The sequence below is a fragment of the Streptomyces sp. NPDC001927 genome, assembly GCF_053594455.1.
Genome location: NZ_JBSFEN010000017.1, coordinates 57287 through 114957, shown reverse-complemented (window position 1 = coordinate 114957; position 57671 = coordinate 57287). Strand labels below are relative to the sequence as shown.

Genomic DNA, 57671 nt, shown 5'->3' with positions numbered 1-57671 from the left:
GGTACCGGCGGCCGGCTTGACGAGCGAGACGGCCTCCTCCGAGTCGCCGTCCGCGGCCTGGCCCACCTGGACACCGTCGCGCAGGACCGTCAGGTCCAGGTCGGCGGCCTTGTCCGAGGTGTTGCCGATCGCCACGTCCAGCCGCTCGACACCCTCACCGATGGTGACGGTCTTCGTCTGCTGCTCGTGGTGCTTGATCGTCGGCGTCTCGGCCTTGAGCGAGCCCAGCGGGCCGCCCTTCAGCTTGCCCTCGATGCCGGCGAACTTGTTGGTGACCGTCCACTCGACGGCCGCCGGGGTGCCGACCTTCGCCTCGGCGACGGTCTGCGTGGCCGGGTCGAACTCGGCGCCGAGCACCGAGACGTCCAGCTTGTACGGGTTGTCCAGGTCGGGCGAGGTGCGGCGCGCCTCGACCTCGATCTCCCAGACGCCCGGCGTCGGGTTGGCGTACGAACGCAGGTCCGCACGGCAGCCGTTGCCCGGGTTGTAGTGCGGGTAGCACACGTTGGACGCGGTGGACTCGAAGGCCACACCGTACGGGTGGATCGAGATGAACCGGGTCTGGCTCTTCTCCTTCAGACCGCCCAGGGCGACCTCGAGGGTCTTGGCGCCCTCCGGCACGGTCACGAAGTACGACTTGTGGCTGTTGCGCTGGACCGAGCCGGTCCCGGAGAAGCCGAAGCCGGGCGCGGCCAGGTCGGACGCGACGACCGAGGTGGCGAGGATCTGCTTGTCGACGCCCTCGGTGCGGTCGTCGTCGGCCTCCAGGATCACGCTGTGCACACCGGCGGAGGTGGGCTTCGCCTGGATCTTGACGGTCACCGGCTGGTTCAGCGGCAGGTCGATCTCGTCGTCGCCGAGGATCCGGAAGGTGCCGTCGTTGTACTTCAGCTCCAGGTCGTGCTCGATCGGCCGGTTCGGGCCGTTCGTGCGCGTGATGGTGACGTCGTAGACCTTCTTCTGGCCGACCTTGAGGCCGCCCTCACGGTCGTACACACCGGTGCCGGTGTGCGGGGCCGGGAAGATCGCGGTGTCGACCGGGGCCTGGACCTTGTAGTCGTGGGCGGTCGCGCCGTCCTTGATCGACTCCCAGGCCTCGTTGATGTCGATGAGGCCCGAGCCCTGCTCGTGCGCCGCGACACCGGGGATCCGCTGGGCGGTCGAGGTGAGCGCGGTGCGCAGGGTCAGCGGGTCGAGCTCGATCCGCTTCTGCTTCGCGGCCGAGATCAGCAGCGCGCTGGCGCCGGCGACCTGCGGGGAGGACATCGAGGTGCCGTTGAGCATCCCGTAGCCCGCGGGCAGCTGGTACCCGGACTCCGGAACGCCGGAGCCCGCCTGCCAGGTCGGGATGGTGTTCACGGACGAGCCCGGACCGGAGATGGTCGGGGTGAAGCCGCCGTCCTCACGCGGGCCGCGCGAGGAGAAGGGGAACATCGCGTACGACTTGGTGACGGCCGAGCCGTAGTTGGCGGCCCAGGTCGACTTGGAGATCGCCGCGCCGACCGAGACGACCTTGTCGGCCAGGCCGGGGTCGCCGATCGTGTTGATGCCCGGGCCGCTGTTGCCGGCCGAGATGATCAGCTGCACGCCGTACTGGTCGATCAGCCGGGTGTAGAGGCGGGCGCGGACGTTGTCGCCGTCGTTCTGCGCGGGCAGGCCGCCGATCGACATGTTGACGATGTCGACGCCGCGGTTGACGACGAGGTCCGTCATGCCCTCGGTGAGGGCGGTGTTGGTGCAGCCGCCGGTCCAGGTGCACGCGCGCGAGGAGACGATCTTCGCGCCGGGCGCCGCGCCGTTCATCCTGCCGCCGAAGAGGCTGTTGGCGGCGGTGATGCCGGCGACGTGCGTGCCGTGGGAGGACTCGACGACGCCGATGTTGACGAAGTCGGCCTTCTTGCCGACCCAGGTCCCGCCCAGCGGGTCCATCGCGACGTCCTTGCGGATCTCGACGACGAACGGCGTCTTCTCGACGACCTCGGTGGCCGGGTTGTCGGTACCGAAGTAGCCGACCTGGTACCCGTCCTTGTACGGCTTCATCGGCGCGTTGTCCGTGAAGTCGTTGTTCTGGTCGGTGTCCACGCGGACGGTGCCGGCGGCCGGGTCGTACAGCATGCCGAAGAGGTCGGCCGTGTCGCCGTCGCGGTTGATGTCACCGGCCGGGTCGCCGCCCGCGGTGATCGCCTCGTTGAAGCGGCTGAACTGGTAGGAGCCCGCGGGCGCCTTCCAGGACTGCGAGGAGGCGGTGAAGACCGGGCCGGCGACCGGGGTGATCTGGGCGCGCCAGGTGCCGTCGCCCTCGGTCAGCGGGTCGGTCGAGGTGACCCAGTCGACGATCTTGCGCTCGCCGGTGGTGGTCTTCTGCAGGGCCGGGTGACCGAGGTCCACGCCGGAGTCGAGGATGCCGATGGTGACACCCCGGCCGTCGGCCTTGGGGTGGTCCTCGACGAAGTCGACGGCGCCCGTCTCGTGCGACGGGTTGTACGGGTTCTTCGCCGGCGTCTTCTTGCTCGGGGCCGGGTACGTCGTGGCGACCGTGGTGCCCTCGACGGCGCCGGCGGTGCCGGCGTCGGGGGTCGGGTCGTCCAGCGGGATCTCGGCCTGGAGGTCGATCGCCTGGACCGTGGAGAGCTTGGTGGCCGCCTTGATGGCGGCCTCGGCCTTGGCGGTCGGGATCGTGGCGCGGACGTAGCCGAGCTTGTCGTCCGTCCGGCCGACCGAGGCGCCCTGGACGGCGTCGAGCTGGCCCGCGACCTGCTCGGTGGCACCAGGGGCGGTGGCGACGAGGATCGTGACGTTCTTCTCGCCGGTCGCCTCAGCCTCACTGAGGCGCTGGGCGTCGGTCGGGCCCAGCTTGTCGCCGGATCCGGCGGACTTCACCGGGGGAGTGGTGGTGGCCGGCGCGTCGACGGCCAGGACCGGCGCGGCACCGGCCGCGATGAGCGCGGTGACGAGTCCCGCGGCGGCGGCGATCCGGGCTGCGCGTCTGTGCCCGGAGGTCGAGCGCCCGGATATGGAGCTCTGAGTTTCGGGGGTGGTCATTTACATCCCTGTTTGTGAAAGAAGAGGGTCCGGATTCCGGTACCGGATGACCGCTCAGCCTTTCGCAAGTGACAGGGGTTTGTGGAGGGTTGGAATCGGCGGGATGTGGTCATGGCACACATCCGCCACAGGGCGCGATCCGCCACAGAGGACGTAACGCCGTCAAACGGGGCGAGCCGACTCCCGCTTACCGCCGGTTAGTTCTCCTTTGTACGGGCGTAGTGGCGCGAGGCCTTGGCGCGGTTGCCGCAGATCGCCATCGAGCACCAGCGCCGGGTGCCGTTCCGCGAGGTGTCGAAGAAGTGCAGGATGCACGCGTCGTGGGCGCAGGAGCGGATGCGGTCGGGCGCGGTGCGCAGAAGGGTGAGGTAGTCGCGGGCGGCGGTCCAGCCGGGGCCCCAGGCGGGCTCCGCGAACTCGGGCAGCTCGCCCGGCCCCTTGGTCGTGAGCGTGGCCCGGATGCGGCCGTGGCCGAGGACGGCGTCGACGCGGGCGACGGCGTCGGGGTCGCCGGGCCGGTCGACCAGGCCGGAAAGGGCCTCGCGCGCGGTGAGCGTGTGGCGGAGGGTGGTCGCGTCGGCGGTGAAGCGCCCGTCGAGCCCGTTGGCGCCGAGCCAGATGGCGAGGCCGTCGGTGTCGGTGAGCAGGTCCTGGCGTACGCCGTCCATCATCCAGCGGGTGTTGAGCAGGTCGAGCGAGACGGGCTCGCCGACCAGGGGCCGCGGATCGGAAACGGTCATGACGGGCACCCTTCTCGCTGAACTAACCCCTCAAGGTTACGTGACCGGTTGCGCAGCCGTGCCCTAACCTCTAAAGTTTCTATCAATGGTTAGCTCGTCCGAGGAGAGGGGAATCGCCGTGACGGCGATCGGAACGCTGAAGACCAACCACGTGGGGCTCAACGTCACGGACCTGGAGCGCTCGCTCGGGTTCTACGGGGACGTGCTCGGCTTCGAGGTGCTCGGCGAGGGCAAGGAGGAGGGCCGGCGGTACGCGTTCCTGGGCCAGGCCGGACAGCTCGTCCTCACGCTCTGGCAGCAGGCGGAGGGCGCGTACGACTCCGGCCGCGCGGGCCTGCACCACCTCGCCTGGGAGGCCGAGTCGATCGAGCGGGTCAAGGCGGCGGAGGAGGCCCTGAAGGCGCGCGGCACGGACTTCGCGTACGAGGGCGTGGTCCCCCACTCCGAGGGCGGCGCCTCCGGCGGCATCTTCTTCCACGACCCGGACGGCACCCGCCTCGAAATCTTCGCCCCCACAGGCGGCGAGCACACCCACGCCCCCACCGAGGGCGCCCCGACCTGCGGCTTCTTCTAGAGGGACCCCTGCCCCGTCGTGGGCACAACGCACGGACGCGCTGCCCGCGCCGAGGGCCCGTACCCCGGGCCCCCGGCCTCGGCCCCGTACACGAAAGGCTCATGCCATGGACGCCTACAACGCAGGCTCCCGCGCGGTCCAGGAACGCGTCGGCGTCGCCGACATCGCCGCACACGTAGGCCGCTCCATCACCAACGGCATTCGCCCCATCGCCGCCGCCTTCCTGGAGCTCCAGCCGATGCTGGTCCTCGCCGCGGCCGACGGCGACGGCCAGGTCTGGAGCACGCTCCTGACCGGCACCCCCGGCTTCGCCCGGGCGACCGGCCCGCACACGATCTCCGTGGCGGCCCCGCCGCCCGGCCCCGGCCCCGACCCCGTCGGGACGATCGCCCTCGACCCCCGCACCCGCCGCCGCATGCGCCTCAACGGCATCGCCCGCCCCAGCGCCCGCGGCTTCACCGTCGAGGCGGAGCAGGTCTTCTCCAACTGCCCGAAGTACATCCAGAAGCGCGAGCTGTACGCGCCCGACCTCACCACCCCGCCCGGCGCCCCGCGCCACGGCACCGCGCTCACCGAGAGCCAGGCGGACTTCGTCCTGGCCGCCGACACCTTCTTCATCGCGACCACCGCCCCCGACGGCATGGACGCGAGCCACCGCGGCGGCTTCCCCGGCTTCGTGACGGTCGAGTCGCCCTCCGAACTGAGCTGGCGGGACTACCCCGGCAACGCGATGTTCCTGACCCTCGGCAACCTGGAGGCCGACAGCCGCGCGGGCCTGCTGTTCCTCGACTGGCGGACCGGCACCACGCTCCAACTGTCCGGCACGGCACACACCGCGTACGGCCAGGACGGCAGCCGCACCACACGCCTCCTGATCGAACGGATCGTGGAGTCCCCGTCCGCGAGCCCCCTGCGCTGGTCGGACCCGGACTTCTCCCCGGCGAACCCGCCCCTCGATCCGCCCTTCGGCCCTCCCTCCAGCCCCCTGTCCCAGGACCCCGCATGACGACAGCCACCCCGCCCGCCCGACCGCACCCCAGGACCGTGGCCCTGGCGACCACCGTGAGCGTCACCGCGCTGCTCGCCCTGGTCGCCGTGGGCACCGCCCTCCACCAGCCGCTGCTGATCCCGCCCCTGGCGGCCAGCATGGCGCTGGTGGCGGGCGCGCCCGATCTGCCGCTGGCCCAGCCCCGCTCGGTCGTCGGCGGCCAACTCCTCTCCGCGCTCACCGGCTTCGCGGTCCTCCTGGTCACCGGCCCTTCCCTCTGGGGCGCCGCTCTCGCCGGCGGTCTCGCGCTCGGCGTCATGATGGCGGCCCGCACCCCGCACTCGCCCGCGGCCGCCACGGCCGTGATCGTCACCCTCCAGAATCCGCCGTTCTGGACCTTCCTCGCGCTGCTCGCCCTCGCCAGTGCGCTGCTCGTCGCCGTTGGCCTCGCGGGCGCCCGCGCGACGGGGCGGACGTACCCCACGTACTGGTTCTAACCTCACTCCATGAAACAGGAGTTGAGGGTGGCGGCCTACGCCGTGTGTGTCCGTGACGACGAGGTGCTCCTCGCCCGCTGGGTGGACCGCGCCGGGGCCAAGCGGTGGACGCTGCCCGGTGGCGGGATGGACCACGGCGAGGAGCCGGTGGACACCGTCGTCCGCGAGGTCGAGGAGGAGACCGGCTATCTGACGGAGCCGGTCGCACTGCTCGGCATCGACTCCATCCGGCGCGGCTGGCTGCGCAGGCTCGGCGGCCCCGGCGACTTCCAGGGCCTGCGGATCATCTACGAATCCCGGGTCACGGGCGGCTCCCTGCGCAACGAGACGGGCGGCTCCACCGACCTCGCCGCCTGGCATCCTCTCGCCTCCGTCCCCGACCTCACCCGCGTCGAGCTGGTCGACATTGGGCTGCAGTTGTGGCGCGAACGTCCACCCGTCGGCCGCTCCCGCCTCGCCGATCCCGCGAACGGCTGAATACCGCTCAACCGGAGCAGTCCCGCTCAACCCTCCGCCCCGCCTCCGCAGTCCCCTCCCGCGACCGCAGTACACGGCAGTACGCAGGTACATGAACAGGGGACCCGCATGACAACCGCACGCCTCGCCCGCACCCTCCTCGCCGCGACGGCCGCCACCGCCGCGGCCGCGCTCACCGCCGGTGCGCTCGCCGCACCCGCCGTGGCCGCCACCGCGCCGAAGAAGCCCGACCACACCGCCACCCAGCGGGCCCTCGACGCGGCGGTCGCCGACGGGGTGCCCGGGGCCGTCGCCCAGGCCAGGACCGGCCGCGCCGGCTGGACCGGGACGGCGGGCGAGCGCGGCGGCCAGGACCGCTACCGGGTCGGCTCGATCACCAAGACCTTCGTGGCCACCGTCCTCCTCCAGCTCCAGGCCGAGGGCCGGCTCGACCTCGACGACCCGGTCGAGAAGTGGCTGCCGGGCGTGGTCCGCGGCAACGGCCACGACGGCCGGAAGATCACCGTGCGCCAGCTCCTCAACCACACCAGCGGCATCTACGACGTCACCTCCGACGCCGGCTTCGAGCAGCGGGTCTTCAGCGAGGAGTTCCTGAAGCACCGCTACGACACCTGGACCCCGGAGCAGCTCGTCGCCATCGCCATGACCCACAAGCCGGACTTCGCGCCCGGCACCTCCTGGAGCTACTCCAACACCAACTACGTCCTGGCGGGCATGGTGATCGAGAAGGCGACCGGTCGCCCGTACGGCAAGGAGGTGGAGCGGCGGATCCTCAAGCCGCTGAAGCTGCGGGCCACCAGCGTTCCCGGGACGAAGTCGAAGATGCCGCAGCCGAGTTCACGGGCGTACTCGAAGCTCTCGAGGGACCCGAGCGCGACGACGGTCCACGACGTCACCGAGCTGAACCCGTCCCTCGCGTACGCGGCGGGCGAGATGATCTCCGACTCCAACGATCTGCAGACGTTCTACCGGGCCCTGTTCAAGGGGAAGTTGCTCCCGAGGGCCGAGATGCGCGAGATGACGCGGGCCGTACCTGTGGGCGCCGAGCACCCCGCGTACCACTACGGGCTCGGGCTGATGCAGGTGAAGCTGAGCTGCGGCAAGGAGGTGTGGGGCCACGGTGGGGGCATCCACGGCTCTTCCTCGGAGGCGGTCGCCACCCGGGACGGTGAGCACTCGCTCGCCATGAACTTCAACGCGGACTGGGCGGGTGACAGCCAGGCCGTCGTCGAGGCCGAGTTCTGCGGTACGGCGCCGAAGGGCTGACGCTCACCGGGGCAGGACGACGACGTACGCGGCGGGCTGCCGGTCCGACGCGGCCATCAGGGCCGTACGGACCACGGTGGCCTGCTGGTCCATCGCCTCGCGCAGCTTGCGCGGGGTGATGTGGACGACCGTGATGCCGAGCCGCTCCAGGTGCTCGCGTTTGCGGGTGTACTCCGACCAGAGCGCGTCGTCGTCCTGCCGGGGTGCCCGGGTGTCCAGCTCCAGGGCCACGGCCTGGTCGGGCCAGTAGGCGTCCAGGCCGCCGAGGTGCGGGCCGCCGGGGAGTCGAAGGTCGACGTTCCACATCGGGTCCGGGAGCCCGAACTCCCGGACCATCTCGTACAGCCGCTCCTCCGCGATGCTGCGGCCTTCCGCGAGCAGCGAGTCGACGGCATCCACGACGTGCGGCCGGTTGAGCAGCCGCGCGCGGTTCAACTCCCGTACCACCGTGCCGGGTTCGCAGTGGCCGCCGCGTACGGCCTCGGTGAGCAGCCCGCGCACGGTGGGCGCGTCGGCGAGCGCGGACACGGCGTCGGCGAGCGCCCGGGCGACCGGGGCGACGGGGACCCCGGAGAGGTACAGCGGCTCGGGCATGTCCTGCGCGCGCACGACCCGGACGCTGCTGGTGGAGCGCAGCCGGCGGGTGCGGGGGACCAGGACGTCGATCCGGTCCAGGGCGAGCAGCGGGGGAGCGGAGGAGAACCGGTGCAGGGTGAGCGCGGCGAGCCCGGTGATCATCGCCTCGGCCTCGCGCGCGGCCGGCACGGCGCCGGGCCGGTGCGCGTGCAGCAGCGCGGCGCGCAGCCGGTCGGTGGTGAGGGGGAGGGGGCGGGGGGTGATGGGGGTGTTCTGGTTCATGCCGGGGGTCTTCCGCTCCCCGCCCCCTCCCTAACCGCTGTTACAAGCGCGTCGCCAAACCGGGACAACCTCGCCCTAAAGTACGCACGTTCGAGTGCCGAAAGAGGCACCCCCCCCCGTTGTGGGCAAGCGTTCCGCAGGGCGGAACGGGTGGGCACAACGGAACGGCGCCCTTGCGGGCGCGTCCGCTCCGTTGTGCCCCTCAGCCCCAGGGGCGGCGCCCTACGCGCCCGCGCCCCCGTCGCACGCCTGCGCGCGCAGCGCACGCGCCAGGTCGTCCCGCGACTCCAGGACAAGCCGCCGCAGCGCCGGCGCCGCGGACTCGTGCGCGCCCAGCCACGCGTCCGTCGCGGCCAGCGTCGACTCGTCGTCCTGCAGGCCCGGGAACAGGCCGCGGACGACGTCCATCCCGATCTGGATGGACCGCTCCGCCCAGATCCGCTCGATCGCCGCGAAGTACTTCTCCGCGTACGGCGCGATCAGCTCCCGCTGCGAGGGCTGGACGAAGCCCGCGATCGTCGCCTCCACCAGCGCGTTCGACAGCGCGTCCGACTCGACGACCTGCGCCCAGGCCTGCGCCTTGACCGCCGCCGACGGCCGCGCGGCCAGGCAGCGCACCTGGTGGCGCTTGCCGGTCGCCGTGTCGTCGCGGGTCAGCTCCTCGCCGATCCGTGCCTCGTCCGCGCGGCCGTGCGTGGCCAGCGGCTCAAGGAACGCCCAGCGCAGCTCCTGGTCGACGTCCAGGCCGTCGATCTTCGCCGTACCGTCGAGCAGGCCCTCAAGGAGTTGGAAGTCCGCCTCCGACGCGGCCGCGGCCGCGAAGAACCGCGCCCACGTCAGCTGGTGCTCGCTGCCCGGCTCGGCCACGCGCAGCTCCCGCAGCCCGCCCTCGGCGAGCAGCCGGCCACCCTCCGCGCGCCACGCGGGCGCCGCGTAGTGCGTGACCGCCGAGCGCGCCCAGGCGTGCACCATCTGGAGCACGCCGATCTCCGTCTCGCGCCCCGCGAAGTCGAGCGCGACCGCGACGAAGTCCCGGGCCGGCATGAGCCCGTCCCGCGTCAGGTTCCACAGCGCCGACCAGCACAGCGCCCGCGCCAGCGGGTCCGTGATGTCGCCCAGGTGCGCCCGCAGCGTCGCGAGGGAGCCCTCGTCGAAGCGGACCTTGCAGTACGTCAGGTCGTCGTCGTTGACGAGGACCAGGTCGGGCCGGGCCGACCCGGCCAGCTCCGCCACGACCGTCCGCGCGCCGACCACGTCCGCCTCGGCCCGCGCGTACCGCACGAGCTCGCCGTCCGCCGACAGCTCGTACAGGCCGACGGCCACCCGGTGGGGGCGCAGCTCGTCGCCGCCCTGGACGACGGCCAGCTCGGTGATCCGGCCCTCCGCGTCGTACGTCACCTCCGGCGTCAGCGTGTTGACGCCCGAGGTCTGCAGCCAGGACCGCGACCACGCCTTCATGTCGCGCCCCGAGGTCTCCTCCAGGACGGACAGCAGGTCCGCCAGGCGCGTGTTCCCGTACGCGTGGCGCTTGAAGTAGCGGCGCGCGCCCTCCAGGAACGCGTCACGCCCCGCGTACGCCACGAGCTGCTTCAGGACCGACGCGCCCTTGGCGTACGTGATGCCGTCGAAGTTCAGCTTGGCGTCCTCCAGGTCACGGATGTCGGCCGTGATCGGGTGCGTGGACGGCAGCTGGTCGGCGCGGTACGCCCAGGACTTGCGGCTGTTGGCGAAGGTCACCCAGCTGTTGGTGAACCGGGTCGCCTCGGCCAGGGAGAAGGAGCCCATGAAGTCGGCGAACGACTCCTTCAGCCACAGGTCGTCCCACCACACCATGGTGACCAGGTCGCCGAACCACATGTGCGCCATCTCGTGCAGGATGACGTTGGCCCGGCGCTCGTACGCGGCCTGCGTGACCTTGCCCCGGTAGATGTACTCCTCGCGGAAGGTCACCATGCCCGGGTTCTCCATCGCGCCGAGGTTGTACTCGGGGACGAAGGCCTGGTCGTACTTCCCGAAGGGGTACGGGAAGTCGAAGTTGTCGTGGAAGAAGTCGAAGCCCTGCTTGGTGATCAGGAAGACGTCGTCCGCGTCGAAGTGCTTGGCGAGCCCCTTGCGGCACATCGCGCCGAGCGGGATCTCCAGCTCGGTCCCGTCGGCCAGCGCGCGCGCGTACGTGTCCGTGACGTAGTGGTACGGCCCGGCGACGACACACGTGATGTACGTCGAGATCGGCGCCGTCTCCGCGAACCGCCACACGCCCTCGGCGTCCCGCTCCCCGGCGCCGTTGCTCCACACCGTCCAGCCCTCGGGGGCCGTCACCGAGAAGAGGTGCGGGGCCTTCAGGTCGGGCTGCTCGAAGGTGGCGTACACGCGGCGGGCGTCGGCCGGCTCGTACTGCGTGTAGAGGTAGACCTCGCCGTCCTCCGGGTCGACGAAGCGGTGCATGCCCTCGCCGGTGCGGCTGTACGCGCACCGGGCGTCCACGACGAGCACGTTCTCGTCGGCAAGGCCGTCCAGGGCGATCCGCGCGCCGTCGAAGACGACGGCCGGGTCGAGCGCGCGGCCGTTCAGCTCCACCGAGGTGACGGCGGGGGCGATCAGGTCCACGAAGGTGGTGGTGCCGGTGCCCGTGCGGCGGAACCGGATCGTCGTCACCGAGCGGAAGGTGCGGACCTCCTCGCTCGACTCCCCGACCGCGGAGCGCAGGTCCAGGGCGACCTCGTACCCGTCGACGGACAGCAGCTCGGCCCGCTCGCGGGCCTCGTCGCGGGACAGATTCTCACCGGGCACGGTCACTCCTTCGTGGCTCGTTCGAAACAGCACCGATCCTCCCATGTGCCACTGTCACGCGGCACTCGGGGAATGCCCCGGTCGGGTCGTGGCGTTGCTCCAGGCGGCGCAACGGTATCCATCCACGAGGAGTGACATGTCCGAGAGCAGGACCACCGCCGACTTCTGGTTCGACCCCCTGTGCCCCTGGGCCTGGATGACCTCCCGCTGGATGCTGGAGGTCGAGAAGGTCCGCCCGGTCGACGTCCGGTGGAAGGTGATGAGCCTGGCCGTCCTCAACGAGGACAAGCTGGACGAGCTCCCGGCCGAGTACCGCGACATGCTGGAGACCAAGGCCTGGGGCCCTGTCCGCGTGGTGGTCGCGGCCCAGCAACTGCACGGCGACGAGGTCGTCGGCAAGCTCTACACCGCGCTCGGCACCCGCTTCCACAACAACGGCGAGGGCCCGACGCGCGAGGCGATCGTCGGCGCCCTGTCGGACGTCGGCCTCCCGGCCGACCTCGCGGAGTACGCGGACAAGGACACCTACGACACCGAGCTGCGCGCCTCCCACAAGGAGGGCATCGAGCGGGTCGGCCAGGACGTCGGCACGCCGGTCATCTCCGTCCCGGGCGCCGACGGCGAAGAGGTCGCCTTCTTCGGCCCGGTCGTCACCCCGACCCCGCGCGGCGAGGCGGCGGCCCGGCTGTGGGACGGCACACTGCTGGTGGCGGCGACCCCCGGCTTCTACGAGATCAAGCGGACGCGGACGGCGGCCCCGAGCTTCGAGTAGTCACTCCCGCTCCCCACACGGAAGAACCCCCGCGATTCCTGTCATCGCGGGGGTTCTTCTTTCATCCGCCTGCAAGTGAAGGTTGAGAAGACGATCACGAGCAGGACGAGCGGGGTCCGGTCCGGACGGGGACCGGAAGGCGGTGCGGTACGCGGATCAGAAGGAGATCAGCGGCACGGAGGTCTTGGCGGCCTGGTAGCGCTTGTTCACGTCCTGCCAGTTGACGACCTGCCACATGGCCTCGATGAAGTCGACCTTCTGGTTCTTGTACTGCAGGTAGAAGGCGTGCTCCCAGGCGTCGAAGACGAGGACCGGGATGGAGCCCTGGCCGACGTTGCCCTGGTGGTCGTAGACCTGCTCGACGATCAGCCGGCCGCTGATCGGCTCGTACGCGAGAACACCCCAGCCGGAGCCCTGGGTGGTCGCGGAGGCCTTGGTCAGCTGGGACTTGAACTTCGCGAAGGAACCGAAGGACTCGGTGATCGCGTCGGCGAGCTCACCGACACCGTCGGCCGCCAGCGGCTCGCCGCCGCCGCCGTCCTTCGGGCTGTCCATGTTGTTCCAGTAGATGGAGTGCAGGATGTGGCCGGAGAGGTGGAACGCGAGGTTCTTCTCCAGGCCGTTGATCGAGCCCCACTGCTCCTTGTCGCGCGCCTCTTCCAGCTGCTCAAGGGTGTCGTTGGCGCCCTTGACGTACGCGGCGTGGTGCTTGTCGTGGTGCAGCTCGATGATCTGCGGATTGATCACCGGCTCCAGTGCCGCGTAGTCGTACGGCAGTTCCGGAAGGGTGTAGATCGCCATGTGCCGAGCCTCTCGCTGCTACTGATGCTTATTGCAACCTATATGCAGGTGCAGGCTAACAGCAGCACCGCCCCCGAGTTGATCAGTCCTTGGGCCTAGGACTCGTGGCGTAGCGAAGGCGGCTCGGGGGGCGGCTCGGGGGCGGCCCGGGGCGGAAAACGCCGAACCCCCGGACCGAGGACCGGTCCGGGGGTTCGACGTTCGTACGGGGTGGGTCAGGCGTCCTGCGGCTCCAGCGGCTCCCGCGCGCGCTTCTTCTGGAGCACGAGGCCGACCACGGCGAGGATCGCCGTGAGGCCGCCGGTCCAGTACAGCTGGACGCGCGTGCCCTCCTCACGGGCCATCAGGAAGAAGATCGCCGCCATGCCGGCGAGCGCCACCCAGGTCAGCACCGGGAACGCCCACATCTTCACGACGAGCTTCTCCGGCGCCTCGCGCTCGGTGCGGCGGCGCAGCAGCAGCTGCGAGACGGCGATGAAGAACCAGACGACGAGGATGATCGCGCCGATGGTGTTGAGCAGCCAGATGAAGATGTCGTCGGGCCGCCAGTAGCTCAGCAGCACACAGGCGAAGCCGAAGACGGAGGAGACGAGCACCGCGGGGCGCGGGACGCCGCCGAAGGTCCGGCCGAGCGCCTTCGGGCCCTGGCCGCGGGCGACCAGCGAGGTGGCCATGCGGGAGGCGCCGTAGATGTTGGCGTTCATGGCCGACAGCAGGGCGATCAGGACGACCACGTTCATGATCTGGCCGGCGGCCGGGATGCCCAGGTGGTCGAGGGTGGCGACGTACGGGCCCTTCTCGACGACCGCCTTGTCGCCCCACGGGACCAGGGTCACGATGACGGCCATCGAGCCGATGTAGAAGAGCGCGATGCGCCACATCGCCGTACGGACCGCCTTGGCTACACCCTGCACGGGGTGCTCGGACTCGGCGGCGGCGATGGTGACGGTCTCCAGACCGCCGTACGCGAAGACCGAGGCGAGCAGTCCGACGATCAGGCCTTCGGAGCCGTTCGGGAAGAAGCCGCCGTCGCCGGTGAGGTTCGCGGCGCCGGGGGCGTCCGTGCCGGGCAGGACGCCGACGATGGCGAGCACGCCGATGCCGAGGAAGAGGACGATCGCGCCGACCTTCAGGGCCGCGAACCAGAACTCGAACTCGCCGAAGTTCTTCACCGCCGCCAGGTTGGTCACGCAGAAGACCAGCATGAAGAGGGCGACCCAGGCCCACTCCGGGCTGTCAGGGAACCAGCCGGTCATGATCTTCGCCGCGCCGATGCCCTCCAGGCCGACGGCCACGCAGAGCAGGAACCAGAAGGCCCAGCCCGCCGTGAAGCCCGCCCAGGGGCCGATGGCCCGCTCGGCGTGGACCGAGAAGGAGCCGGAGGCCGGGTTGGCCGCCGACATCTCGCCGAGCATGCGCATCACGAGCATGACGAGCAGCCCGGAGATGGCGTACGCGACCACGATCGAGGGACCGGCGGCGGCGATACCGGCACCGGAGCCGACGAAGAGGCCGGCGCCGATGACGCCACCGAGGGCGATCATCGAGAGGTGGCGCTGCTTGAGGCCGTGCGTGAGGCCTTCGGCAGGGGGCGCTTCGTCGACCTTGCGGTCGACGGGCTCGGGCGCGGTGGTCCGTGACATGGGCAGCCCTGTTCATTGGCCGAGACGGGGGGAACGGCCCACAGTCTGGGCGGACGCACCGCTTACAGGGAACAGATGTCCGCTATACGGGCACGAGCTTCACACAAGGTGAAGGACTATCTCCGCTTCGTGCGCACTTCGCGCACCCACGCCACCAGCAGGACGGCTCCGGTGGCCGCGCCCGACCACAGCACCTGCGGCCGCGCCCCGTCGTCGGTCAGCATCAGGACCAGAACCGCCGCCATCGCGGCGAGCGCCGTCCAGGTCAGCCACGGGAAGCCCCACATCTTCAGCGTCAGGGTCTCCGGGGCCTCGCGCTCGATCCGGCGGCGCAGCCGCAGCTGCGAGACCGCGATCAGACCCCAGACGAAGAGGAGTACCGCGCCGACCGCGTTGAGCATGTAGAGGAAGACGGAATCCGGCCACTTCAGATTGAGCAGCACGGAGACGAAGCCGAACGCCACCGAGGCGAGCACCGCCCGGCGCGGCACCCCTCCACCGGACACCTTCAGCAGCCCCTTCGGTGCCTCGCCGCGCTCGGCGAGCGAGAAGACCATCCGCGAGGAGCCGTACAGGTTCGCGTTGAGCGCCGACAGCAGCGCCACGAAGACCACGATGTTCATGATCTGGCCGGCCGCGGGTACGCCGATCGAGTCGAGGACGGCGACGTACGGGGACTGGCCCGGCTTCATCGAGGTCCACGGCAGCAGGGTCACGATGACCAGCATCGAACCGACGTAGAAGAGGAGGATGCGCCACACGGCGCTGCGCACCGCGCGGGCCACGTTGCGCGCCGGGTCGTCCGACTCCGCGGCCGCGATCGTGACGACCTCCAGACCGCCGAAGGCGAAGACGACGGCGAGGACACCGGAGACGACCCCGCCCCAGCCGTTGGGCAGGAAGCCGCCCTGGCCGGAAAGGTTCGCCATGCCGACCGGGTCCGTGTCCGGCAGCCAGCCGAGGATCGCCAGCGTGCCGAGCGCGAGGAAGAGGACGATCGCGCCGACCTTCAGGGCCGCGAACCAGAACTCGAACTCGCCGAAGTTCTTCACCGCCGCCAGGTTGGCGAGGGTGAACACGATCATGAAGATCAGCACCCAGCCCCACTGCGGGACCCCCGGCACCCAGCCGTGCGCGATCTGCGCCGCGCCCGTCGCCTCCACCGCGAGGACCACGACCAGCAGGAACCAGTACAGCCAGCCCACCGAGAAGCCCGCCCACCGGCCGAGCGCCCGCTCCGCGTGGACCGAGAAGGCGCCGGAGGCCGGCATCGCCGCCGACATCTCGCCGAGCATCCGCATGACCAGCATCGCGAGCGTGCCCGCGATCAGATACGAGAGGACGATCCCGGGCCCCGCGACCGCGATGCCCGCGCCCGAGCCGACGAAGAGCCCGGCGCCGATCACCCCGCCGAGCCCCAGCATCGTCAGATGACGCTGCTTCAGCCCGTGGGAGAGCGGCTCGGGTTCGGGGGCCAGGGGAGCCGGGGAGGCAGGTGGTGCGTCGTGCATGAGGGGCTCGGGCCTTCGGAAGCGTTTATGGAGACCCCACAGTCTCTCCGCTGATCGCCCCTTGGCGCAAAATGGCCCCCGGTCCAGCTCCCCGCCGTGACAAGCGTCACGTGGCGCGAGGCATGGAACCGGTTCTTTGTGTGATCTCCACCAAGCGCTCAACCTCCCCTTTGTGGGCGGCTGATGGTGATCGAGCGTTCACCCCTCGACTACGGTCAACCTGTCCTGACCTCCCTCACCCCCGCGGAGAACCGATGAGCACCGCCGCCGCCCCCGTCCGTCCCCTCCGCTCCGGGACGGTCCTCGCCGACCTGCTGCCGTCCTCCCGGGCCCGGGACATCGCCCTCGTCGTGGGCGGCGCCGCGCTCACCGGCATCGCCGCGCAGATCGCCGTCCCGGTCCCCGGCTCGCCGGTCCCGGTCTCCGGCCAGACCTTCGCGGCCCTGCTCGTCGGCACGGCGCTCGGCGCCCGCCGCGGCTTCCTCTCCCTCGCGCTGTACGCGGTCGTGGGCATGGCGGGCGTGCCGTGGTTCGCCCAGGCCTCCTCCGGCTACGCGATGCCGTCCTTCGGCTACATCCTCGGCATGCTGCTCGCCGCCACCGTCGTCGGCGCCCTCGCGCGCCGCGGCGCCGACCGCTCCGTGCTCCGCACGGCCGGCACGATGGTGCTCGGCTCCGCGGTCATCTACGCGGTCGGCGTGCCGTACCTGGCCTTCGCCACCGGCATGACCCTCCCGCAGGCGGTCGCCGCGGGCCTGACCCCGTTCCTGATCGGCGACGCGCTCAAGGCCGCGCTCGCGATGGGCGCGCTGCCGACCGCCTGGAAGCTGCTCGGCCGCAAGGGCTGAGTACGCGCCTTCATCGCACGCTTCATCCGAAGAGGTTCGCCGGGTCGAGTTCCGACTTCAGCCGGGCGAGCCTCTTCCGCGTCTCCGCGTCGTACAGCCCCTCCTTCGGCTGCCCGTCGCCGAAGACGAAGTTGACCGCCCGGCCGAGCGCCCGGGGTGCCAACGCCTCCTCCACGCGCGCGTGGAGCGCGCGGACCGGCTCCACACCGTCCTCGTCCAGCGGGTAGAGCGCGCGCACCAGGAAGGCCGCCTCGCGGTACGGCACGGAGTTCGGCCGCTCCTCGGCGAGCGCCCCGCCCAGGTGGTTGATCTGCACGATCGCCATCCGGCCGGCCTTCGGCCCGGCGAGGTCCAGCACCGAGGCGGCCGCGGCCGGGTCGAGCTCGCTCAGCATGATCCCGTCGCCCCAGTAGGCGTGCGGGAACTCGGGGTCGCTGTGGATCGTGTGGCTCTCGGCGTACGGCAGCTCCCGCAGCGAGTCGGAGAGCGCGGGGCCGATCGCACGCAGCGGGGCCATGAGCCGCTCGCCCTCGGCGGCGTCCCCGGTGAAGGCGATCCGTACCGAGAGCACGTACTGGCCGCGCAGGTGCGGCGGAAGCATCGGCAGGTCGGGGTAGACGAGCGCGGCGAGCGACGAGGTCAGGGTCTCCGGCACCGTCTCCGTCCACTCGGCGTACGCGCGCAGGACCGCGGCCGGGTCGGTCCGGGTGCCGTCGAAGGCGAGCGCCCCGCCGTAGAGCCGGGCCACCGGGACCAGGCCGACCTCCAGGGCGGTGACCACGCCCAGGCCGGGCCCGCCGCCGAGCAGCCCCGCGAACAGCTCCGGATCGCTCGCCGCGCTCACCTCGCGCAGGGTGCCGTCGGCGGTGACCAGTTCCAGGGACCGCACGTGGTCGGCGGTCCAGCCGAACTCGCGGGCGAGGATCCCGAGCCCGCCCCCGAGGGTGTACGCGACCACTCCGACGCTCGGCGCGGAGCCGTTCAGCGGGGCGAGCCCGTACGGGGCGGCCGCCTCGACGACCCGCGCCCAGCGCACCCCGGCCGCGACCCGCGCGACGCGGGCGTCCGCGTCGATCCGTACCTGGTCCATCCGGCGCGTGGTGATCAGCAGCCCGCCCTCCGAGGCTCCGGGCAGCCCGTGCCCGGTGGCCTGGACGGCGACCGGAAGGCCCCGCTCGGCGGCGTACGCGACGGCCGCGCGGACCTCCTCGGCGTCGGTGGCCCCGACGACGAGCTCGGGGCGGACGGCGAAGCCGGTCTGGAAGCCGGCGATCTCCTCGTCGTACCCGGTGTCGCCGGGACGGAAGACGTGCTGGGCGGTGAAGGACATGGAAAAGCTCTCCGTTTCCTTGGGGGTTTCCCCTGGGACACGGAGAGCTTTCCGCCGATACCTGACAGAACCCGTCAGGTATGGATTCAGTCCTTGGTGACGGCGTCCGCCGGCTCCACGTTCTTGCCGAGGCGGTCGCGGACCACGGCGATGGCCACCACGAGCCCGGCCACGAGCAGCGACAGCAGGACCTGCTCACGGGCGGAGCCGCCGTTGTAGAGCATGTAGCCGAGGACGAAGACGATCATCGCGATGGTCGCCCAGGTCAGGTACGGGAAGAGCCACATCTTCACGAGCAGCTTCTCCGGGGACTCGCGCAGGATGATCTTCCGCATGCGCAGCTGCGAGAAGCAGATGACCAGCCAGACGAAGAGCGCGATGGCGCCGGACGCGTTCAGCAGGAAGGCGAAGACGGTGTCGGGCCACTTGTAGTTGAAGAAGACGGCGACGAAGCCGAAGATTACCGATCCGATGATGGCGGCCGTCGGCACGCCCTTCGCGTTGGTCTTGCCGAAGGCCTTCGGCGCGTCACCGCGGCGGCCGAGGGAGTGGGCCATGCGGGAGGCGGTGTAGAGGCCCGAGTTCAGGCAGGACAGCACCGCGGTCAGGATGATGACGTTCATGATCTGGCCGGCGTGCGGGATGCCGATGGAGTTCAGCGCCGCGACGTACGAGCCGTCCTTCTCCAGCGACGGGTCGTTCCACGGCAGCAGCGAGACGACCACCAGGATCGAGCCCAGGTAGAAGATGCCGACGCGCCAGATCACGCTGTTGGTGGCCTTGGCGACCGCGCGGCGCGGGTCCGAGGACTCGCCGGCGGCGAGGGTGACGATCTCACTGCCCATGAAGGAGAAGACGACCATCAGGATGCCCGTGAGGATCGCGCCGTAGCCGTTGGGCAGGAAGCCACCGTGCTCGGTGAGGTTGCTCAGACCGGCGGCCGAGGTGTCCGCACCCGGCAGCACGCCGAAGATCGCGAGCCCGCCGACCACGATGAACGCGGCGATGGCGACGACCTTGATGCCCGCGAACCAGAACTCGAACTCGCCGTAGGAGGCGACCGAGCCGAGGTTGGTGACGGTCAGGACGACCATCACGATGAGCGCCCAGGCCCACTGCGGGACGGCCGGGATCCAGCCGTTGAGGATGTCCGCGCCCATGGTCGCCTCGACGGCGAGCACGACGACCCAGAAGAACCAGTACAGCCAGCCGATGGAGAAGCCCGCCCAGCGTCCGAGCGCCCGGTCGGCGTGGGCCGAGAAGGAGCCGGAGGTCGGGTTGGCGACGGACATCTCGCCGAGCATCCGCATCACGAAGACGACCATCGTGCCCACGAGCGCGTAGGACAGGAGGATGCCGGGGCCGGCGGCCTTGATGCCGGCCGCGGAGCCGCCGAAGAGTCCGGCGCCGATGACGCCACCGATGGCGATCATCGAGAGGTGCCGGTTCTTGAGTCCGGCCTTGAGTCCGTCGGAAGACTGCGAATCACCGGGGTTACCGGTGGCAGAGCCTTCCTTCGCAAGGGTCGGCTGCGGGTTCATGAACGGTTCCTAACGTGTGGCGGTCGCTCGGGTCACGAGCCCGAGCATTGAACCCCGGACTCGCGGCTGATCGGAAGGTCCGACTCCGGATCGTTGCGTAAGGGCCAAAGGTCCATACCGATCCGGACCAAGGTCGTGTCCTGCCCCCGACCCCGCTGACCGCTACCCAGCCCGGCGCGTGCCACACTCGGACCCATGCGCGTGTACCTCGGCTCGGACCATGCCGGCTACGAACTCAAGAACCACCTCGTCGAGTGGCTGAAGGCCCATGGCCACGAGCCCGTCGACTGTGGTCCCCACATCTACGACGCCCAGGACGACTACCCGCCGTTCTGCCTGCGTGCCGCCGAGAAGACGGCCGCGGACGCGGACAGCCTGGGCATCGTCATCGGCGGCTCCGGCAACGGCGAGCAGATCGCCGCGAACAAGGTGAAGGGGGTGCGCGCGGCCCTCGCCTGGAGCGAGCAGACCGCCGCCCTCGGCCGCGAGCACAACGACGCCAACGTGATCTCCATCGGCGGCCGGATGCACACCGAGGAAGAGGCGACGAAGTTCGTCGAGATCTTCCTGAGCACCCCGTACTCGGGTGAGGAGCGTCACACCCGCCGGATCGAGATGCTCAGCGTCTACGAGACCACCGGCGAGCTCCCCGCGATCCCGGCCCACCACCCGCAGGAGCCCACGGCCTGATGCCCGAGGGGCACACGATCCACCGACTGGCCGCCGACCACCGGGAACGGTTCGGCGGCCGGTCCGTGCGGGTGACCAGCCCGCAGGGCAAGTTCGCCGACTCGGCGGCCCTGCTCGACGGCACGGTCCTGGAGTCCACCGAGGCGCACGGCAAGCACCTCTTCCTCGCCTTCGCCGGCCTGGGCTGGGTCCACATCCACCTGGGACTCTTCGGCAAGGTGAACTTCGGCGACGCCCCCGCGCCGCCGCCCACGGACACCGTGCGGCTGCGGCTCGCGAACCCCGAGTCGTACGTCGACCTGCGCGGCCCCACCACGTGCGCCCTGATCACGGACCCCGAGAAGCGGGCGATACACGACCGCCTGGGCCCGGACCCGCTGCGTGGCGGCGACGATCCGGAGAAGGCCTGGCACCGCATCTCCCGCTCCCGTACGACGATCGCGGCCCTGCTGATGGACCAGAAGGTCGTCGCGGGCGTCGGGAACGTGTACCGGGCGGAGGTCCTGTTCCGGCACGGCATCGACCCGTACCGCGCGGGCAAGGACATCACGCGCGCGGAGTGGTTCTCGATGTGGACGGACCTGATCGCCCTGATGCGCGAGGGCGTTCGCCACAACCGCATCGACACCGTCCGCCCCGAGCACACCCCCGAGGCGATGGGCCGCCCGCCGCGCGTCGACGACCACGGCGGCGAGGTCTACGTCTACCGCCGGGCCCTCCAGCCCTGCCACATCTGTGGCGGCGAGATCCGCACCGCCGACCTCGCCGCCCGCAACCTCTTCTGGTGCCCGGCCTGCCAGCACCGCTGACGCGGCCGGCTACGCGGACACACCCCGTGTGGGCAATCGTCCGGGCCCACCCTTCCCCTCCCGTGTGGGCAATCGTCCCGCTGGGGGTCCCCCCAGGGCGAAGCCCTAGGGGGAGGGACGGGTGGGCACACGGGACGAGGGCGCCCTGGCGGGCGCCTCCGCCCCGAGCTGCCCCGCCCCACGAGCCCCCGCGCTAGAACCCGTGCGGCAGCCACGGCGCCACGGGGGACCCGAACGCCACCGACGCCTCCACGAGCGCCCCGGCCCGGAGCTCCCGCACTCGCCCGGCCGCGGCAAGCGACGTCAGGCTCGTGCCGCCGAGGTACGCCGCGCCCAACTCCCGTACCGACAAGGCGAGATCAGCAGCCTCATCGGTACGGACGCACACCGCACCCTTCGCGTCGCCCGTGAGCCGCCACCGTCCCTCGTTCCAGGGGCAGAACGTGTCCGTGACCTCGAAGACCACATCCACCGGCGCCTGATACGTCCGCGCCTCCAGGGCCGTGCCCACCTCCACCACCCGCAGGTGCAGCCCGTCCCGCTGCGTCGGCGCGCAGCGCCGCACGTCGGAGACCAGGTGCTGCCACGCGTCGTCCACCGGCCGGCTGTGGATCCGTACCGTCGACGTCAGGTCGACCGACCAGAGGAACCGCCACAGCGCCGCCTCCGCCGCCGGATCCAGCGCCTCCAGATCTCGCACGATCACCACGCCCTCGGCCCCCGCGGGCGACCAATCCGGCTTGATCGCGTACCGCGCGAAGCCCACGACCTCCCCGGCCCGCTCCGCGAGCACGCACAGCTGGGGCGACGCCCCGCCCCGGTCGCTCGCCGGGTCGAGCAGCGCCTGCTTCTCCCAGCCGGGCTGCCGGGCGAGCATCCCCGGCCGGGTCGCCACCCGGCGCGCGTACACCGCCTCGCACGCCCCCAGCGCCTTCACCGGATCGGCAAGCCGCAACGTCACGTCGTCCGTGCCCTCGGGCACAGTGAGCCGGACCCGGTTCGTGTCGATCGTCGCCCGCGTCGTGTACGCGGCGACGCCGTAGCCGAACCGGCCGTAGATCTCCGGCTCCGAGGCCGTCAGCACGGCCAGAGACTCACCGCCCGCCCGCACGTCGTCGAGCTGGCGCCGCATCATCGAGGTCAGGATCCCGCGACGCCGGTGCGTCGGCGCCACACTCACCATCGTGACCCCCGCCGCCGGCACGAGCGCCCCGCCGGGGACGGACAGCCGGAACGAGAACGCCCCCGACGTGGCCACGCAGCTCTCGCCGTCCCAGACCCCGTACGAGCGCTCGCACTCGGTCAGACTCCGGTAGAGCGCACGCTCATCCGGCGACTCCGCCACACCGCCGAAGGCGAGCTCGAGGACTCCGTACCACTCGTCCCACTCAGCCGGTTCGAGTACACGCAGTTCAGTCGTCATATGCCATCGATACCAGCGCACGGCAGCCCGACGCGACCCGTTTTCGCTCGCATTGTCTTAGGGGTCCCCCTGCACGAGGTCCTGCGGGGTGGATAGGGTCCAGGCCAATGAGAACTCGCGCGGGTGTCGATTCGTACCCCGCCCGGATGCGCAGGAGCGCACACCGGGCCCGCGTCGCGCTGCGCAGATCCGGCGTCGACTACTTCCGCGGCGAGGGCTCCGACTGGCTCGCCTTCGGCGCGCTGCTGCTCACGATTCCGGCCATCACCCTCGGCACCCTGGCCGACCCGGTGTGGTGCGCGCCCGCCACGCTCGTCCTGCCGATCGTCGCCGGCGGCCTGCTGCTCCGCCCCGCGAGCCTGCTCGCCCTGTACGCGGCCGCCGCCGGCGCCCTGATCGTCGAGGCCCTCGTGCTCGGCCCGTACACGGAGGGCCCCGCCCGGGTCACCCCCGGCACGGTCCTGGTCGTCGCCGCCTGCGGGTTCTTCGGCCTGCTCATCGCCCAGTTCCGGGCCCGCGTCGGCGTGCCCTGGCGGCGCGGCGGCACGATGCTCTTCGACCTGCGCGAACGGATCAGGGCCCAGAGCGCCCTGCCCCGGCTCCCCAAGGGCTGGCACCGCGAGATGGCGCTCCGCCCGGCCGGCGGCCAGTCGTTCTCCGGCGACTTCGTCGTCGCGGCCCGCACCCACGGCGGCCGGACCCTGGAGGTCCTGCTGACGGACGTCTCCGGCAAGGGCATGGACGCCGGATCGCGCGCACTGCTGCTCTCCGGCGCCTTCGGCGGGCTGCTCGGCTCGCTGCCCCCGCACGCCTTCCTGCCGGCCGCCAACGGCTACCTGCTCCGCCAGGACTGGGACGAGGGCTTCGCCACCTCCATCCACCTGGTCCTCGACCTGGAGTCCGGGGACTACGAACTCCTCTCCGCCGGGCACCTGCCCGCGCTCCAGCTCCACGCGGGCACCGGGCGCTGGGAGGAGAAGTCCGGCGAGGGCCCGCTCCTCGGCGTCTACGACGGCGCCGAGTTCCACCCGGTCAAGGGCTCCCTGCGCCCCGGGGACGTCCTGATGCTCTTCACCGACGGGCTCGTCGAGGCCGCCGACCGGGACCTCACCGAGGGCATCGACCGGCTCACCGGCGAGGCCGACCGCTATGTCGCCTCCGGCTTCGAGGGCGCCGCCTGGCACCTGATCGAGGCCTGCGCCAAGGACGTCAACGACGACCGCGCGCTGCTGCTCATCAGTCGCAGGGGCTGACCGCCCGAAGCCCGGGCGCAGGCCGCGCCCGGCGCCGTAGAGTCGGCGCATGCCGCACCTCACCCTCGCCCAGGTCGAGTCCCTCACCGTCGCCGCCCACGAGGGCCAGACCGACAAGGCGGGCCGCCCGTACGCCGAGCATCTGCGGGCGGTCGCCGAGGGGGTACGGGCCCGGGGCGGGAGCGAGGAGCAGATCGCGGCGGCCTGGCTGCACGACTCCGTCGAGGACGACGCCCTCTCCGCCGAGTGGCTGGATTCGGCCGAACTCCCGCGCGCGGTCAAGGACATGGTGCTCGCCCTCACCAAGCGGCCGGGCGAGGATCTCGAGTCGTACACCCGGCGGATCCTGGCGGTTCCCGGCGCCCTCCTCGTGAAGGAGGCCGACCTCGCGCACAACGCCGACCCGGCCCGTCTCGCCGTGCTCGACGAGCCGACCCGCACCCGGCTGACCGGCAAGTACGCCACCGTACGGGGACTGCTCGGGCTCTCCGCGGACTGACCCTGGGCCTGGCCCCGCGCGAAACGATCAAGACGAAAATCGCGCGGGTTGGCTCGATTCTTACGCCGACGATTCGTCACCCGGCGTCGGTGGGCAAGAAGTTGGTGGCACGATGGATGCAGCGGGGGTGCTCTGTGACGTGCGCTCCCGGGCGGCTAGGTGGGACCGACCGAGGGTGTGATCAGTATGGCCATTTCGCTATCCGTGGTGCTGCTGTTGGCGATCGTCCTGGTGGTGCTGATCCGCGGCGGGAGTCTGAAGGGCGGCCCGGCCGTCGTCGCCGTGCTCTTCGGCTTCTTCCTCGCCTCGACGGGCATGGCCGACGACATTCAGCGCTTCCTCGACTCGATAACGCAGACGGTGGGCTCCATCAAGTTCTGAGCCGCTCCCCAGACTCTTCCGAGTCTGTGGCTGAGCGCTCAGACCCGAGCCGCTCCCGAGACTCCCCCGAGTCTTCTGCTGAGCGCTCGGACCCGAGCCGCTCCCGGGACTCTCCTGAGTCTCTGCCGAGCTCTCGGACCTGAGCTGCTCCCGCGTCGCCTTCGAGTCGATCCCGGATCCAGGGGCCGCCACCCCGTTCAGGCCTTGCTCAGGCCTTCTTCGCCGCCGCCCGCTTCGTCCTCGTGCTCCCGCCGGCGCCGCTCCGCGTGCGCTTGGCGGGCGCCGCCTTCCGCGCGGCCTTCTTCGCGGGCTTCTCCGCGCCGGGCGCGGCCGCGGCGGGGGCCTTGGCCTTCGCGGGGGTCCCCGTGGGCCACTTGAACTCGATCTCCAGCTCGATCTCCCCGTCGCTGACCTCGAACTCCACCTCGCTGCGGACGTTGTCGGGGATGCGCAGACTCAGCGTCCCGGAGCCGAACCGCATCTCCGCCTCGCCGCCCTCGCGCAGCGCGTCCGCGAGCGCGGACAGCTGATCCGCCGCCTCGATCCGGGACAGCGCGCGCTTCTCCTCGAACTTCAGATCCTTCACGGCTGCCTCCGATGCGGCAGGAACAAGAGGACGAACAGGTCACTGCCCATCCTGCGGCCGCACCACGGAAAACGCCTCGGGGCCGGGCCGGAGGAGTGATCTCCGGCCCGGCCCCGAGGCCGGAAGAGCGGGCGACGGGAATCGAACCCGCGTAGCTAGTTTGGAAGACTAGGGCTCTACCATTGAGCTACGCCCGCAAAGGATGCGCCGCAGGTCACGAGGGCCGCGGCACGGACAGCATCGTAGCGGGTCCCGGGCGGTCCCCGCACGCCCCATAAAGAGGGGGCGTCGCACTGTCTCCGTGCATGTACCCTACGTGTCGCACCGACGGGGTGTGGCGCAGCTTGGTAGCGCGTCCGCTTTGGGAGCGGAAGGCCGTGGGTTCAAATCCCGCCACCCCGACCACCGAGATCACGCATCGCAAGATCGCGTTGTGGGCCTCATCCCGCTTGCGGTTACTATGCAAGCTGCGTGCCCGTGTGTCTCTCTGACCGGGCCGATCGGCCGGAACCGCCACCAAGCGGCACCGGCAGATTCCAAGAATCAGCCACCAAGGAGACCGAACCGTGAAGAGCGCCGTGGAGACCCTGAACCCGACCCGGGTTCGGCTCACTGTCGAGGTGCCCTTCGAGGAGCTCAAGGACAGCCTCGACGCGGCGTACAAGAAGATCAACCAGCAGGTCACGGTCAAGGGCTTCCGTAAGGGCAAGATCCCGGCTCGTGTCATCGACCAGCGGTTCGGCCGTGGTGCGGTGCTGGAGGAGGCCGTCAACGACGCCCTCCCGAAGTTCTACACCGAGGCCGTCAACGAGGCCGAGGTCAACCCGCTGGGTCAGCCCGAGGTCGACATCACGGAGCTGAAGGACGGCGAGCTGCTGGCCTTCACCGCCGAGGTCGACATCCGCCCGACGATCGAGATCCCGGACTACTCCGGCATCGAGGTCACCGTCGACGCGGTCGAGGTCACCGACGAGGACGTCGAGAAGTCCGTGCAGCAGCTGCGCGAGCGCTTCGCCTCCACCAACCCGGTCGAGCGCGCCGCCGCCGACGGTGACGTCGTCACCATCGACCTCGAGGCCAAGGTCGACGGCGAGGTCCTCCCGGACGGCGTCGCCCAGGGCGTCTCGTACACCATCGGCTCCGGCGAGCTCCTCGACGGCATCGACGAGGCCGTCACCGGCCTGGAGGCCGGCGGCGAGGCCACCTTCACCTCGCAGCTGAAGGGCGGCTCCGCCGAGGGCAAGGACGCGGAGGTCTCCGTCAAGGTCACCGCCGTCGCCGCCCGTGAGCTCCCCGAGCTCGACGACGACTTCGCGCAGCTCGCGTCGGAGTTCGACACCCTCGACGAGCTCAAGGCCGACAGCCGCAAGCGCCTCGAGAACATGAAGCAGTTCGACCAGGCCACCCAGGCCCAGGAGCGCGTCCTCGACGAGCTCCTGAAGCTGGCGGACGTCCCGATGCCCGAGAAGCTGCTCGAGGACGAGATCAACACCCGCAAGCACAACCTGGAGCACCACCAGCTCGGCCAGATGGGCCTCGACCTCGCGAAGTACCTGGAGATCCAGGGCAAGACCGAGGAAGAGTTCCTGGCGGAGACCAAGGAGCAGGCCGAGAAGGGCATCAAGACGCAGTTCATCCTCGATGAGCTCGTCAACAAGGAGAAGCTGAACGTCAGCCAGGAGGAGCTCACCGAGCACCTCATGCGCCGCGCCGCCTCCTCCGGCATGTCCCCCGACCAGTTCGCCCAGGCCGTCGTCGAGGGTGGCCAGGTGCCGATGCTCGTCGGCGAGGTCGCCCGCGGCAAGGCCCTCGCGGTCGTCGTCGAGGCCGCCAAGGTCGTCGACACCAACGGTGAGACCGTCGACCTCGAGGACGACGAGGACGAGGCCGAGAACGCCGCCGAGACGGTCGAGGCCGTCACCGGTGAGGCCGAGGTCGCCGAGGAGAAGTAAGAGGCCCTCCGCCTCGCACTGAACCGCTGGTCCACGGGCCCGGACGCACTGCTGTGCGCCGGGCCCGTGCCCGTATTCAGGCCCCCTGGAGCCTTCGGTAACCTTGCGCTCCCAGCGAACAGTTCGGGAACCGGGATGGCGTTGTCCTACCTGCGCGTTAGGGTCCATGAATACGAGGGCACTGCCCTCTGAACGAGACGCTGAGACGGCCGGAGCCGTCGGAGACGAGCAGGTGGATACGTGACGAATCTGAAGCCTTACGCCGCGGGTGAGCCGTCCATCGGTGGTGGCCTCGGCGACCATGTCTACAACCGGCTGCTCGGCGAGCGGATCATCTTCCTCGGCCAGCAGGTCGACGACGAGATCGCCAACAAGATCACCGCGCAGATGCTCCTCCTGGCAGCCGACCCGGAGAAGGACATCTACCTCTACATCAACAGCCCCGGTGGCTCGGTGACGGCCGGCATGGCCATCTACGACACCATGCAGTACATCCCGAACGACGTCGTCACCATCGGTATGGGCATGGCGGCCTCCATGGGCCAGTTCCTGCTCACCGGCGGCGCCTCCGGCAAGCGCTTCGCGCTGCCGAACACGGACGTCCTGATGCACCAGGGTTCCGCCGGCATCGGCGGCACGGCCTCGGACATCAAGATCCAGGCCGAGTACCTCCTGCGTACGAAGAAGCGCATGGCCGAGATCACGGCCCACCACTCGGGTCAGACCGTCGAGGCGATCATTCGCGACGGTGACCGCGACCGCTGGTTCACGGCGGACGAGGCCAAGTCCTACGGCCTCATCGACGACATCATCACGCACGCCGCGGGCGTTCCCGGCGGCGGCGGCACGGGCGCCTGAGCCCGGCAGTCCGCTGAAGACCACAGCCCACCGAACGCCACCAGGACGGTGAACAACCAGATGCAGAACAACCTCTCCGCGAGCGGCCTCTACACGGGCGCGCCGATGGACAACCGCTACGTGGTCCCGCGCTTCGTCGAGCGCACCTCGCAGGGCATCCGCGAGTACGACCCGTACGCGAAGCTCTTCGAGGAGCGCGTGATCTTCCTCGGCGTGCAGATCGACGACGCCTCCGCCAACGACGTCATGGCGCAGCTGCTGTGCCTGGAGTCGATGGACCCGGACCGCGACATCTCGATCTACATCAACAGCCCGGGCGGCTCCTTCACCGCCCTCACGGCCATCTACGACACGATGCAGTTCGTGAAGCCGGACATCCAGACGGTCTGCATGGGCCAGGCGGCCTCCGCCGCGGCCGTGCTTCTCGCCGCCGGTACGCCCGGCAAGCGGATGGCCCTGCCGAACGCCCGCGTGCTGATCCACCAGCCGTCCGGCGGCACCGGCCGTGAGCAGCTCTCCGACCTGGAGATCGCGGCCAACGAGATCCTGCGCATGCGCACCCAGCTGGAGGAGATGCTGGCCAAGCACTCGTCCACGCCGATCGAGAAGATCCGCGACGACATCGAGCGCGACAAGATCCTGACCGCCGAGGACGCCCTCGCGTACGGCCTGGTCGACCAGATCGTCTCGACCCGCAAGAGCACGGCCGCCGCGGCAGCCTGACGCTCGACCTTCCCCTGGCACGGTCCGCGTGGCCGAATCACGACCATGTGAACCGTGCCAAGGGGGGCCCGAACGGGGGGCCCGGCAAGGTACCGTCGAATATGAGGCACCAGGAGTCGCTGAACCAAGCGCTCCCAGGCGAAGGGGAAGCACCTCGTGGCACGCATCGGTGATGGCGGCGATCTGCTCAAGTGCTCGTTCTGCGGAAAGAGCCAGAAGCAGGTGAAGAAGCTCATCGCGGGACCCGGTGTGTACATCTGCGATGAGTGCATCGACCTCTGCAACGAGATCATCGAGGAAGAACTCGCGGAGACGAGCGAGGTGCGCTGGGAAGAGCTTCCCAAGCCCCGCGAGATCTACGAGTTCCTCGAGGGGTATGTGGTCGGCCAGGAGCCGGCCAAGAAGGCCCTCTCGGTCGCGGTGTACAACCACTACAAGCGCGTCCAGGCCGGCGAGAACGGCGGCGGGGCGGGCCGTGACGACGCCATCGAGCTGGCGAAGTCCAACATCCTGCTGCTGGGCCCCACGGGCTCCGGCAAGACGCTGCTGGCCCAGACGCTGGCGCGCATGCTCAACGTTCCGTTCGCCATCGCCGACGCGACGGCGCTGACGGAGGCCGGCTATGTCGGCGAGGACGTCGAGAACATCCTGCTCAAGCTGATCCAGGCGGCGGACTACGACGTCAAGAAGGCCGAGACCGGGATCATCTACATCGACGAGATCGACAAGGTCGCCCGCAAGAGCGAAAACCCGTCGATCACGCGCGATGTCTCGGGCGAGGGCGTGCAGCAGGCCCTGCTCAAGATCCTTGAGGGCACGACGGCCTCGGTCCCGCCGCAGGGCGGCCGGAAGCACCCGCACCAGGAGTTCATCCAGATCGACACGACGAACGTGCTCTTCATCGTGGGCGGCGCCTTCGCCGGCCTGGAGAAGATCATCGAGTCGCGTGCGGGCGCCAAGGGCATCGGCTTCGGGGCGACGATCCGCTCGAAGCGGGAGATCGAGGCGAGCGACCAGTTCCAGGAGGTCATGCCGGAGGACCTGGTGAAGTTCGGGATGATCCCGGAGTTCATCGGCCGCCTCCCGGTCATCACCTCGGTCCACAACCTGGACCGCGAAGCCCTCCTGAAGATCCTCGTCGAGCCCCGCAACGCGCTGGTGAAGCAGTACCAGCGCCTCTTCGAACTCGACGGCGTGGAGCTGGACTTCGACCGCCCGGCCCTGGAGGCCATCGCCGACCAGGCGATCCTGCGCGGCACGGGCGCGCGTGGCCTGCGGGCCATCATGGAAGAGGTCCTGATGTCGGTGATGTACGAGGTCCCGTCCCGCAAGGACGTGGCCCGCGTGGTCATCACGGCCGACGTCGTCCACAACAACGTGAACCCGACCCTGGTCCCCCGCATCGTGAAGAACGACGGGCGGCACGAGAAGTCGGCCTGAGCACCACGAACACGAAGAGGGGCGCCCCCGGCGGGGGCGCCCCTCTCCGTATGCGGCGTCGGTCAGAGCTTGACGCGGACTTCCTTACGGAACTTGGCGGTGATGGAGGCCGCGTCGTCGGCGGAGCCCGCCTTGCCCGAGAGCATGGAGGCCATGTCCATCGGCACCACGAAGCCCACCGTGCTGTGGTCGGCCCAGACGCAGATCGTCATGCTGAAGGCAGGAATGCCTTCCGAGGCGTCGGCTTCCGACTTCCCCTGCTGGCACTTGAGCACGGCGCCGTCCAGCTCCGCGGGCGTGTACTCCTGCGGGCTGCCCTGCAACTGCGGTGCGCCGGACTTGTCCTTGTCCTTCTCGGCCTCCACCTTCATGGTGGCGAAGACGCCGTCGACGACCTTCTCCGGGTCCTCGATCTCGCCGTAGAGGCCGGAGAACGAGATCAGCTTGCCCCCCATCGGGTTCGCCTTGTCCTCGACCTTGTACGAGGCGCTGACCTGCTTGGCGTTCTTGACGCCGGTCTTCTCGGCCTCCGCGAGGGACTCCTTGCCTGCCCCGCCGTCGTCCTTGGAGTCCTTCTTGTACTCGGTGAGCACGGTCTCCGGAGTGATCAGCTTGTGCGGGCCGTCGTTCGCGGCCGACGAGCCGCCACCGCCCGAGGTGAAGAACCAGGCGCCGCCCGCGATCAGTGCGAGGGCCACGACCGATGCGCCGATGATCAGGCCGGTCTTCGACTTCTTCGCGGCCGGCGGGGGCGGCGGGTAGCCGCCGGGGCCCTGGGGGGCGCCGTAAGGGGGCTGCTGGCCGTACTGGGGCTGTTGCTGCGGGTAGCCGTACGGGGGCTGCTGCGGCGGTACGCCCTGAGGAGCCTGCTGGGGGTAGCCGTAGCCGGGCTGCGGCTGCTGGTCGTACGGGCCCGGCTGCTGACCGTAGGGGCCCGGCTGGCCGTACGGCCCGGGCTGCTGCGGCTGACCGCCGTACGGACCCGGCTGGTTGTAGCTCATGGACAGGTTCCCCTCACAGGATGTTTATGCGTAGCGAACATCCTGTCGGAAGCCGTGCCCCACATGGGCGGCGGGGGGCACACCGTTACGGAACAAACGCGTTTCGGGACAGCCCCGCGACACCCCTAAACTGACCCCGTGACCGAGAACACTCAGCAGCAGCCAGCAGCCAACCCCGAACTGCCGACCCAGTACGCGCCGGCCGAAGTAGAGGGGAAGCTGTACGAGCGCTGGGTAGAGCGCGGTTACTTCGAGGCCGACGCGAACAGCGAGAAGCCTCCGTACACCATCGTCATCCCGCCGCCGAACGTCACCGGCTCGCTGCACCTGGGCCACGCCTTCGAGCACACGCTGATCGACGCCCTCACCCGCCGCAAGCGGATGCAGGGCTACGAGACGCTGTGGCAGCCCGGCATGGACCACGCGGGCATCGCCACCCAGAACGTCGTCGAGCGCGAGCTCGCCAAGGAGGGCAAGTCCCGCCACGACCTGGGCCGCGAGGCGTTCGTCGAGCGCGTCTGGCAGTGGAAGGCCGAGTCCGGCGGTCAGATCTCCGGCCAGATGAAGCGACTCGGGGACGGCGTCGCCTGGTCCCGTGCGCGGTTCACCATGGACGAGGGGCTCTCCCAGTCCGTCCAGACCATCTTCAAGAAGCTCTACGACGACGAGCTGATCTACCGCGCCGAGCGCATCATCAACTGGTGCCCGCGCTGTCTGACGGCCATCTCCGACATCGAGGTCGAGTACCAGGACGACGACGGCGAGCTCGTCTCCATCCGGTACGGGGACGGCGACGCCTCCATCGTCGTCGCCACCACCCGCGCCGAGACGATGCTCGGCGACACCGCCGTCGCCGTCCACCCCGAGGACGAGCGGTACAAGCACCTGGTCGGCACGGAGATCGAGCTGCCGCTGACCGGCCGCCGGATCCCGGTCGTCGCCGACGAGCACGTCGACCCCGAGTTCGGCACCGGCGCCGTCAAGGTCACGCCCGCCCACGACCCGAACGACTTCGAGATCGGCCAGCGCCACGGCCTGCCGAACCTCGCCGTCATGGACGAGCGCGCGGTCATCACGGCCCACGGCCCCTTCCAGGGTCTGGACCGACTGGAAGCCCGCTCCGCCATCGTCGCCGCGCTGCGCGCCGAGGGCCGGATCGTCGCCGAGAAGCGTCCGTACGTCCACTCCGTCGGCCACTGCTCGCGCTGCAAGACCACCATCGAGCCGCGCCTGTCCATGCAGTGGTGGGTCAAGGTCGGCCCGCTCGCCCAGGCCGCCGGTGACGCGGTCCGCGACGGCAAGGTCAAGATCCACCCGCAGGAGATGGAGAAGCGGTACTTCGACTGGGTCGACAACCTCCACGACTGGTGCATCTCGCGCCAGCTGTGGTGGGGCCACCGCATCCCCGTCTGGTACGGCCCGAACGGCGAGATCGTCTGCGTCGGACCCGACGAGCAGCCGCCGACCGGCGAGGGCTGGCACCAGGACACCGACGTCCTGGACACGTGGTTCTCCTCCGGCCTGTGGCCGTTCTCCACGCTCGGCTGGCCGGAGCGGACCGACGACCTCGCGAAGTTCTACCCGAACTCCGTCCTGGTCACCGGCTACGACATCCTCTTCTTCTGGGTCGCCCGGATGATGATGTTCGGCCTGTACGCGATGGACGGCACCCCGCCGTTCCACACCATCGCCCTGCACGGCATGGTCCGCGACCAGTTCGGCAAGAAGATGTCGAAGTCCTTCGGCAACGCGGTCAACCCGCTGGACTGGATGGACGAGTACGGCTCCGACGCCGTCCGCTTCACCCTGGCCAACGGTGCCAACCCGGGCGTCGACGTCCCGATCGGCGAGGACTGGGTCAAGGCCTCCCGGAACTTCGCCAACAAGATCTGGAACGCCACCCGCTTCGCGCTGATGAACGGTGCGACGGTCGAGGGCCCGCTGCCCGACCCGTCGGAGATGTCCGCGACGGACCGCTGGATCCTCTCGCGGCTCAACAAGACGGTCGCCGAGGTCGACGCGTTCTACGACGACTACCAGTTCGCGAAGCTCGCCGACGCGCTCTACCACTTCGCGTGGGACGAGGTCTTCGACTGGTACGTCGAGCTGTCGAAGACCACGTTCTTCGCCGGCGGCAAGGGCGCCACGGTCTCCGGCCGGGTCCTCGGTGAGGTCCTGGACGTCATGCTGCGACTGCTCCACCCGATCGTCCCGTTCGTCACCGAGACGCTCTGGACCACGCTCACCGGCAAGGAGTCCGTCGTCATCGCCGACTGGCCCACCGACTCCGGCTTCCGCGACGACGCGGCGGAGAAGGAGATCGAGCTGGTCCAGCAGGTCGTCACCGAGGTCCGCCGGTTCCGCTCGGACCAGGGTCTGCAGCCCGGCCAGAAGGTCCCGGCCCGTCTGGACGTGACCGGCACCGCCCTCGCCCCGCACGAGGCCGCCATCCGTCAGCTGCTGCGTCTCCAGCCGGAGGGCGAGGGCTTCTCGGCCACCGCCTCCCTGCCCGTCGCCGGTGCCACCGTCGCGCTCGACCTGTCCGGGACGATCGACGTGGCGGCCGAGCGGAAGCGGCTCGCGAAGGACCTGGCCGCCGCCGAGAAGGAGAAGGCGCAGGCCAACGGGAAGCTCGGCAACGAGGCCTTCCTCGCGAAGGCGCCGGACAACGTCGTGGACAAGATCCGTACGCGGCTCGCCAAGGCGGACGAGGACATCGCCCGTATCCAGGCGCAGCTGGAGCGGCTGCCGCAGGCCTAGAGCGACAGACAAGGAGGAGGGCCCGGAACCGATCGGTTCCGGGCCCTCCTCCCGTTTCAGGAGCCCACGCCCGTTGCGGAGGCGGGTCTTTAACGACGTATTGACCGGAGTGCCCGATCTCACACGAGAAGTGACTTAGGTCCGGGGTGGCGGGTCGAAAGACCCTGGATGATGGAGGGCATGTCCCGACTGCCCGCCTTCCCCGCGCTGCGCCGCCGCGTGGACCGGTGGGCGGGTTCGCCGCGTGCGCTGGACGTCGTGACGGCGGTGAGCGCCTTCGCCCTGATGTCCCTCGACGTGCCGGGCCTGGCCCGCGCCGACAACTCCCTGACCGGCGCCACCGCCTCCCTGGTTCTGGCGGCCGGGGCCGCGACGCTCGTCCTGCGGCGGCGGCTGCCCTGGGTGCCGTACCTGGTGGCGCTCGCCCTGATGGGCTGGCTGCACGAGCTGACGATGATTCAGTTCGCGCTGTACTCCCTCGGCCGGTTCCGGGGGCGCGCGGTCGGCGTCGGCGCGACCGTGCTCTACGTGGCCGTGGCGTACGGCCTCTTCCTCATGCCCGGCTGGCCGGCCCGGCACGGCGAGACCCTCAGCGACTTCCTCAGCCTCGTCGTGCCCATCGGCGTGCTCGCGGCCGGCGTCGGCATCGGCGCGAACCGTCAGGACCTGGTGCGCGCCCTGGAGTCCCAGCGGGCGGAGGCGGCGGCCCGGCAGGCCGTCCAGGAGGAGCGGATCTCGGTCGGGCGGGACGTCCACGACCTGGTGGGACGCGAGCTGACCGTGCTCGCCGTACGGGCCGAGGTGCTCGCCGTACGGGCCAGGGGCGCGACGCACCACACGGACTTCGAGGAGCTCGCGGACACCGCCCGGCGGGCCCACCACATGCTGAACGAGACCCTCGTGCGGCGGGCCGACGGGGGAGCGGCGACACCCGGTCTCGAAGGGCTCGCCGCGCTCGCGGACGAGAGCGAGCGGATGGGCGGCCCGGTCGACCTCGAAGTCGCCGAGGAGGCCAAGGCGCTCTCGCCGCTGCGGCAGGCGGCCGTCCACCGCGTCGTCCAGGAGTGCCTGACGAACGCGGCCAAGCACGCGCCCGGGCTGCCGGTGACGGTCACGATCGAGGTAGCCGGCCGCGACCTGCGCGTCGAGGTCCGCAACCCGCTCCCCGAGACCCCGCCGGACCGCGCCCCGGTCTCCACGGGCACCGGCCTGTTCTCCATGGAGGAGCGGGTCACGAGCATGGGCGGCAGCCTGTCGGCGGGCCCGGACGGCGACACGTACACGGTGACGGCGCTGCTGCCGACGGGCTTCGACCGGGCTTAGCCCCTGGCTCCAGGAGTCAGCGCGCCCGCTCCGCCCGTCCCAGCACCCGGTGCAGGCTGTCGAAGTCCTCCACACAGCGCCCCGAGCCCAGGACCACGCAGTCCAGCGGGTCGTCCGCGACGAAGACCGGGATGCCCGTCGCCGAGGCCATCCGCAGGTCCAGGCCCGGCAGCAGCGCGCCGCCGCCCGTGAGGACGATGCCGTGCTCCATCACGTCGCCCGAGAGCTCCGGCGGGCACTCCTCCAGCGTCGCCCGCACCGCCGCGATGATCGCCTCCACCGGCTCGTCCAGGGCCGCCCGCACCTCCGCCACCGTCAGTTCGAGGGTCCTCGGCAGCCCGCTGACCTTCTCCCGGCCCCGTACCGTGAACGTCGCCCGCTCCCGCTCCTCCTCGCCCGGCACCGGCCACGCCGAGCCGATCGCCACCTTCACGTCCTCCGCCGTGCGTTCGCCGATCAGCAGCGAGTGCTCCTTGCGTACGAAGTCGGTGATCGCCGCGTCCAGCCGGTCGCCGCCCACCCGCAGCGACCGCGCCGTGACGATGCCGCCGAGCGAGATCACCGCCACCTCCGTGGTACCGCCGCCGATGTCCACGACCATCGAGCCGCGCGGTGACGAGACGGGCAGCCCCGCACCGATCGCCGCCGCCATCGGCTCCTCGATGAGATGGACCGCGCGGGCGCCCGCCGAGCGCGAGGCGTGCACGATCGCCCGCCGCTCGACCGGCGTCACCCCGCTCGGCACGCAGACCACCATCCGGGTCCGTGGCCTGCGCCCCTTCACCGCCTTGCGGACGAAGTGCCGGATCATCTCCTCGGCGGCCTCGTAGTCGCTGATCACCCCGTCCCGCAGCGGCCGGATCGCCGTGATCGAACCGGGCGTCCGGCCGATCGTCTCCTTCGCCTCCGTGCCGACCGCGAGCGCGGAGCGCGAGCCCTCCTGGACCGCCACCACCGACGGTTCGTTGAGCACGATGCCCTGGCCGCGGGCGTAGAGGAGGGTGTTCGCGGTGCCGAGGTCGATGCCTATGTCCATGATCGCCAAGTTTGCCCGGCCGCTTCGGCGGATGGTGGGCCGAAAGTCCCGAAAGGGGTGGGTCCATGGTCCTGTCGGTGCCGCTCCGTAGACTGGGCCCGTGAGTGAGCCCCGCGACCAGTCCGGCGAGTCCGACCCGTTCGACGACATCGTCGCCTCCGAGACCGACAGAGACCCCGACCTGGCGGTGATCGAGGCCGGCAGCCGTACGCTGCGCGCGCAGTCCGGCCCGCCCCAGGGCGACCCCGTGCCCGCCCGGCCCGCCGACCCGGAGGTGGACAAGGCACTCCGCGAGGTCGAGACCGAACTGTCGACCCGCTGGGGCGAGACCAAGCTCGAGCCCTCGGTGACCCGTATCGCGGCGCTCATGGACGTCCTGGGCGAGCCCCAGCGCGCGTACCCCTCCATCCACATCACCGGGACGAACGGCAAGACGTCCACGGCCCGGATGATCGAGGCCCTGCTCGCCGCCTTCGAGCTGCGCACCGGCCGGTACACCTCGCCGCACGTGCAGACGATCACCGAGCGCATCAGCCTGGACGGCGCCCCGATCTCCGCCGAGCGGTTCATCGAGACGTACCAGGACATCAAGCCGTACATCGAGCTGGTCGACTCCCGCGAGGAGTACCGCCTCTCCTTCTTCGAGGTCGTCACCGGCATGGCGTACGCGGCCTTCGCCGACGCCCCCGTGGACGTGGCGGTCGTCGAGGTCGGCATGGGCGGCACCTGGGACGCGACGAACGTGATCGACGCGCAGGTCGCCGTCGTCACCCCGATCGACCTGGACCACACCGACCGGCTCGGCGGGACGCCCGGCGAGATCGCGGTCGAGAAGTCCGGGATCATCAAGCAGGGCGCGACGGTCGTCCTCGCCCAGCAGCCGGTGGACGCGGCGCAGGTCATGCTGAAGAAGGCCGTCGAGGTCGACGCGACGGTGGCCCGTGAGGGCATGGAGTTCGGCATCGTCTCCCGCGAGGTCGCGGTCGGCGGCCAGTTGCTCACCCTGCGCGGGCTCGGCGGCGAGTACGAAGAGGTCTTCCTGCCGCTGCACGGCGCGCACCAGGCGCACAACGCGTCGGTCGCCCTCGCGGCGGTCGAGGCCTTCTTCGGGATCGGCGCGGAGCACGCCCGCACCCTGGACATCGACACCATCCGGCGCGCGTTCGGCTCGGTGGCCTCGCCGGGCCGCCTGGAGGTCGTCCGCAAGTCCCCGACGGTCATCCTGGACGCGGCGCACAACCCGCACGGCGCGCGGGCCACGGCCGACGGCATCAGCGAGTCGTTCGGCTTCTCCCGGCTCATCGGCGTGGTCTCCACCAGCGCCGACAAGGACGCCAAGGGGCTGCTCGAAGCCTTCGAGCCGATCTTCGCCGAGGTCGTGGTGACGGCGAACTCCAACCCGCGCGCCACGGACGTCGACGCGCTCGCGGCGATCGCCGTGGAGGTCTTCGGCGAGGACCGCGTGGTCGTCGAGCCGCGTCTGGACGACGCGATCGAGGCGGCGATCACCCTCGCGGAGGAAGAGGGCGAGTTCAGCGGCGCGGGTGTGCTCGTGACCGGTTCGATCTTCACGGTCGGGGACGCCCGGCTGCTGCTGGGAAGGCGCTGAATCCGATGCGTACGCTCTGTGCCTCGACGCTGATCGGCGAGTTCTTCGTGATCGGCTTCGCCGGGCTCGTCGCCATGAAGGACGACAGCCTGTCGATGGCCACGGTCTGGTGGGTCTGCGGCGTCGCGATGCTGCTGTCGGTGCTGCTCTGCGGGATGATCACCCGCCCGGGCGGCGTCCAGATGGGCTGGGCGCTGCAGATCGCCCTGATCGCGAGCGGCTTCTTCGTCCCGGTGATGTTCTTCCTCGGCGTCGCCTTCGCCGCCCTGTGGTGGGCCTCCTGCCACTACGGCGCGAAGATCGACGAGGTCAAGGCCCGCTGGGCCGCCCAGGCGGAGGCGGCGGAGGCCGGCGCCACGCCGGAGGCGAGCTAGGCCCCGCGGAGCCGAGTCGGGCCCGCCCTGGACGTGGGCTGGGGTGGGCCTGACGCTGCGTAATCGGCGGGGGATCCGGCCCTGTAGCCTCTGAGTCCCGCACACCGGATTCGTAAGGAGCCCCCACCGTGAGCCAGCGCACGCTCGTCCTGCTCAAGCCCGACGCCGTCCGCCGTGGCCTGATCGGCGAGATCATCGGTCGTATCGAGCGCAAGGCCGGCTGGACCATCTCCGCGCTCGAACTGCGCGAGCTGAGCCAGGAGACGCTGGAGCAGCACTACGGCGAGCACAAGGGCAAGCCCTTCTACGAGCCGCTGATGGGCTTCATGCAGTCCGGCCCCGTCGTCGCCCTGGTCGTCGACGGCGAGCGCGTCATCGAGGGCCTGCGGACCCTGGCAGGACCGACCGACCCGATCGCCGCCGCCCCCGGCTCCATCCGTGGCGACTTCGGCACCATCGTCCGCGAGAACCTGATCCACGCCTCGGACTCCGAGGAGTCCGCCGCCAGGGAACTGAAGATCTTTTTCCCCGGCCTGGTCTGAGCCGACGGCGGAGAGGCCGAGTGGACCGGCCGACAGGGCCGTCCGGGTACATCCCGTTCTGACCCGAAGTCAGCCATCCACCGCAACGAACCTGGGGCGACCGAAGGAATTTCGGTCGCCCCCGGGCATATGAACGACAGGACCGGGAACGCATCGCACCGTCCTGTCGTCACCTGTACAGAGGTGGACCACCGCGCGGTATCCGTGGGGGCGGCACTACGATGGAAAACTCCACGCCGTAGCACCCGAACACCCACCCACTTCGCACCACCTCGCCTACCTGAGAAGCCGTCAACGCTCCGATTGGGAAGGCCCGACGCATCCTCATGGGAAACAAGGGGAACTCAATGTCGTTCATCGGCCGTGACATGGCTGTCGACCTCGGGACCGCCAACACGCTGGTGTACGTCAGGGGTCGCGGCATCGTTCTGAACGAGCCGTCCGTCGTCGCGATCAACACCAACACCGGCGGCATCCTGGCGGTCGGCGCCGAGGCGAAGAAGATGATCGGCCGGACACCCGGCAACATCGTCGCCGTCCGGCCCCTGAAGGACGGCGTGATCGCCGACTTCGAGATCACCGAGCGCATGCTCCGCTACTTCATCCTCAAGATCCACAAGCGCCGCTACCTGGCTCGCCCCCGGGTCGTCGTCTGCGTGCCCTCCGGCATCACCGGAGTGGAGCGCCGCGCCGTCATCGAGGCCTCGACGCAGGCCGGCGCCCGTCAGGTGCACATCATCGAGGAGCCCATGGCCGCCGCCATCGGCTCGGGCCTGCCGGTCCACGAGGCCACGGGCAACATGGTCGTCGACATCGGCGGCGGCACCACCGAGGTCGCCGTGATCTCGCTCGGCGGAATCGTCACGGCACAGTCGATCCGGGTGGCCGGCGACGAGCTCGACAACGCGATCATCCAGCACATCAAGAAGGAGTACTCGCTCCTCCTCGGTGAGCGCACCGCCGAGCAGATCAAGATCACCATCGGCTCGGCCTACGACCTCGACAAGGACGAGCACACCGAGATCCGCGGCCGTGACCTCGTCTCCGGTCTGCCCAAGACCGTGGTCATCTCGGCCGCCGAGGTCCGCAAGGCCATCGAGGAGCCGGTCAACGCCATCGTCGACGCCGTGAAGACGACGCTCGACAAGTGCCCGCCCGAGCTCTCCGGTGACGTGATGGACCGCGGCATCGTTCTCACGGGTGGCGGCGCCCTGCTGCGCGGCCTGGACGAGCGGCTCCGCCGCGAGACCGGGATGCCGATCCACATCGCCGAGGATCCGCTCGACTCCGTGGCGCTGGGCTCCGGCAAGTGCGTGGAGGAGTTCGAGGCGCTCCAGCAGGTCCTGGACTCCCAGCCCCGCCGATAACGAATGAGCGGCTTTCGGCTAGCGATCGGCCGCACGGGTGGCAAGACCTCCCGTACGGCCGATCGTTGATATAACGACACAAACCGGCACCAATCGCACGAACCGCACGAAGCAACCGAACCACGAGGAAAGGCACGGCCGCCGCACGTGAGGGACACACGAGAGAGCCGGCTGCTCCTGGTGCTGCTGATCGCCATCGCGTTCGCACTGATCACGGTGGACATCCGCGGCGGCGAGGAGTCACCCGTCGACGGCGCCCGCCAGGCGGCCGCGGCGGTCTTCGGACCGGTGGAGAACGGTGTCGCGGCGGCCGTCGATCCCATCGGCAACGCCATAGGGGCGGTACGCGACTCCGGCGAGCGGCACGACCGGCTCGCCGCCCTGGAGCGCGAGAACGCCGCCCTCAAGGCCAAGCTCGGCAGCGACGACCGCAACCGCAGCCGGCTGCGCGAACTCGACACGCTGCTCAAGACGGCCGGCGCCGGCCAGTACGGCATCAAGGGCGCCGAGGTCATCGGGATAGGAGCGGCCCAGGGCTTCTCCTGGACCGTCACCATCGACGCCGGGGCCAACGACGGCATCGAGCGGGACATGACCGTGCTCAACGGCTCGGGTCTCGTCGGCCGCGTCACCACCGTCGGCCCCTCCACCTCGACCGTGCTCCTCGCCAGCGACCCCGACTTCACCGTCGGCACCCGCATGGAGAACTCGGACGAACTCGGCTTCGCCACCGGCCAGGGCAACGGACCGCTCCTGGTCCAGCTCCTCAACGGCAAGGCGAAGGTGAAGAACGGCGACCGGCTCGTCACCTTCGGCTCGCAGGCGAACAAGCCCTTCGTGCCCGGCGTCCCGGTCGGCGAGGTCGTCCGCGTCGACCCGCTGGGCGGCGGTCTCACGCGCAACATCTACGTCCGCCCGTACGTCAGCTTCTCCAAGCTCGACATCGTCGGCGTCGTCGTCCAGGCCCCGCGCACCAACCCGCGCGACACGGTCCTGCCGCCCAAGCCGAAGCCCGCGCCGACCGTCACCGTCACGGTCACCCCGAAGCCCCCGGCGGGCGAGCAGCAGCCTCAGGGCCAGGTCGAGGGTCAGGTACAGGGCGGCGAGCAGCCGCAGGGGGAGCAGCAGCCGGGTCAGCAGCCTGAGCAGCAGCAGCCAGGCCAACAGCAACCGCCGGGGCAGAAGCCCGAGAACGAGCAGCAGAACGATCAGCAGGGGGACTGAGGCATGAAGTTCAACCGGATCCTGCTCTCCACCACGCTCGTCGTCGTCGCCCTGGTCATCCAGGTCTCCGTCCTCGCGCGCCTCCAGCTCCCCGGTGCCGTACCCGATCTCGTCCTGCTGACCGTCCTCGGTCTCGCGCTCGTGTACGGCCCCGTCAGCGGCTCTCTCATCGGCTTCGGGGCCGGCCTCCTCGCCGACCTCGCCCCGCCTGCCGACCACGCCGCCGGCCGCTACGCCCTGGTCCTCTGCGTCATCGGCTACCTCGCCGGACTCGCCCGCCCCGACAACGGCAAGCTCAAGTCCGCCAGCGGCCCGATGGCTGTGGTCGTCGCCGCGTCGATCGGCTCCACCCTGCTGTACGCGGGGGTCGGCGCCCTCGTCGGCGACACCGCCGCCCGCCATGTCGGCCTCGGCTTCCTGCTGTTCACCGCGGCCCTCTACGACCTCCTCCTCGCGCCCTTCACCGTGCCGCTGATCATGGCGCTCGCCCGGCGCGCGGAGAACGACCCGCTCACCGCCGACAGCTCCGGCGGGACGGACGTCGCCTCCGGCTGGCTCAGCTCGGGCACCGGCCTGCAGATCGGCAACCAGCGCGGCGGCCTGCGCGTCAAGGCGGCCCGTACGAGAGCGGCACGCGCCGGACGCATCAAGGGAGTCAAGCGACTGTGAGCGAGGGGGCACCGGCAGTATGAGCAACATCCCGGAGACCGGGCGGACCCCCAGGGTCCAGGTCCGGCTCGTCATCATCCAGATCCTCGTCTTCTCCCTCCTCCTCACCCTCGGCGGACGCCTCTGGTACCTCCAGATCCGCAACGGCAAGGAGTACGCCGAAGAGGCGAAGAGCAACAACATCCAGCGCGTCGTCCAGCCCGCCGTCCGCGGCTCGATCCTCGACGCCCGGGGCGTCCCGCTCGCCGACAACGAGACCCGGCTCGTGGTCTCCGCGTCCCGCACGGACCTGATGAAGATGAAGGACGACGGCAAGGCCGTCCTCACCCGCCTCGCGGGCGTCCTCGGCATGAAGCCCAAGGACGTCATGGACAAGGTCCGGCTCTGCGACTCGCAGACCCCGAAGCCCTGCTGGAACGGTTCCCCCTACCAGCCGATCCCGATCACCGACGAGGCCACCACGCAGCAGGCCCTGCGGATCCGGGAGAGCACCGAGGACTTCCCCGGCATCAGCGCCGAACTCACCGCCGTACGCCGCTACACGGCACCCGGCAAGGCCAAGACCTCGCAGGTGCTCGGTTACCTCTCGCCGGTCACCGACGAGGAGATCCAGAAGGCCAAGGACACCGAGTCGCCGTACCTCCGCTCCGACCAGGTCGGCCGCTCCGGCCTGGAGCGCACCTACGACAAGGAGCTGCGCGGCAAGGCGGGGGTCACGTCCTACGAGGTCGACAAGGTCGGCCGCGTCATGGGCCAGACCGAGGCCGAACCGGGCGTGCCCGGCTCCACCCTCGTCACCAGCATCGACGCCCGGGTCCAGTCCGTCGCCGAGTACGAGCTGGCCCAGGCGATGAAGACGGTCCGCGGCGAGACCGACAAGATCACCGGCCGGAAGTACGAGGCCGACGCGGGCGCCGTCGTCGTCATGGAGTCGAAGACCGGCCGGGTCGTCGCGATGGCCTCCCAGCCCGACTACGACCCCAACGCCTGGGTCGGCGGCATCTCCGGCAAGGACTACGCGCGGCTCACCAGCAAGGACTCCAACTACCCGCTGCTCAACCGGGCCATCCAGGGCCAGGCTCCGGCCGGCTCCATCTTCAAGGTGGTCTCGGCGAGCGCCGCCGTGCGGGCCGGGTACGACTTCAACGACAAGTACCAGTGCAGCAGCTCGTACAGCCTGGGCAGCCGCAGCTTCGCGAACTTCGAGTCCCAGGGGCACGGCCCCATCACCCTCGGCGACGCGCTGAAGTTCTCCTGCAACACGGTCTTCTACGCCCTCGGCCACAAGGAGTGGCAGCGCGACGGCGGGCTCAAGCCGAACAAGAACGCCCACGACTGGTTCTACAAGACGGCCCGGGACTTCGGGCTCGGCGCCGAGACGGGCGTCGACCTGCCGAACGAGGTCAAGGGCCGCATCCCCGACCGCCAGTGGAAGCAGGCGTTCTGGGAGGCCAACAAGGACTCCTGGTGCAAGCAGGGCAAGAAGGGCGGCACGTACGTCGAGCAGATCGCGTACGAGAGCTGCCTCGAAGGCAACCAGCTGAAGGCCTACGACAGCATCAACTACGCCATCGGCCAGGGCGACGTCCTCGTCACCCCCATCCAGATGGCCACCGCCTACGCCGCCATCAGCAACGGCGGCACCCTCTTCAACCCCACCATCGGCAAGGCCGTGATCAGCCCCGACGGCAAGCGCGTCGAGGAGATCAAGCCCGAGGCCCACGGCAAGCTGCCGGTCAACGCCCAGACGATCAAGGACCTCGACAAGGGGCTCCGCTCGGTCGTCGAGCCCGGCGGCACCGCCGCCTGGCGCTTCGGCGGCTGGCCGCAGGACAAGATCCCGATGCGCGCCAAGACCGGTACCGCCCAGGTCTACGGCAAGCAGACGACCTCCTGGTTCGCCACGTACACCGACGACTTCACCATCGTCATGACGATCTCCCAGGGTGGTACGGGCTCCGGCGCCTCCGGCCCCGCCGTGCGCAACATCTACGACGCGCTCTACGGCCTCGACGACGCCGGCAACCAGGACCTCAAGCGCGCGCTCCTGCCCAAGCCGCAGTCGGCGCTGCCGAAGGTCCAGGCCGACGGCTCGATCGACGCGCCGGACATCAAGGCGTACGACCCGAAGTCGCAGCTCGTCGACCCGGAGAAGCAGGACGGACAACAGCCGCTCGCGGGGCCGCCGCCGCACGCCAGGACTGGGGACTGAACCGATGACCGCACCCCACGGCTTCTCCGTCTCCCGGTACGCCCCCGAGCGCGGCACCTTCGCGAAGCTCGCCGCCCGCGACTCCGTGGTGCGCCGGCTCGACTGGCCGATGCTGCTCTCCGCGCTCGCGCTCTCCTTCATCGGCGCGCTGCTCGTCTGGTCCGCCACCCGCGGCCGCACCGAGCTCAACGGCGGCGACCCGTACGCCTTCCTGTTCCGGCACTCGCTGAACACCGGCATCGGGTTCGCCCTGATGGTCGGCACGGTCTGGCTCGGCCACCGCACCCTGCGCACCGCGGTCCCGATCCTCTACGGCATCTCGATCGTGCTGATCCTCGCCGTCCTCACCCCGCTCGGCGCGACCATCAACGGCGCGCACGCGTGGATCGTGATCGGCGGCGGCTTCTCGCTCCAGCCCAGCGAGTTCGTGAAGATCACGATCATCCTGGGCATGGCGATGCTGCTCGCGGCCAAGGTCGACGCGGCCGACCAGATCCACCCGGACCACAAGACCGTCGCCAAGTCGCTGCTCCTCGCCGCGCTGCCGATGGCCATCGTCATGCTGATGCCGGACCTCGGCTCGGTGATGGTCATGGCGGTGATCGTGCTCGGCGTGCTCCTCGCCTCCGGGGCCTCCAACCGCTGGGTCCTCGGCCTCATCGGCGCCGGTGTCGCGGGCGCGGTCGCCGTCACCGCGCTCGGCCTGCTCGACGAGTACCAGATCAACCGCTTCGCCGCCTTCGCCAACCCCGAACTCGACCCGGCGGGCGTCGGCTACAACACCAACCAGGCGCGCATCGCGATCGGCTCCGGAGGCCTGTACGGCGCGGGGCTCTTCAACGGCCACCAGACCAGCGGCCAGTTCGTGCCCGAGCAGCAGACCGACTTCATCTTCAGCGTCGCCGGCGAGGAGCTCGGCTTCCTCGGCGGCGGACTGATCATCGTGCTGCTCGGCGTGATCCTCTGGCGGGCCTGCCGGATCGCCCGGGAGACCACCGAGCTCTACGGCACGATCGTCGCGGCCGGCATCATCGCCTGGTTCGCCTTCCAGTCCTTCGAGAACATCGGCATGGCGCTCGGCATCATGCCGGTGGCGGGTCTGCCGCTGCCCTTCGTGTCGTACGGCGGCTCGTCGATGTTCGCGGTGTGGGTGGCGATCGGACTGCTCCAGTCGATCAAGGTGCAGCGGCCCATAACGGCCTGAGCGGTGCGATCCCCGTGCGACGGCCTCCCCTTCGGTTCACTTCCCGTCTAGATTCGATTCATGGCGGAGACGAAGCGCGAGATCGAGCGGAAGTACGAAGCCACGGCCCGGACGGAGCTGCCGGACCTGACACGGGCGCCCGGCGTCGCCTCGGTCGAGGACCGGGGCGTCGCCGAACTCGACGCCGTCTACTACGACACGCCGGACCTGCGGCTCGCCGCGGACTCGCTGACCCTGCGCCGCCGCACGGGCGGCGGGGACGCGGGCTGGCACCTCAAGTTCCCGGTCGCGTCCGGGATCCGCGACGAGATCAGGGCCCCACTCTCCGAGTCCCTCCCCAAGGCCCTGGCGGGCCTGGTCCGCTCCCGCACGCGCGCCGAGACCGTCGTCCCGGTCGTCCGCCTCCGCTCCTCGCGCCAGGTCCACCACCTCGTGGACGACACCGGCGCCCTCCTCGCCGAACTCTCGGTCGACACGGTCCACGCCAACCGCCTCCCGGAGGGCCCGGACACCTCCTGGACGGAGATCGAGGTCGAACTCGCGGACGACGCGGAACCCGGAATCCTGGACGCGGTCGACAAGCGCCTGAGGAAGGCGGGCATCCGCCCGTCGTCGTCCGCGTCGAAGCTGGCGAGGGCGCTGGAGGAGACGGCCGAGCAGGCGCCTGAGGCGGACGAGCCGCCGGTGGCGGACGACGACACCGCCGGCGGCCGTGTCCTCGCGTACGTACGGGAGCAGGTGGACGCGATCGTCGCCCTCGACCCCGCCGTGCGCCGCGACCTGCCCGACTCCGTGCACCAGATGCGCGTCGCCTGCCGACGCCTCCGCAGCGCCTTCAAGAGCTACCGCAAGGTCCTCGACCGCACCGCCACCGACCCGATCGGCGACGAGCTCAAGTGGCTCGCCGGCGAACTCGGCTTCGCCCGCGACCAGGAGGTCCTCACCGAACGCCTCCGCACCCGCCTCGACACGATCCCCCGCACCCTCGTCCTCGGCCCCGTCCGCGCCCGCCTGCGCGTCTGGAACGCCGCCCACGGCGGCGGCGCCCGCCGCAAGACCCTCGCCGCCCTCGACTCGGCCCGCCACCTCGCGCTGCTCGACGCCCTCGACGGGCTCCTCACCGACCCGCCGCTCCTCAAGGCCGCCTCCGACACCGCGGCTCCCGTCCTCGCCGCGGCCGTCCTCAAGGACTACGACCGCCTCGCCACCCGCGCCGGCCACGCCCTCGCCCTGCCCGCGGGCCACGACCGCGACCTCGCCATGCACGAGGCCCGCAAGGCCGCCAAGCGCGCCCGCTACGCCGCTGAGGCCGCCACCCCCACCCTCGGCAAGCCCGCCAAGCGCTTCGCCAAGCGGATCAAGGGCGTGCAGACGGTCCTCGGCGAGCACCAGGACAGCGTCGTCGCCCGCGAGGCCCTGCGCGACCTCGGCATCCAGGCCCACGCGGCCGGCGAGTCCGCGTTCACCTGGGGACTCCTGCACGGCCAGGAGGAGGCGGCCGGCGCCGCGGGCGAACGCGAGTTCCCCGAGGTCTGGGCCAAGGCCTCGGCCCCAGAGCTGCGGGAACCGCTCACCCACTGAGCACCGGGTACGCTTGAGAGTCGCCCTCGCCCCCTGCCAGCCCCACGAAGGTTCGAGATGTCTGCTGCCGAGTCTGTCTTCCCGCAGCTCGAAGCTCTGCTCCCGCACGTGCAGAAGCCGATTCAGTACGTCGGTGGAGAGCTGAACTCCACGGTCAAGCCGTGGGAGTCCGCCGACGTCCGCTGGGCGCTGATGTACCCGGACGCCTACGAGGTCGGCCTGCCCAACCAGGGCGTCATGATCCTCTACGAGGTACTGAACGAGCGCGAGGGCGTCCTGGCCGAGCGCACGTACAGCGTGTGGCCGGACCTCGAAGAGCTGATGCGGGAGCACGGCGTCCCGCAGTTCACCGTCGACAGCCACCGCCCGGTCGGCGCGTTCGACGTCTTCGGCCTGAGCTTCTCCACCGAGCTCGGCTACACCAACATGCTCACGGCCCTCGACCTGGCGGGCATCCCGCTGGAGTCCAAGGACCGCACCGTCGACCACCCGATCGTGCTCGCCGGCGGCCACGCCGCGTTCAACCCCGAGCCGATCGCGGAGTTCATCGACGCGGCGATCATCGGCGACGGCGAGCAGGCCGTCCTCGACATGACCGAGATCATCCGCGCCTGGAAGGCCGAGGGCCGCCCGGGCGGGCGCGAGGAGGTCCTCCTCCGGCTCGCCAAGACCGGCTCGGTCTACATCCCGGGCTTCTACGACGTCGAGTACCTCCCGGACGGCCGCATCGCCCGCGTGGTCCCGAACCGCTCGGGCGTGCCGTGGCGCGTGTCGAAGCACACGGTCATGGACCTCGACGAGTGGCCGTACCCGAAGCAGCCGCTGGTCCCGCTCGCCGAGACGGTCCACGAGCGGATGTCGGTGGAGATCTTCCGCGGCTGCACCCGCGGCTGCCGTTTCTGCCAGGCCGGCATGATCACGCGCCCCGTGCGGGAGCGAAGCATCACCGGCATCGGCGAGATGGTCGAGAAGGGCCTCAAGGCGACGGGCTTCGAGGAGGTCGGCCTCCTCTCGCTCTCCTCCGCGGACCACACCGAGATCGGTGACATCGCCAAGGGCCTCGCGGACCGCTACACCGACGACAAGATCGGCCTGTCGCTCCCCTCCACCCGCGTGGACGCGTTCAACGTCGACCTGGCGAACGAGCTGACCCGCAACGGCCGCCGTTCCGGTCTGACCTTCGCCCCCGAGGGCGGCTCCGAGCGCATGCGCAAGGTCATCAACAAGATGGTCTCGGAGGAGGACCTGATCCGTACGGTCGCCACGGCCTACGGCAACGGCTGGCGCCAGGTGAAGCTGTACTTCATGTGCGGCCTGCCGACCGAGACCGACGAGGACGTCCTCCAGATCGGTGACATGGCGGTCAACGTGATCGCCAAGGGCCGCGAGGTCTCCGGCCAGAACGACATCCGCTGCACGGTCTCCATCGGCGGCTTCGTCCCGAAGCCCCACACCCCGTTCCAGTGGGCCCCGCAGCTCTCGGCCGAGGAGACGGACGCGCGCCTGCAGAAGCTCCGGGACAAGATCCGCGGCGACAAGAAGTACGGCCGCTCGATCGGCTTCCGCTACCACGACGGCAAGCCCGGCATCGTCGAGGGCCTGCTCTCGCGCGGCGACCGCCGGATCGGCGCCGTCATCCGCGCCGTCTACGAGGACGGCGGCCGCTTCGACGGCTGGCGCGAGCACTTCTCGTACGACCGCTGGATGGCGTGCGCGGACAAGACGCTCCCCGAGATGGGCGTCGACGTCGACTGGTACACCACCCGCGAGCGCACCTACGAGGAGGTCCTGCCCTGGGACCACCTGGACTCCGGTCTGGACAAGGACTGGCTCTGGGAGGACTGGCAGGACGCCCTCGACGAGACCGAGGTCGACGACTGCCGCTGGACCCCGTGCTTCGACTGCGGCGTCTGCCCGCAGATGGACACGCAGATCCAGATCGGCCCCACGGGCAAGAAGCTGCTGCCGCTGACGGTCGTCAAGTAGCCGCGCGACACTCCGACGACGGCCCGGCGCGAGGGGAGACCCCGCGCCGGGCCGTCGCCGTGCCGCACCCCGGGTGACCGAGCCTGGGGAACCGGTGGTGGGCTCTACGCGTACTCTGGGTAGTACAACAACCGTCTCCGGCGCGGCGCCCACACCCGAGATCTCCTCGCGAAAGCGGGGGTGAGCCGGGCGGGCCCCCCAGAGGCCACCTGTCTGTTCGAGGGCGGCGCGGCACCCGCGCCCGCCCCGCACCGAGGAGAAGAACCACTGGGCAAGCGACAGCCCGAAGGCCCGCCGCCCGCACCGGCGGTGCAGCGCATCCGACTGCGCTACACCAAGCGCGGCCGCCTCCGGTTCACCAGCCACCGTGACTTCCAGCGCGCCTTCGAGCGCGCGCTGCGCCGCGCCGAGGTGCCCATGGCGTACTCGGCCGGATTCACCCCGCACCCCAAGGTGTCGTACGCCAACGCCGCCCCCACGGGTACGGGCTCCGAGGCCGAGTACCTGGAGATCGCCCTCACCGAGGCACGGGACCCCGAGACTCTGCGGGTCCTGCTCGACGAGTCGCTCCCGGCCGGCCTCGACATCACCGACGCCGTCGAGGCCCGTACCTCGGGCCTCGCCGACCGGCTCACCGCCTCCGTGTGGGAGCTCCGGCTCGACGGCGTCACCCCCGAGGACGCGGAGAAGGCCGTCGACGCCTTCCTCGCGGCCGAGACCGTGGAAGTGCAGCGCAAGACCAAGAACGGCATCCGTTCCTTCGACGCCCGCTCCGCCGTCGCCGAGCTCCAGGCACGTTCCGCGGCTGATAGGCCGCTGGACAATGCCTGTGCGATACTGCGGCTGGTTGTTCGGCACGTAACACCTGCCGTGCGACCCGACGACGTCCTGTCCGGTCTCCGAGCTGTGGCCGACCTGGCGCCGCCGGTCCCCGCAGCGGTGACCAGGCTGGCGCAGGGGCTCTTCGACGAGGAGTCCGGCACGGTGACCGACCCGCTCGCGCCCGACCGCGAGACAGTCACGGCCGCTACACCCACGGCCGCCGAGACCGTCTCAGCGACGGCGCCGGGTACCGGTTCCGCGTAGGGAGCGGTCGTTGTAGCGCAGCCCTGGCACTCGGGAGCCACCTGGGTCGGGCCGCGCACTGACCAGGAGACTTTCGCCAGGCCGTACGTAGAACGCGTACGGAACCGGCGAGCCAGACATCAGCTCCCGTGCGGCGCCCGCGCCCCGGACGGCGGCACCGCGCATCGTGCGTGATCGTGCCGCCGGACCGGACCAAGGCGCGGCGCCCGGGGGCGTGACGGGAGAACCGCCCGCATGCTCGAGCCGAACGAAGAGAACAACAGCAACGCACCTGGTGACAAGCTGCCGCCGCGCCGCAGGCGCCGCGCCGCTTCCCGCCCCGCCGGTCCGCCGGTCGCGGCGGAGGTCACCGAGACCGTGGCCGAGGTCGTCGTGGAGACGCCCGCCACCCCGGCCGCCGCGCCGGAGCCCGTGGAGGAGCCCGCCGCTCCCGCGCGCACCCGCCGCCGCGCCACCCGCAAGGCCACCGCCCCGGAGCCGGTCGCCGAGACCGTCGAGGCCGTCGCGGCCGAGGACCCCGCCGAGGAGCCCGCCGCCCCGGCGCGCACCCGTCGCCGTGCCACCCGTAAGGCCACGTCGGCCGAGCCGGTCGCCGCCGAGGTCGTCGAGGAGGCTCCCGCCGCGGAGGCTGCGGAGGCCCCCGTCGAGGAGCCCGCCGCCCCGCGTGCCCGCCGCCGTGCCACCCGTAAGGCCACCACGCCCGAGCCGGTCGTCGAGGCCGTCGCGGAGGCCCCCGTCGCGGAGGCTGCGGAGGCCCCCGTCGAGGAGCCCGCCGCCCCCGCGCGCACCCGCCGCCGTGCCACCCGTCAGGCCACCTCGCCCGAGCCGGTCGCCGAGGCCGGCGGCGAGAGCCTGCCGCAGGAGACCGTCACGCAGATCACCGCCGAGGCCGCCGAGCCCGAGGTCGCCGCCGCCGAGAAGGCCGCCACCCGTGGCCGCACCCGCCGCCGCGCCACCTCGCCGCAGTTCACCTCCGAGCCGGTCGTTGCCCCCGTGAAGGACGAGGAGGAGCCCCGCGGTCGCCGTGCCGGGCGCCCCGCCGTCGCCGTCTTCCAGGCCCCGGTCTTCGCCGAGCCCATGTTCCAGACCCCGGAGACCGCGGCCGCCGCCGCTGCCGCCGACGTCGTGGAGGAGGACGAGGAGGAGACGGTCGAGGCCGAGGAGACCGCCGCGCCCGTCGAGGTCGTCGAGCGTCCCGAGCCCGCCGGCCGCCGGCGCCGCCGCCGTCGTGGCGAGCCCGCCGAGCCCGTGGCCGTCGAGCCGGTGCCCGCCACCGTCGCCGACGAGCCCGAGGTCGAGGCCGAGGAGCCCGAGGCGGAGGCCGAGGAGTCCGACGAGTACGGGGACCGTCCGTCCCGCCGTCGCCGTCGTGGTGGCCGTCGCCGCCGCCGCGGTGAGCTCGCCGAGGCCGAGGAGTCCGAGGAGAGCGACGAGACGGAGGAGGCCCGCGCCGAGGACGACGAGTCCGAGGACGAGGAGTCCGACTCCGACGAGTACGAGGGCGGCGCGTCGTCGTCCGGCAGCAGCAGCTCCCGTCGCCGCCGTCGCCGTCGCCGCCGCAGCGGTGACGCCGGTGGCGAGGCCGAGGCGGGCGACGAGGACGGCGTCCGTACGGTCGTCAAGGTCCGCGAGCCCCGCCCCGCCCGCGAGAAGGCCGAGCCGTCCGACGAGGTCCAGTCCATCAAGGGCTCGACCCGCCTGGAGGCGAAGAAGCAGCGCCGCCGCGAGGGCCGCGAGCAGGGCCGCCGCCGCGTCCCGATCATCACCGAGGCCGAGTTCCTGGCCCGCCGTGAGGCCGTCGAGCGCGTCATGGTCGTCCGCCAGAACGGCGAGCGCACCCAGATCGGCGTCCTGGAAGACAACGTGCTCGTCGAGCACTACGTCAACAAGGAGCAGGCCACCTCGTACGTCGGCAACGTCTACCTGGGCAAGGTCCAGAACGTGCTGCCGTCGATGGAGGCCGCCTTCGTCGACATCGGCAAGGGCCGCAACGCCGTCCTGTACGCCGGTGAGGTCAACTTCGAGGCCCTCGGCATGGCCAACGGGCCGCGCCGTATCGAGTCCGCCCTCAAGTCCGGCCAGTCGGTCCTGGTGCAGGTCACCAAGGACCCGATCGGCCACAAGGGTGCCCGTCTGACCAGCCAGGTCTCGCTGCCCGGCCGCTACCTCGTCTACGTCCCCGAGGGGTCGATGACCGGTATCAGCCGCAAGCTGCCCGACACCGAGCGCGCCCGCCTGAAGACCATCCTCAAGAAGATCGTCCCCGAGGACGCGGGCGTCATCGTGCGCACCGCCGCCGAGGGCGCGAGCGAGGACGAGCTGCGCCGTGACGTCGAGCGGCTGCAGGCGCAGTGGGAGGACATCCAGAAGAAGGCGAAGAGCGGCAACGCCCCGACCCTTCTCTACGGCGAGCCGGACATGACCGTCCGTGTCGTCCGCGACATCTTCAACGAGGACTTCTCGAAGGTCATCGTCAGCGGTGACGACGCCTGGGAGACCATCCACGGGTACGTCAACCACGTCGCCCCGGACCTGACCGACCGCCTGTCCAAGTGGACGAGCGAGGTCGACGTCTTCGCGACGTACCGGATCGACGAGCAGCTGATGAAGGCGCTCGACCGCAAGGTCTGGCTGCCGAGCGGTGGCTCGCTGGTGATCGACAAGACCGAGGCGATGATCGTCGTCGACGTCAACACCGGCAAGTTCACCGGTCAGGGCGGCAACCTCGAAGAGACCGTGACGAGGAACAACCTCGAAGCGGCCGAGGAGATCGTCCGCCAGCTGCGCCTGCGCGACCTGGGCGGCATCGTCGTCATCGACTTCATCGACATGGTCCTGGAGTCCAACCGCGATCTGGTGCTGCGCCGCCTCCTGGAGTGCCTGGGCCGGGACCGGACCAAGCACCAGGTGGCCGAGGTCACCTCGCTGGGCCTGATCCAGATGACCCGCAAGCGGGTCGGCCAGGGTCTCCTCGAGTCCTTCTCCGAGACCTGCGTCCACTGCAACGGGCGTGGCGTCATCGTGCACATGGAGCAGCCGACCGCCCCCGGTGGCGGTGGCAGCGGCAAGCGCTCGAAGCGGCGTGGCCGCGGCGGTGCCGAGCACCACGAGCACGAGCACGTCGAGGGCGTCGAGGAGACGGAGTCCGAGACCGAGACGGTCGAGACCGAGGCCGAGGTGGCCGCGGAGATCGCCGCCCCGGTCGCCGTGGAGGAGCCCTTCCGCGCGGACGAGGAGCTGTACAGCAGCGCCGCCGAGGCCGAGGCCGCCGCCACGCGTGGCCGTGGTCGCCGTCGGGCGACCCGCAGGGTCTCCGCGCCGGTCGCCTCCACGCCCGCCCCGGCGGTCGTGGCGGAGCCCGAGCCCGAGCCCGTCGTCGCCGAGGCGCCGGAGCCGGTCGTCGAGGCCGCTCCCGAGCCCGCGCCGGCCGTCGAGGAGGCCGCCCCGGCCCCCCGTGCGCGCCGCCGTGCCACCCGTAAGGCGACGGCCCCCGCCGGTTCGCCGGCCGCCGCGGAGGCGGTCGCCGAGACCGTCGTCGAGCCCGTCGCGGCCCCGGAGCCGGTCGTCGAGGCCGCTCCCGAGCCGGAGCCGGTCGTCGAGGAGGCCCCCGTGGCCGCCCCGCCGAGGGCCCGTCGCCGGGTCGTCCGCAAGGTGACCGCCCCCGCCGGTTCGCCCTCGGGCGCCGAGGAGGCCGCCGTCCTGGTGGTCGAGTCCCCGGCCGCCGCCGAGGCGCCCGCCGAGGACGCCGACGCCGAGGCCGCCGCCCCGGCCAAGAAGACGGCCGCCCGCAAGACGGCGAAGAAGGCCACCGCGAAGAAGGCCGCCACCAAGAAGACGGCGACGGCCAAGAAGACCGCGGCGAAGAAGACCACTGCGAAGAAGGCCGCCACCAAGAAGACGGCAGCCCCCGCGCAGGACTGAGGTAGCGGGTCGGGGCCGTCCCGTACGGGACGGCCCCACCGGTCCCGGGATGTCACGCGAATTTGACCCCCCATGGCACCGGCCCGTAACCTTGACCGTCGGCGTGTCGTATGACATGCCAAACCCCTGAGCACCCTCCTCCCGGTCTGCCGGGAGAGGCCGCTCGTCCACTTCCGGATCACCGCGGGCTCCGGCCCGTGTGAGCGGCTGGCATCAGGGGTCCGTCCCGAGTGAGAGAGAGATCCGCGTGTACGCCATCGTGCGCAGCGGTGGTCGCCAGCACAAGGTTGCTGTCGGCGACATCGTTGAGGTTGACAAGATTTCCACTGCCAAGGTTGGCGACACCGTAGAGCTCTCTACGCTGCTCGTTGTCGACGGCGAGGCCGTGACCAGCGACCCGTGGGTGCTGGCCGGTATCAAGGTCACGGCCGAGGTCGTGGACCACCACAAGGGCGCGAAGATCGACATCCTGCGCTACAAGAACAAGACCGGCTACCGCCGTCGCCAGGGTCACCGTCAGCAGTACACGGCGATCAAGGTCACCGGTATCCCCGCGGCTGCGAAGTAAGAGGGACTGAGACATGGCACACAAGAAGGGCGCATCGTCCACCCGGAACGGGCGCGACTCCAACGCTCAGCGGCTCGGCGTGAAGCGCTTCGGCGGTCAGCTCGTCAACGCCGGTGAGATCCTGATCCGCCAGCGCGGCACCCACTTCCACCCGGGCTCGGGTGTCGGCCGTGGCGGCGACGACACGCTGTTCGCCCTGCAGGCCGGTTCGGTGCAGTTCGGCACCCACCGTGGCCGCAAGGTCGTGAACATCGTTCCGGTCGCCTGATCGGTTCTTTTCGCGGAGGCGGACCTCACTTCCCGGCAGGGAAGCGGGTCCGCCTTTCGCGTGTTACTAGATAGACATTCCACCTCGTAGTACCCCCTTGTAACTGGAGGCACAGAACCATGACCACCTTCGTGGACCGCGTCGAGCTGCACGTCGCCGCGGGTAGCGGAGGCCACGGCTGCGCCTCCGTTCACCGAGAGAAGTTCAAGCCCCTCGGCGGGCCGGACGGCGGCAACGGCGGCCGTGGCGGTGATGTGACCCTGGTCGTCGACCAGTCGATCACCACGCTCCTCGAGTACCACCACTCCCCGCACCGCAAGGCGACCAACGGTCAGCCCGGTGCCGGTGACAACCGCTCCGGCAAGGACGGCCAGGACCTCGTCCTGCCCGTGCCCGACGGCACCGTCGTCCTCGACAAGCAGGGCAACGTGCTCGCCGACCTGGTCGGCCAGGGCACCACCTTCGTCGCGGGCCAGGGCGGCCGCGGCGGCCTCGGCAACGCGGCGCTCGCCTCCGCCCGCCGCAAGGCCCCCGGCTTCGCGCTGCTCGGCGAGCCGGGCGAGGCGCGGGACATCGTCCTGGAGCTGAAGACCGTCGCCGACGTGGCCCTCGTGGGCTACCCGAGCGCCGGCAAGTCCTCGCTCATCTCCGTCCTGTCGGCCGCCAAGCCGAAGATCGCGGACTACCCCTTCACCACGCTCGTCCCGAACCTGGGCGTCGTCACGGCCGGTTCCACGGTCTACACGATCGCCGACGTGCCGGGCCTCATCCCGGGCGCCAGCCAGGGCCGCGGCCTGGGCCTCGAGTTCCTGCGCCACGTCGAGCGCTGCTCGGTCCTGGTGCACGTCCTGGACACGGCGACGCTGGAGTCCGACCGCGACCCCGTCACCGACCTCGACGTCATCGAGGAGGAGCTGCGGCAGTACGGCGGCCTGGAGGACCGGCCCCGTATCGTCGTTCTCAACAAGATCGACATCCCGGACGGCCAGGACCTGGCGGACATGATCCGCCCGGACCTGGAGGCGCGCGGCTACCAGGTCTTCGAGGCCTCCGCCGTGGCCCGTACGGGTCTGAAGGAGCTCTCCTTCGCCCTGGCCGGCATCGTCGCCGAGGCGCGCGCGGCCAAGCCGAAGGAGGAGTCGACCCGTATCGTCATCCGCCCGAAGGCGGTCGACGAGGCCGGCTTCACCGTCACGTACGACGAGGCCGAGGACGTCTACCGGGTGCGCGGCGAGAAGCCGGAGCGCTGGGTCCGCCAGACCGACTTCAACAACGACGAGGCCGTCGGCTACCTGGCCGACCGCCTCAACCGCCTGGGCGTCGAGGAAGAGCTGATGAAGGCGGGCGCCCGCGCGGGCGACGGCGTCGCGATCGGCGCCGAGGACAACGCGGTCGTCTTCGACTGGGAGCCCACGATGATGGCGGGCGCCGAGATGCTCGGCCGCCGAGGCGAGGACCACCGCCTCGAAGCCCCCCGCCCGGCCGCCCAGCGCCGCCGCGACCGGGAGGCCGAGCGCGACGACGCACAGCGCGAGTACGACGAGTTCAACCCGTTCTAGGCCCTCAGGGGCCCCGGGAGCGGCCGGTCGGTGTGGCCGGCCGCTCCCGTAGGATCGCGGTGTGAGTAGCGCGCCCGACCCCCACCCCGTCACGACCGCAGGCATGCTCGGCGTCGTCGTCATCGCCTACAACGACGCGGAGCTGGTCGGCGACGCGATCCGCTCGGCGCTCGCCCAGGGACCCGTCGTCGCCGAGGTCGTCGCCGTGAACGACGCCTCCAGTGACGCCACCGCGAAGGTCCTGGACGAGCTGGCCGCACTCCACCCCAAGGTCCGGGTCGTCCACCGCACCGAGAACAGCGGCGGCTGCGGCACCCCCCGCAACGACGGGATCCAGGCGGCCACGGCGCCGTACGTGATGTTCCTGGACAGCGACGACATCCTGCCCGAGGGCGCCGCCGAGGCCCTGGTCACCGCCGCCGCGCGGCACAACACCCCCGTGGCCGTCGGCGCCTGCGTCCGGCGCGAGCTGCCCGAGGGCCGCGACGTGCGCTGGCAGCCCGCCCTCTACCGGGAGCCCGCGCTCCTGGAGACCCCGGCCGACCTCGTACCGCTGGTGCACGACACCCTCTGCGTCAACAAGATCTACGAGCGGTCCTTCCTCACCGAGCACGGCATCCGCTTCCCCGACGGCCGTTTCGTCTACGAGGACTTCCTCTTCACCGCCCGCGTGCTCGCCGCCGCGCCGCGCATCGCGGTGATCCCCGGCACCGTGTACGTCTGGCACGTGCGCCGCGCCGCCGCCCAGCTGTCGATCTCCCTCGCCCGCGAGGACGTCACCAACTGGCGGGCCCGGATCGCCGCCCACCGCCAGGCCGTCGAGACCCTGCGGGAGGCGGGGCGCGCCGAGCTCGCCGCTGCCTGCCGCACCAAGTTCCTCGAGCACGACCTGCGGATGTACGCCCGCGAACTGCGGCTGCGCGGCGCCGAGTACCAGCGCGACTGGTGGCGGCTGACCCGCGAGCACCTGGCGGCGTTCGAGGAGGGCGAGATCGCCGCCGCGACCGCGCCCGCCCGCTGGACGGCCCGCTTCCTGCTCGCCGCCGAGGAGCCCAGGGACCTGCTGCGGCTCTCCCGGCTCTCCGCCGA

The 57671-nt window shown here is 70.8% G+C and carries 46 protein-coding genes, 2 tRNA genes and 1 pseudogene (2 of these 49 running past the window's edge); 35 read left to right on the top strand and 14 right to left on the bottom strand.

Going from position 1 to position 57671, the window contains the following annotated elements; all coding sequences use genetic code 11:
* Positions 1-3042 carry the 5' portion of a S8 family serine peptidase gene (locus ACWCO8_RS35860; RefSeq protein WP_451035704.1) on the bottom strand. The gene continues 279 nt to the left of window position 1, outside the view, so 3042 of the gene's 3321 nt are visible here — the first part of the coding sequence; it begins with the start codon at positions 3040-3042; the stop codon falls past the left edge of the window.
* Between the two features lie 197 nt (positions 3043-3239).
* Positions 3240-3782: a CGNR zinc finger domain-containing protein gene (locus ACWCO8_RS35855; protein ID WP_451035703.1), complete on the bottom strand. Its 543-nt coding sequence runs from the start codon at positions 3780-3782 to the stop codon at positions 3240-3242.
* 118 nt (positions 3783-3900) lie between these two features.
* Here ACWCO8_RS35855 and ACWCO8_RS35850 point away from each other — a divergent pair, with 118 nt between their 5' ends.
* The 5 genes from ACWCO8_RS35850 to ACWCO8_RS35830 all read left to right on the top strand — a co-directional run bounded on the left by ACWCO8_RS35850 (position 3901) and on the right by ACWCO8_RS35830 (position 7584).
* Complete coding sequence (locus ACWCO8_RS35850; RefSeq protein WP_362006650.1) at positions 3901-4356, top strand: VOC family protein; 456 nt, start codon at positions 3901-3903, stop codon at positions 4354-4356.
* Between the two features lie 106 nt (positions 4357-4462).
* The gene (locus ACWCO8_RS35845; RefSeq protein WP_451035702.1) at positions 4463-5362 is read left to right on the top strand and encodes a pyridoxamine 5'-phosphate oxidase family protein; all 900 of its coding nucleotides are present in this window, start codon (positions 4463-4465) and stop codon (positions 5360-5362) included.
* Positions 5359-5841, top strand: coding sequence for an HPP family protein (locus tag ACWCO8_RS35840; RefSeq protein ID WP_451035701.1), 483 nt, complete (start codon positions 5359-5361; stop codon positions 5839-5841). Before ACWCO8_RS35845 ends, ACWCO8_RS35840 begins: the two co-directional genes overlap by 4 nt.
* Positions 5842-5850: 9 nt before the next feature.
* Complete coding sequence (locus ACWCO8_RS35835) at positions 5851-6318, top strand: NUDIX hydrolase (RefSeq protein WP_361966068.1); 468 nt, start codon at positions 5851-5853, stop codon at positions 6316-6318.
* Between the two features lie 108 nt (positions 6319-6426).
* Positions 6427-7584 (top strand): serine hydrolase domain-containing protein, encoded by a 1158-nt coding sequence (locus tag ACWCO8_RS35830; protein WP_451035700.1) that lies wholly within the window; start codon positions 6427-6429, stop codon positions 7582-7584.
* Between the two features lie 3 nt (positions 7585-7587).
* Here ACWCO8_RS35830 and ACWCO8_RS35825 read toward each other — a convergent pair.
* Positions 7588-8472, bottom strand: a pseudogene (locus ACWCO8_RS35825) (hypothetical protein); the annotation flags it as partial.
* A gap of 192 nt (positions 8473-8664) precedes the next feature.
* Positions 8665-11232, bottom strand: a complete 2568-nt coding sequence (pepN, locus tag ACWCO8_RS35820; RefSeq protein ID WP_451035699.1) for an aminopeptidase N — start codon at positions 11230-11232, stop codon at positions 8665-8667.
* Positions 11233-11368: 136 nt separating this feature from the next.
* Here pepN and ACWCO8_RS35815 point away from each other — a divergent pair, with 136 nt between their 5' ends.
* The gene (locus tag ACWCO8_RS35815; protein WP_362006634.1) at positions 11369-12004 is read left to right on the top strand and encodes a mycothiol-dependent nitroreductase Rv2466c family protein; all 636 of its coding nucleotides are present in this window, start codon (positions 11369-11371) and stop codon (positions 12002-12004) included.
* Positions 12005-12160: 156 nt separating this feature from the next.
* Here ACWCO8_RS35815 and ACWCO8_RS35810 read toward each other — a convergent pair whose 3' ends face one another.
* The 3 genes from ACWCO8_RS35810 to ACWCO8_RS35800 form a co-directional block, all read right to left on the bottom strand.
* On the bottom strand, positions 12161-12805 hold the full coding sequence (locus tag ACWCO8_RS35810) for a superoxide dismutase (protein WP_362006632.1): 645 nt from the start codon (positions 12803-12805) through the stop codon (positions 12161-12163).
* A gap of 215 nt (positions 12806-13020) precedes the next feature.
* Positions 13021-14448 (bottom strand): amino acid permease, encoded by a 1428-nt coding sequence (locus ACWCO8_RS35805; protein ID WP_451035698.1) that lies wholly within the window; start codon positions 14446-14448, stop codon positions 13021-13023.
* A 116-nt stretch (positions 14449-14564) separates the two neighbouring features.
* Complete coding sequence (locus ACWCO8_RS35800) at positions 14565-15959, bottom strand: amino acid permease (RefSeq protein ID WP_451035697.1); 1395 nt, start codon at positions 15957-15959, stop codon at positions 14565-14567.
* Positions 15960-16213: 254 nt separating this feature from the next.
* Here ACWCO8_RS35800 and ACWCO8_RS35795 point away from each other — a divergent pair, with 254 nt between their 5' ends.
* Positions 16214-16807 carry a biotin transporter BioY gene (locus ACWCO8_RS35795; protein WP_362006625.1) on the top strand — a complete coding sequence of 198 codons (594 nt, stop codon included), beginning with the start codon at positions 16214-16216 and terminating at the stop codon, positions 16805-16807.
* Between the two features lie 22 nt (positions 16808-16829).
* On the opposite strand, the gene ACWCO8_RS35790 is transcribed toward ACWCO8_RS35795, so the two are convergent.
* Together ACWCO8_RS35790 and ACWCO8_RS35785 are read right to left on the bottom strand one after the other, a co-directional pair.
* Positions 16830-18137, bottom strand: a complete 1308-nt coding sequence (locus ACWCO8_RS35790) for an FAD-binding oxidoreductase (RefSeq protein ID WP_451035696.1) — start codon at positions 18135-18137, stop codon at positions 16830-16832.
* Between the two features lie 86 nt (positions 18138-18223).
* A complete protein-coding gene (locus tag ACWCO8_RS35785; protein ID WP_451035695.1) occupies positions 18224-19678 on the bottom strand; it encodes an amino acid permease in 1455 nt (484 codons plus the stop codon).
* A 195-nt stretch (positions 19679-19873) separates the two neighbouring features.
* Between ACWCO8_RS35785 and ACWCO8_RS35780 the strand changes: the two genes are divergently transcribed.
* On the top strand, positions 19874-20368 hold the full coding sequence (locus ACWCO8_RS35780; RefSeq protein ID WP_451035694.1) for a ribose-5-phosphate isomerase: 495 nt from the start codon (positions 19874-19876) through the stop codon (positions 20366-20368).
* A complete protein-coding gene (locus ACWCO8_RS35775; protein WP_451035693.1) occupies positions 20368-21177 on the top strand; it encodes an Fpg/Nei family DNA glycosylase in 810 nt (269 codons plus the stop codon). Before ACWCO8_RS35780 ends, ACWCO8_RS35775 begins: the two co-directional genes overlap by 1 nt.
* Before the next feature lie 193 nt (positions 21178-21370).
* On the opposite strand, the gene ACWCO8_RS35770 is transcribed toward ACWCO8_RS35775, so the two are convergent.
* The gene (locus ACWCO8_RS35770; protein ID WP_451035692.1) at positions 21371-22600 is read right to left on the bottom strand and encodes a GNAT family N-acetyltransferase; all 1230 of its coding nucleotides are present in this window, start codon (positions 22598-22600) and stop codon (positions 21371-21373) included.
* Positions 22601-22707: 107 nt separating this feature from the next.
* Between ACWCO8_RS35770 and ACWCO8_RS35765 the strand changes: the two genes are divergently transcribed.
* The 3 genes from ACWCO8_RS35765 (at position 22708) to ACWCO8_RS35755 (ending at position 24733) form a co-directional block, all read left to right on the top strand.
* Positions 22708-23853: a PP2C family protein-serine/threonine phosphatase gene (locus ACWCO8_RS35765; protein WP_451035691.1), complete on the top strand. Its 1146-nt coding sequence runs from the start codon at positions 22708-22710 to the stop codon at positions 23851-23853.
* Positions 23854-23902: 49 nt separating this feature from the next.
* A complete protein-coding gene (locus tag ACWCO8_RS35760) occupies positions 23903-24352 on the top strand; it encodes an HD domain-containing protein (RefSeq protein WP_451035690.1) in 450 nt (149 codons plus the stop codon).
* Between the two features lie 186 nt (positions 24353-24538).
* Positions 24539-24733 (top strand): hypothetical protein, encoded by a 195-nt coding sequence (locus tag ACWCO8_RS35755; protein WP_362006602.1) that lies wholly within the window; start codon positions 24539-24541, stop codon positions 24731-24733.
* Positions 24734-24941: 208 nt separating this feature from the next.
* Here ACWCO8_RS35755 and ACWCO8_RS35750 read toward each other — a convergent pair whose 3' ends face one another.
* Together ACWCO8_RS35750 and ACWCO8_RS35745 are read right to left on the bottom strand one after the other, a co-directional pair.
* A complete protein-coding gene (locus ACWCO8_RS35750; RefSeq protein WP_451035689.1) occupies positions 24942-25319 on the bottom strand; it encodes an amphi-Trp domain-containing protein in 378 nt (125 codons plus the stop codon).
* A 126-nt stretch (positions 25320-25445) separates the two neighbouring features.
* Positions 25446-25516 (bottom strand) — tRNA-Gly (locus tag ACWCO8_RS35745).
* A 131-nt stretch (positions 25517-25647) separates the two neighbouring features.
* On the opposite strand from ACWCO8_RS35745, the gene ACWCO8_RS35740 reads away from it, so the two are divergent.
* The 5 genes from ACWCO8_RS35740 to clpX all read left to right on the top strand — a co-directional run bounded on the left by ACWCO8_RS35740 (position 25648) and on the right by clpX (position 30292).
* Positions 25648-25724: transfer RNA gene (locus tag ACWCO8_RS35740), tRNA-Pro, on the top strand.
* 161 nt (positions 25725-25885) lie between these two features.
* Complete coding sequence (gene tig / locus ACWCO8_RS35735) at positions 25886-27271, top strand: trigger factor (protein WP_362006598.1); 1386 nt, start codon at positions 25886-25888, stop codon at positions 27269-27271.
* A 240-nt stretch (positions 27272-27511) separates the two neighbouring features.
* On the top strand, positions 27512-28129 hold the full coding sequence (locus ACWCO8_RS35730; RefSeq protein WP_451035688.1) for an ATP-dependent Clp protease proteolytic subunit: 618 nt from the start codon (positions 27512-27514) through the stop codon (positions 28127-28129).
* Between the two features lie 60 nt (positions 28130-28189).
* Positions 28190-28852 carry an ATP-dependent Clp protease proteolytic subunit gene (locus ACWCO8_RS35725; RefSeq protein WP_362006950.1) on the top strand — a complete coding sequence of 221 codons (663 nt, stop codon included), beginning with the start codon at positions 28190-28192 and terminating at the stop codon, positions 28850-28852.
* A 156-nt stretch (positions 28853-29008) separates the two neighbouring features.
* Positions 29009-30292, top strand: coding sequence for an ATP-dependent Clp protease ATP-binding subunit ClpX (gene clpX, locus ACWCO8_RS35720; RefSeq protein ID WP_137989313.1), 1284 nt, complete (start codon positions 29009-29011; stop codon positions 30290-30292).
* A gap of 62 nt (positions 30293-30354) precedes the next feature.
* Here clpX and ACWCO8_RS35715 read toward each other — a convergent pair whose 3' ends face one another.
* A complete protein-coding gene (locus ACWCO8_RS35715; protein ID WP_451035687.1) occupies positions 30355-31293 on the bottom strand; it encodes a hypothetical protein in 939 nt (312 codons plus the stop codon).
* Between the two features lie 138 nt (positions 31294-31431).
* Between ACWCO8_RS35715 and ACWCO8_RS35710 the strand changes: the two genes are divergently transcribed.
* Positions 31432-34053: a valine--tRNA ligase gene (locus ACWCO8_RS35710; protein ID WP_451035686.1), complete on the top strand. Its 2622-nt coding sequence runs from the start codon at positions 31432-31434 to the stop codon at positions 34051-34053.
* Positions 34054-34233: 180 nt separating this feature from the next.
* Positions 34234-35376 (top strand): sensor histidine kinase, encoded by a 1143-nt coding sequence (locus ACWCO8_RS35705; RefSeq protein ID WP_451035685.1) that lies wholly within the window; start codon positions 34234-34236, stop codon positions 35374-35376.
* A gap of 16 nt (positions 35377-35392) precedes the next feature.
* Here the strand turns inward: ACWCO8_RS35705 and ACWCO8_RS35700 are convergent, their stop codons facing one another.
* A complete protein-coding gene (locus ACWCO8_RS35700; RefSeq protein ID WP_362006585.1) occupies positions 35393-36412 on the bottom strand; it encodes a rod shape-determining protein in 1020 nt (339 codons plus the stop codon).
* Positions 36413-36512: 100 nt separating this feature from the next.
* Between ACWCO8_RS35700 and folC the strand changes: the two genes are divergently transcribed.
* The 16 genes from folC to ACWCO8_RS35620 all read left to right on the top strand — a co-directional run.
* A complete protein-coding gene (folC, locus tag ACWCO8_RS35695) occupies positions 36513-38021 on the top strand; it encodes a bifunctional tetrahydrofolate synthase/dihydrofolate synthase (protein WP_362006582.1) in 1509 nt (502 codons plus the stop codon).
* Positions 38022-38026: 5 nt separating this feature from the next.
* Entirely contained in the window at positions 38027-38395 is a 369-nt protein-coding gene (locus ACWCO8_RS35690; protein WP_451035684.1) for a DUF4233 domain-containing protein, read from the top strand.
* A 128-nt stretch (positions 38396-38523) separates the two neighbouring features.
* Positions 38524-38937: a nucleoside-diphosphate kinase gene (gene ndk / locus ACWCO8_RS35685; protein ID WP_362006577.1), complete on the top strand. Its 414-nt coding sequence runs from the start codon at positions 38524-38526 to the stop codon at positions 38935-38937.
* Positions 38938-39284: 347 nt separating this feature from the next.
* On the top strand, positions 39285-40304 hold the full coding sequence (locus ACWCO8_RS35680; protein WP_260226282.1) for a rod shape-determining protein: 1020 nt from the start codon (positions 39285-39287) through the stop codon (positions 40302-40304).
* Between the two features lie 147 nt (positions 40305-40451).
* On the top strand, positions 40452-41528 hold the full coding sequence (gene mreC / locus ACWCO8_RS35675; protein ID WP_451035683.1) for a rod shape-determining protein MreC: 1077 nt from the start codon (positions 40452-40454) through the stop codon (positions 41526-41528).
* 3 nt (positions 41529-41531) lie between these two features.
* Positions 41532-42197, top strand: coding sequence for a rod shape-determining protein MreD (gene mreD, locus ACWCO8_RS35670; RefSeq protein WP_362006571.1), 666 nt, complete (start codon positions 41532-41534; stop codon positions 42195-42197).
* A 19-nt stretch (positions 42198-42216) separates the two neighbouring features.
* Positions 42217-44409: a penicillin-binding protein 2 gene (gene mrdA, locus ACWCO8_RS35665; protein WP_451035682.1), complete on the top strand. Its 2193-nt coding sequence runs from the start codon at positions 42217-42219 to the stop codon at positions 44407-44409.
* Positions 44410-44413: 4 nt separating this feature from the next.
* Positions 44414-45613 (top strand): rod shape-determining protein RodA, encoded by a 1200-nt coding sequence (gene rodA / locus ACWCO8_RS35660; RefSeq protein ID WP_451035681.1) that lies wholly within the window; start codon positions 44414-44416, stop codon positions 45611-45613.
* Positions 45614-45673: 60 nt separating this feature from the next.
* Entirely contained in the window at positions 45674-47194 is a 1521-nt protein-coding gene (locus ACWCO8_RS35655) for a CYTH and CHAD domain-containing protein (RefSeq protein WP_451035680.1), read from the top strand.
* A 57-nt stretch (positions 47195-47251) separates the two neighbouring features.
* Positions 47252-49180, top strand: a complete 1929-nt coding sequence (locus ACWCO8_RS35650; protein ID WP_362006562.1) for a TIGR03960 family B12-binding radical SAM protein — start codon at positions 47252-47254, stop codon at positions 49178-49180.
* Positions 49181-49489: 309 nt separating this feature from the next.
* The gene (locus ACWCO8_RS35645) at positions 49490-50266 is read left to right on the top strand and encodes a TIGR03936 family radical SAM-associated protein (protein WP_451035679.1); all 777 of its coding nucleotides are present in this window, start codon (positions 49490-49492) and stop codon (positions 50264-50266) included.
* A gap of 234 nt (positions 50267-50500) precedes the next feature.
* Positions 50501-54187, top strand: a complete 3687-nt coding sequence (locus tag ACWCO8_RS35640; RefSeq protein ID WP_451035678.1) for an Rne/Rng family ribonuclease — start codon at positions 50501-50503, stop codon at positions 54185-54187.
* Positions 54188-54434: 247 nt separating this feature from the next.
* Complete coding sequence (gene rplU, locus ACWCO8_RS35635; protein WP_030013082.1) at positions 54435-54755, top strand: 50S ribosomal protein L21; 321 nt, start codon at positions 54435-54437, stop codon at positions 54753-54755.
* Between the two features lie 13 nt (positions 54756-54768).
* Complete coding sequence (rpmA, locus tag ACWCO8_RS35630) at positions 54769-55023, top strand: 50S ribosomal protein L27 (RefSeq protein WP_056558961.1); 255 nt, start codon at positions 54769-54771, stop codon at positions 55021-55023.
* A 119-nt stretch (positions 55024-55142) separates the two neighbouring features.
* Positions 55143-56582: a GTPase ObgE gene (gene obgE, locus ACWCO8_RS35625; RefSeq protein WP_362006553.1), complete on the top strand. Its 1440-nt coding sequence runs from the start codon at positions 55143-55145 to the stop codon at positions 56580-56582.
* Positions 56583-56685: 103 nt separating this feature from the next.
* Positions 56686-57671, top strand: partial view of a glycosyltransferase family 2 protein gene (locus ACWCO8_RS35620; protein WP_451035716.1) — the 5' portion only. The gene runs 607 nt beyond the window's last position; only the first 986 of its 1593 coding nucleotides appear in the window; the start codon lies at positions 56686-56688; the stop codon falls past the right edge of the window.

Excerpts from the sequence above, each read along its gene's own strand:
- ACWCO8_RS35835 (WP_361966068.1), top strand. The coding sequence starts at position 5,851 with ATGAAACAGGAGTTGAGGGTGGCGGCCTACGCCGTGTGTGTCCGTGAC.
- mreD (WP_362006571.1), top strand. The coding sequence starts at position 41,532 with ATGAAGTTCAACCGGATCCTGCTCTCCACCACGCTCGTCGTCGTCGCC.
- ACWCO8_RS35795 (WP_362006625.1), top strand. The coding sequence starts at position 16,214 with ATGAGCACCGCCGCCGCCCCCGTCCGTCCCCTCCGCTCCGGGACGGTC.
- ACWCO8_RS35800 (WP_451035697.1), bottom strand. The coding sequence starts at position 15,959 with ATGCACGACGCACCACCTGCCTCCCCGGCTCCCCTGGCCCCCGAACCC.
- ACWCO8_RS35640 (WP_451035678.1), top strand. The coding sequence starts at position 50,501 with ATGCTCGAGCCGAACGAAGAGAACAACAGCAACGCACCTGGTGACAAG.
- ACWCO8_RS35705 (WP_451035685.1), top strand. The coding sequence starts at position 34,234 with ATGTCCCGACTGCCCGCCTTCCCCGCGCTGCGCCGCCGCGTGGACCGG.
- rodA (WP_451035681.1), top strand. The coding sequence starts at position 44,414 with ATGACCGCACCCCACGGCTTCTCCGTCTCCCGGTACGCCCCCGAGCGC.
- mrdA (WP_451035682.1), top strand. The coding sequence starts at position 42,217 with ATGAGCAACATCCCGGAGACCGGGCGGACCCCCAGGGTCCAGGTCCGG.
- ACWCO8_RS35655 (WP_451035680.1), top strand. The coding sequence starts at position 45,674 with ATGGCGGAGACGAAGCGCGAGATCGAGCGGAAGTACGAAGCCACGGCC.
- ACWCO8_RS35770 (WP_451035692.1), bottom strand. The coding sequence starts at position 22,600 with ATGACGACTGAACTGCGTGTACTCGAACCGGCTGAGTGGGACGAGTGG.
- ACWCO8_RS35755 (WP_362006602.1), top strand. The coding sequence starts at position 24,539 with ATGGCCATTTCGCTATCCGTGGTGCTGCTGTTGGCGATCGTCCTGGTG.
- ACWCO8_RS35700 (WP_362006585.1), bottom strand. The coding sequence starts at position 36,412 with ATGGACATAGGCATCGACCTCGGCACCGCGAACACCCTCCTCTACGCC.
- ACWCO8_RS35690 (WP_451035684.1), top strand. The coding sequence starts at position 38,027 with ATGCGTACGCTCTGTGCCTCGACGCTGATCGGCGAGTTCTTCGTGATC.
- ACWCO8_RS35805 (WP_451035698.1), bottom strand. The coding sequence starts at position 14,448 with ATGTCACGGACCACCGCGCCCGAGCCCGTCGACCGCAAGGTCGACGAA.
- ACWCO8_RS35855 (WP_451035703.1), bottom strand. The coding sequence starts at position 3,782 with ATGACCGTTTCCGATCCGCGGCCCCTGGTCGGCGAGCCCGTCTCGCTC.
- ACWCO8_RS35840 (WP_451035701.1), top strand. The coding sequence starts at position 5,359 with ATGACGACAGCCACCCCGCCCGCCCGACCGCACCCCAGGACCGTGGCC.
- ACWCO8_RS35650 (WP_362006562.1), top strand. The coding sequence starts at position 47,252 with ATGTCTGCTGCCGAGTCTGTCTTCCCGCAGCTCGAAGCTCTGCTCCCG.
- ACWCO8_RS35725 (WP_362006950.1), top strand. The coding sequence starts at position 28,190 with ATGCAGAACAACCTCTCCGCGAGCGGCCTCTACACGGGCGCGCCGATG.
- ACWCO8_RS35785 (WP_451035695.1), bottom strand. The coding sequence starts at position 19,678 with ATGAACCCGCAGCCGACCCTTGCGAAGGAAGGCTCTGCCACCGGTAAC.
- ACWCO8_RS35810 (WP_362006632.1), bottom strand. The coding sequence starts at position 12,805 with ATGGCGATCTACACCCTTCCGGAACTGCCGTACGACTACGCGGCACTG.
- ACWCO8_RS35760 (WP_451035690.1), top strand. The coding sequence starts at position 23,903 with ATGCCGCACCTCACCCTCGCCCAGGTCGAGTCCCTCACCGTCGCCGCC.
- ACWCO8_RS35680 (WP_260226282.1), top strand. The coding sequence starts at position 39,285 with ATGTCGTTCATCGGCCGTGACATGGCTGTCGACCTCGGGACCGCCAAC.
- ACWCO8_RS35790 (WP_451035696.1), bottom strand. The coding sequence starts at position 18,137 with ATGTCCTTCACCGCCCAGCACGTCTTCCGTCCCGGCGACACCGGGTAC.
- rpmA (WP_056558961.1), top strand. The coding sequence starts at position 54,769 with ATGGCACACAAGAAGGGCGCATCGTCCACCCGGAACGGGCGCGACTCC.
- obgE (WP_362006553.1), top strand. The coding sequence starts at position 55,143 with ATGACCACCTTCGTGGACCGCGTCGAGCTGCACGTCGCCGCGGGTAGC.
- ACWCO8_RS35775 (WP_451035693.1), top strand. The coding sequence starts at position 20,368 with ATGCCCGAGGGGCACACGATCCACCGACTGGCCGCCGACCACCGGGAA.
- ACWCO8_RS35845 (WP_451035702.1), top strand. The coding sequence starts at position 4,463 with ATGGACGCCTACAACGCAGGCTCCCGCGCGGTCCAGGAACGCGTCGGC.
- ACWCO8_RS35830 (WP_451035700.1), top strand. The coding sequence starts at position 6,427 with ATGACAACCGCACGCCTCGCCCGCACCCTCCTCGCCGCGACGGCCGCC.
- ACWCO8_RS35765 (WP_451035691.1), top strand. The coding sequence starts at position 22,708 with ATGAGAACTCGCGCGGGTGTCGATTCGTACCCCGCCCGGATGCGCAGG.
- ACWCO8_RS35715 (WP_451035687.1), bottom strand. The coding sequence starts at position 31,293 with ATGAGCTACAACCAGCCGGGTCCGTACGGCGGTCAGCCGCAGCAGCCC.
- ACWCO8_RS35780 (WP_451035694.1), top strand. The coding sequence starts at position 19,874 with ATGCGCGTGTACCTCGGCTCGGACCATGCCGGCTACGAACTCAAGAAC.
- ACWCO8_RS35815 (WP_362006634.1), top strand. The coding sequence starts at position 11,369 with ATGTCCGAGAGCAGGACCACCGCCGACTTCTGGTTCGACCCCCTGTGC.